Source organism: Leucobacter weissii, from assembly GCF_017565745.1.
GTDB classification, from domain to species: domain Bacteria; phylum Actinomycetota; class Actinomycetes; order Actinomycetales; family Microbacteriaceae; genus Leucobacter; species Leucobacter weissii.
This window is the reverse complement of sequence record NZ_JAGDYM010000005.1, coordinates 1-57,671: the sequence shown is the minus strand read 5'-3', so window position 1 is coordinate 57,671 and position 57,671 is coordinate 1. Positions and strand designations below refer to the sequence as shown.

47 protein-coding genes and 2 tRNA genes are annotated in these 57,671 nt (G+C 70.9%); 36 read left to right on the top strand and 13 right to left on the bottom strand.

What is annotated here, in order from left to right:
• The first annotated feature begins 160 nt into the window (after window positions 1–160).
• The 13 genes from J4H92_RS04755 to J4H92_RS04695 all read left to right on the top strand — a co-directional run bounded on the left by J4H92_RS04755 (window position 161) and on the right by J4H92_RS04695 (window position 8,999).
• Window positions 161–937: a PIG-L family deacetylase gene (locus J4H92_RS04755; protein ID WP_208096666.1), complete on the top strand. Its 777-nt coding sequence runs from the start codon at window positions 161–163 to the stop codon at window positions 935–937.
• A gap of 108 nt (window positions 938–1,045) precedes the next feature.
• A complete protein-coding gene (gene rpsF, locus J4H92_RS04750; RefSeq protein WP_208096664.1) occupies window positions 1,046–1,405 on the top strand; it encodes a 30S ribosomal protein S6 in 360 nt (119 codons plus the stop codon).
• A 3-nt stretch (window positions 1,406–1,408) separates the two neighbouring features.
• Window positions 1,409–1,927 (top strand): single-stranded DNA-binding protein, encoded by a 519-nt coding sequence (gene ssb, locus J4H92_RS04745; RefSeq protein WP_208096662.1) that lies wholly within the window; start codon window positions 1,409–1,411, stop codon window positions 1,925–1,927.
• A 77-nt stretch (window positions 1,928–2,004) separates the two neighbouring features.
• Complete coding sequence (rpsR, locus tag J4H92_RS04740) at window positions 2,005–2,265, top strand: 30S ribosomal protein S18 (protein ID WP_208096660.1); 261 nt, start codon at window positions 2,005–2,007, stop codon at window positions 2,263–2,265.
• An 11-nt stretch (window positions 2,266–2,276) separates the two neighbouring features.
• Window positions 2,277–2,726, top strand: coding sequence for a 50S ribosomal protein L9 (rplI, locus tag J4H92_RS04735; protein WP_208096658.1), 450 nt, complete (start codon window positions 2,277–2,279; stop codon window positions 2,724–2,726).
• A gap of 480 nt (window positions 2,727–3,206) precedes the next feature.
• Window positions 3,207–4,583: a replicative DNA helicase gene (gene dnaB / locus J4H92_RS04730; RefSeq protein WP_208096656.1), complete on the top strand. Its 1,377-nt coding sequence runs from the start codon at window positions 3,207–3,209 to the stop codon at window positions 4,581–4,583.
• Between the two features lie 72 nt (window positions 4,584–4,655).
• Window positions 4,656–5,291: a hypothetical protein gene (locus J4H92_RS04725; RefSeq protein WP_208096654.1), complete on the top strand. Its 636-nt coding sequence runs from the start codon at window positions 4,656–4,658 to the stop codon at window positions 5,289–5,291.
• Window positions 5,288–5,575 (top strand): ABC transporter ATP-binding protein, encoded by a 288-nt coding sequence (locus J4H92_RS04720; protein WP_208096652.1) that lies wholly within the window; start codon window positions 5,288–5,290, stop codon window positions 5,573–5,575. Before J4H92_RS04725 ends, J4H92_RS04720 begins: the two co-directional genes overlap by 4 nt.
• Window positions 5,576–5,784: 209 nt before the next feature.
• Window positions 5,785–6,273 (top strand): Dps family protein, encoded by a 489-nt coding sequence (locus tag J4H92_RS04715; protein ID WP_208096650.1) that lies wholly within the window; start codon window positions 5,785–5,787, stop codon window positions 6,271–6,273.
• A gap of 94 nt (window positions 6,274–6,367) precedes the next feature.
• Window positions 6,368–6,856: a YajQ family cyclic di-GMP-binding protein gene (locus J4H92_RS04710; protein ID WP_208096647.1), complete on the top strand. Its 489-nt coding sequence runs from the start codon at window positions 6,368–6,370 to the stop codon at window positions 6,854–6,856.
• The gene (locus tag J4H92_RS04705) at window positions 6,856–7,311 is read left to right on the top strand and encodes a DUF3151 domain-containing protein (RefSeq protein ID WP_208096645.1); all 456 of its coding nucleotides are present in this window, start codon (window positions 6,856–6,858) and stop codon (window positions 7,309–7,311) included. Before J4H92_RS04710 ends, J4H92_RS04705 begins: the two co-directional genes overlap by 1 nt.
• Window positions 7,312–7,360: 49 nt before the next feature.
• A complete protein-coding gene (locus J4H92_RS04700; RefSeq protein WP_208096643.1) occupies window positions 7,361–8,692 on the top strand; it encodes an adenylosuccinate synthase in 1,332 nt (443 codons plus the stop codon).
• A complete protein-coding gene (locus J4H92_RS04695; protein WP_208096641.1) occupies window positions 8,652–8,999 on the top strand; it encodes a chorismate mutase in 348 nt (115 codons plus the stop codon). Before J4H92_RS04700 ends, J4H92_RS04695 begins: the two co-directional genes overlap by 41 nt.
• Window positions 9,000–9,053: 54 nt before the next feature.
• Here the strand turns inward: J4H92_RS04695 and J4H92_RS04690 are convergent, their stop codons facing one another.
• Entirely contained in the window at window positions 9,054–13,328 is a 4,275-nt protein-coding gene (locus J4H92_RS04690) for a DUF5979 domain-containing protein (RefSeq protein ID WP_208096639.1), read from the bottom strand.
• Between the two features lie 431 nt (window positions 13,329–13,759).
• On the opposite strand from J4H92_RS04690, the gene J4H92_RS15695 reads away from it, so the two are divergent.
• The 4 genes from J4H92_RS15695 to J4H92_RS04670 all read left to right on the top strand — a co-directional run bounded on the left by J4H92_RS15695 (window position 13,760) and on the right by J4H92_RS04670 (window position 28,128).
• Window positions 13,760–15,337: a LuxR C-terminal-related transcriptional regulator gene (locus J4H92_RS15695; protein WP_208096637.1), complete on the top strand. Its 1,578-nt coding sequence runs from the start codon at window positions 13,760–13,762 to the stop codon at window positions 15,335–15,337.
• Window positions 15,338–15,637: 300 nt separating this feature from the next.
• Window positions 15,638–25,285, top strand: a complete 9,648-nt coding sequence (locus J4H92_RS04680) for a DUF11 domain-containing protein (RefSeq protein ID WP_208096635.1) — start codon at window positions 15,638–15,640, stop codon at window positions 25,283–25,285.
• Between the two features lie 126 nt (window positions 25,286–25,411).
• Window positions 25,412–26,569 carry a DNA polymerase III subunit delta' gene (locus J4H92_RS04675; protein WP_208096633.1) on the top strand — a complete coding sequence of 386 codons (1,158 nt, stop codon included), beginning with the start codon at window positions 25,412–25,414 and terminating at the stop codon, window positions 26,567–26,569.
• Complete coding sequence (locus J4H92_RS04670) at window positions 26,566–28,128, top strand: alpha/beta hydrolase (RefSeq protein WP_208096631.1); 1,563 nt, start codon at window positions 26,566–26,568, stop codon at window positions 28,126–28,128. The genes J4H92_RS04675 and J4H92_RS04670 overlap by 4 nt, the downstream gene beginning before the upstream one ends.
• Before the next feature lie 359 nt (window positions 28,129–28,487).
• On the opposite strand, the gene J4H92_RS04665 is transcribed toward J4H92_RS04670, so the two are convergent.
• From J4H92_RS04665 to J4H92_RS04655, 3 genes are all read right to left on the bottom strand, one after another.
• A tRNA-Thr gene (locus J4H92_RS04665) sits at window positions 28,488–28,559 on the bottom strand.
• Window positions 28,560–28,626: 67 nt separating this feature from the next.
• A complete protein-coding gene (locus tag J4H92_RS04660; protein ID WP_208096628.1) occupies window positions 28,627–28,776 on the bottom strand; it encodes a hypothetical protein in 150 nt (49 codons plus the stop codon).
• Between the two features lie 86 nt (window positions 28,777–28,862).
• Window positions 28,863–29,246: an RNA-binding S4 domain-containing protein gene (locus J4H92_RS04655; RefSeq protein ID WP_208096626.1), complete on the bottom strand. Its 384-nt coding sequence runs from the start codon at window positions 29,244–29,246 to the stop codon at window positions 28,863–28,865.
• A gap of 250 nt (window positions 29,247–29,496) precedes the next feature.
• On the opposite strand from J4H92_RS04655, the gene J4H92_RS04650 reads away from it, so the two are divergent.
• A complete protein-coding gene (locus tag J4H92_RS04650; RefSeq protein WP_341783001.1) occupies window positions 29,497–30,126 on the top strand; it encodes an IMPACT family protein in 630 nt (209 codons plus the stop codon).
• Here the strand turns inward: J4H92_RS04650 and J4H92_RS04645 are convergent.
• Both J4H92_RS04645 and J4H92_RS04640 read right to left on the bottom strand, forming a co-directional pair.
• Window positions 30,102–30,818, bottom strand: a complete 717-nt coding sequence (locus tag J4H92_RS04645; RefSeq protein ID WP_208096622.1) for a response regulator — start codon at window positions 30,816–30,818, stop codon at window positions 30,102–30,104. The genes J4H92_RS04650 and J4H92_RS04645 overlap by 25 nt on opposite strands.
• The gene (locus J4H92_RS04640) at window positions 30,815–32,161 is read right to left on the bottom strand and encodes a sensor histidine kinase (protein ID WP_208096621.1); all 1,347 of its coding nucleotides are present in this window, start codon (window positions 32,159–32,161) and stop codon (window positions 30,815–30,817) included. The genes J4H92_RS04645 and J4H92_RS04640 overlap by 4 nt, the downstream gene beginning before the upstream one ends.
• A gap of 168 nt (window positions 32,162–32,329) precedes the next feature.
• Between J4H92_RS04640 and J4H92_RS04635 the strand changes: the two genes are divergently transcribed.
• Window positions 32,330–33,247 (top strand): ABC transporter ATP-binding protein, encoded by a 918-nt coding sequence (locus J4H92_RS04635; protein ID WP_208096619.1) that lies wholly within the window; start codon window positions 32,330–32,332, stop codon window positions 33,245–33,247.
• Entirely contained in the window at window positions 33,244–34,377 is a 1,134-nt protein-coding gene (locus tag J4H92_RS04630) for an ABC transporter permease (RefSeq protein WP_208096617.1), read from the top strand. Before J4H92_RS04635 ends, J4H92_RS04630 begins: the two co-directional genes overlap by 4 nt.
• Window positions 34,378–34,513: 136 nt before the next feature.
• Here the strand turns inward: J4H92_RS04630 and J4H92_RS04625 are convergent, their stop codons facing one another.
• The 4 genes from J4H92_RS04625 to J4H92_RS04610 all read right to left on the bottom strand — a co-directional run bounded on the left by J4H92_RS04625 (window position 34,514) and on the right by J4H92_RS04610 (window position 38,814).
• Entirely contained in the window at window positions 34,514–35,395 is an 882-nt protein-coding gene (locus J4H92_RS04625) for an exodeoxyribonuclease III (RefSeq protein ID WP_208096615.1), read from the bottom strand.
• Window positions 35,396–35,608: 213 nt separating this feature from the next.
• Window positions 35,609–37,066, bottom strand: a complete 1,458-nt coding sequence (locus J4H92_RS04620) for a hypothetical protein (RefSeq protein ID WP_208096613.1) — start codon at window positions 37,064–37,066, stop codon at window positions 35,609–35,611.
• Window positions 37,056–37,772 carry a TIGR03943 family putative permease subunit gene (locus tag J4H92_RS04615; RefSeq protein ID WP_208096611.1) on the bottom strand — a complete coding sequence of 239 codons (717 nt, stop codon included), beginning with the start codon at window positions 37,770–37,772 and terminating at the stop codon, window positions 37,056–37,058. The genes J4H92_RS04620 and J4H92_RS04615 overlap by 11 nt, the downstream gene beginning before the upstream one ends.
• Before the next feature lie 25 nt (window positions 37,773–37,797).
• Window positions 37,798–38,814 (bottom strand): permease, encoded by a 1,017-nt coding sequence (locus tag J4H92_RS04610; RefSeq protein WP_341783000.1) that lies wholly within the window; start codon window positions 38,812–38,814, stop codon window positions 37,798–37,800.
• Between the two features lie 364 nt (window positions 38,815–39,178).
• Here J4H92_RS04610 and J4H92_RS04605 point away from each other — a divergent pair, with 364 nt between their 5' ends.
• The 4 genes from J4H92_RS04605 (at window position 39,179) to J4H92_RS04590 (ending at window position 42,699) form a co-directional block, all read left to right on the top strand.
• Window positions 39,179–40,072, top strand: a complete 894-nt coding sequence (locus tag J4H92_RS04605; RefSeq protein WP_208096609.1) for an ABC transporter substrate-binding protein — start codon at window positions 39,179–39,181, stop codon at window positions 40,070–40,072.
• A 16-nt stretch (window positions 40,073–40,088) separates the two neighbouring features.
• Window positions 40,089–41,141 (top strand): amino acid ABC transporter permease, encoded by a 1,053-nt coding sequence (locus tag J4H92_RS04600; RefSeq protein ID WP_208096606.1) that lies wholly within the window; start codon window positions 40,089–40,091, stop codon window positions 41,139–41,141.
• Complete coding sequence (locus tag J4H92_RS04595) at window positions 41,138–41,917, top strand: amino acid ABC transporter ATP-binding protein (protein ID WP_279549947.1); 780 nt, start codon at window positions 41,138–41,140, stop codon at window positions 41,915–41,917. The genes J4H92_RS04600 and J4H92_RS04595 overlap by 4 nt, the downstream gene beginning before the upstream one ends.
• 188 nt (window positions 41,918–42,105) lie before the next feature.
• The gene (locus J4H92_RS04590; protein ID WP_208096604.1) at window positions 42,106–42,699 is read left to right on the top strand and encodes a PepSY domain-containing protein; all 594 of its coding nucleotides are present in this window, start codon (window positions 42,106–42,108) and stop codon (window positions 42,697–42,699) included.
• Window positions 42,700–42,876: 177 nt separating this feature from the next.
• Here the strand turns inward: J4H92_RS04590 and J4H92_RS04585 are convergent.
• Window positions 42,877–42,950: transfer RNA gene (locus J4H92_RS04585), tRNA-Gly, on the bottom strand.
• 160 nt (window positions 42,951–43,110) lie between these two features.
• Here J4H92_RS04585 and J4H92_RS04580 point away from each other — a divergent pair.
• The 9 genes from J4H92_RS04580 to J4H92_RS04540 all read left to right on the top strand — a co-directional run bounded on the left by J4H92_RS04580 (window position 43,111) and on the right by J4H92_RS04540 (window position 52,125).
• Window positions 43,111–43,998, top strand: a complete 888-nt coding sequence (locus J4H92_RS04580) for an ABC transporter permease (RefSeq protein ID WP_341782999.1) — start codon at window positions 43,111–43,113, stop codon at window positions 43,996–43,998.
• A gap of 3 nt (window positions 43,999–44,001) precedes the next feature.
• Window positions 44,002–44,784: an ABC transporter permease subunit gene (locus J4H92_RS04575; protein WP_208096600.1), complete on the top strand. Its 783-nt coding sequence runs from the start codon at window positions 44,002–44,004 to the stop codon at window positions 44,782–44,784.
• Window positions 44,785–44,823: 39 nt separating this feature from the next.
• Window positions 44,824–45,885, top strand: a complete 1,062-nt coding sequence (locus tag J4H92_RS04570) for an ABC transporter substrate-binding protein (protein WP_208096598.1) — start codon at window positions 44,824–44,826, stop codon at window positions 45,883–45,885.
• Window positions 45,886–45,911: 26 nt separating this feature from the next.
• Entirely contained in the window at window positions 45,912–47,021 is a 1,110-nt protein-coding gene (locus J4H92_RS04565; protein WP_208096596.1) for an ABC transporter ATP-binding protein, read from the top strand.
• A gap of 59 nt (window positions 47,022–47,080) precedes the next feature.
• A complete protein-coding gene (locus J4H92_RS04560) occupies window positions 47,081–47,887 on the top strand; it encodes a nitrilase-related carbon-nitrogen hydrolase (RefSeq protein ID WP_208096594.1) in 807 nt (268 codons plus the stop codon).
• Entirely contained in the window at window positions 47,887–48,564 is a 678-nt protein-coding gene (locus tag J4H92_RS04555) for an RraA family protein (RefSeq protein WP_208096592.1), read from the top strand. Before J4H92_RS04560 ends, J4H92_RS04555 begins: the two co-directional genes overlap by 1 nt.
• 86 nt (window positions 48,565–48,650) lie before the next feature.
• Window positions 48,651–49,391: a 3-keto-5-aminohexanoate cleavage protein gene (locus J4H92_RS04550; RefSeq protein WP_208096590.1), complete on the top strand. Its 741-nt coding sequence runs from the start codon at window positions 48,651–48,653 to the stop codon at window positions 49,389–49,391.
• Between the two features lie 52 nt (window positions 49,392–49,443).
• Entirely contained in the window at window positions 49,444–49,920 is a 477-nt protein-coding gene (locus J4H92_RS15690) for an AsnC family transcriptional regulator (RefSeq protein ID WP_208096588.1), read from the top strand.
• 39 nt (window positions 49,921–49,959) lie between these two features.
• Window positions 49,960–52,125: a heavy metal translocating P-type ATPase gene (locus J4H92_RS04540; protein ID WP_208096586.1), complete on the top strand. Its 2,166-nt coding sequence runs from the start codon at window positions 49,960–49,962 to the stop codon at window positions 52,123–52,125.
• Window positions 52,126–52,137: 12 nt separating this feature from the next.
• On the opposite strand, the gene J4H92_RS04535 is transcribed toward J4H92_RS04540, so the two are convergent.
• Window positions 52,138–52,671 (bottom strand): Lrp/AsnC family transcriptional regulator, encoded by a 534-nt coding sequence (locus tag J4H92_RS04535; RefSeq protein WP_208096584.1) that lies wholly within the window; start codon window positions 52,669–52,671, stop codon window positions 52,138–52,140.
• A 19-nt stretch (window positions 52,672–52,690) separates the two neighbouring features.
• On the bottom strand, window positions 52,691–53,965 hold the full coding sequence (locus tag J4H92_RS04530; protein WP_208096582.1) for a serine hydrolase: 1,275 nt from the start codon (window positions 53,963–53,965) through the stop codon (window positions 52,691–52,693).
• 162 nt (window positions 53,966–54,127) lie between these two features.
• Here J4H92_RS04530 and J4H92_RS04525 point away from each other — a divergent pair, with 162 nt between their 5' ends.
• The 3 genes from J4H92_RS04525 to J4H92_RS04515 all read left to right on the top strand — a co-directional run bounded on the left by J4H92_RS04525 (window position 54,128) and on the right by J4H92_RS04515 (window position 57,489).
• Complete coding sequence (locus tag J4H92_RS04525; protein ID WP_208096580.1) at window positions 54,128–55,144, top strand: biliverdin-producing heme oxygenase; 1,017 nt, start codon at window positions 54,128–54,130, stop codon at window positions 55,142–55,144.
• Window positions 55,145–55,246: 102 nt separating this feature from the next.
• The gene (locus tag J4H92_RS04520; RefSeq protein WP_208096578.1) at window positions 55,247–56,950 is read left to right on the top strand and encodes a polysaccharide deacetylase family protein; all 1,704 of its coding nucleotides are present in this window, start codon (window positions 55,247–55,249) and stop codon (window positions 56,948–56,950) included.
• On the top strand, window positions 56,947–57,489 hold the full coding sequence (locus J4H92_RS04515) for a hypothetical protein (protein WP_208096576.1): 543 nt from the start codon (window positions 56,947–56,949) through the stop codon (window positions 57,487–57,489). Before J4H92_RS04520 ends, J4H92_RS04515 begins: the two co-directional genes overlap by 4 nt.
• Window positions 57,490–57,671 lie beyond the last annotated feature (182 nt).

The following is a 57,671-nucleotide window of genomic DNA, read 5'->3' as shown; positions in this document are numbered from 1 at the left end:
CCGGATGGTTCGACGGTGCGTCGAGGGTGCTGTTCGTCCACGCGCACCCCGACGATGCGGGGGCGATCAGGAAATGCCCATTTCTGGGCATTTCCCGCCCGCGCCGAGTTCGTCTCGAACTCGGGAATGCAGAGAGCCTCATCGGGAGGGGTGCGCGCGGATGAGCGGCCCCGCCGGATGGTTCGACGGTGCGTCGAGGGTGCTGTTCGTCCACGCGCACCCCGACGATGAGACGATAGCGACCGGCGGCACGCTGGCGGCGCTCGCCGCGGCGGGGCGTGAGCCGCTGCTGGTGACGCTGAGCCGAGGGGAGCGCGGCGAGGCGGTGCCGGGGTCGTTCGCCGGGTCCGCGGGCCCGGCCGGTCTCGCGGCCCACCGGGAGGGCGAGCTCGCCGCCGCGCTCGCGGCGCTCGGCGTGAGCAGCCACGCCTTCCTCGGGAGCGCGCCCGCACGGGCCGCCGGACTCCCCGCGCGCGTGTACGAGGATTCGGGCATGGCGTGGGGGCCGGACGGCTTCGCCGCGGCCGCCTCGGACGGCTCCGTCGGGGCGCTGACGCGAGCCCCGGCGGCGGAGGCGCTGAACGACCTGATCGCTGCCGCCGTCGCATGGGATGCCGAGGCGGTCGTGAGCTACGACGAACGGGGCGGCTACGGCCACCCCGACCACGTCTTCGCCCACCGGGCGGCTCGTGCGGTGGCGCACGGGCTCGAGCTCCCGTACTGGGAGATCGTCGCCGATCGGGCCGGTGATCCTCCCCCGCGGGAGGAGCTCGAGCTCCACGACGCGGCGCCGTGGCTCGACCGCAAGCTCGTGGCGCTGCGTGCGCACGGGACGCAGCTGACGGTCGAGGACGAGGACGAGGGGCCGGTGATCGTCCATGTCGGCGGCCAGCGCGAGCCCGTCGGGCATCTTGAAGTCTTCCGCCGCATGGGTTAGGATTCACAGGTTGTCTGCTCTCGATCCACTCGCGAGCGGGAACATGCATGAATACCCTCCTGCCGCAGAGATCCTGCGGCCGCGAAGTCCGAAGGAGGTGGGTCTGTAATGCATCCGTACGAACTCATGGTGATCCTCGATCCCGGTATCGACGAGCGCACCGTGGCACCCAGTATCGAGAAGTTCCTCGGCGTCATCCGCAAGGCGGACGGCGAAGTCCAGAACATCGATATCTGGGGCAAGCGCCGTCTCGCCTACGAGATCCAGAAGAACAGCGAGGGCATCTACGTCGTCGTCAACTTCACCGCGACGCCCGAGGCGACCGCAGAGCTCGACCGCCAGCTGGGGCTGAGCGAGGCCGTCCTCCGCACCAAGGTGCTGCGGGCCGACGAGCTCATCGCGCAGCGCGCGGATCAGGCCAGGCGCGACCAGGCCAAGGCCGCCCGCGCCGCCAAGCTGGGAGCCTGAGCCATGGCCGGCGAACCGCTGATCACCGTCGTCGGCAACCTCGTTGCCGACCCGGAGCCCCGCGTCAGCCAGGCGGGCAAGTCGTGGGTGACCTTCCGCATCGCCTCGACGCCGCGCGTGCGCGACCGGCAGACGGGCGACTGGTCCGACGGCGAGCCGCTCTGGCTGGGATGCCGCGCCTACGGCGAGTTCGCGGACAACATCGCGGCCTCGCTGACGAAGGGCGCGCGCGTGCTGGTGCAGGGTCGCCTGACGCAGCGCAGCTACACCGACAACCAGGGGCAGCAGCGCACCTCGCTCGATCTCGAGGTCGAGGAGATCGGTCCGTCGCTGCGCTTCGCCACGGCTCAGGTGACCAGGGGCCAGGCGCGCAGCCAGGGCGGCGGCCAGCCGGCCGGGCAGCCCGGCTGGGGCCAGCCCGCGGCGCCCCAGAACGAGAACCCCTGGGGCAACGCCGGAGGATCCGGTCAGGCCTCCGGGGGCGGTTTCGGCTCGGGCTTCGACGACGAGCAACCCTTCTAGGCAGATGCCCGCCCGGCGCGACCGGGCGGCGAACACACGTTCGCCCCGTCAGGGGCAGCAGACGAAAAGAGAATCACATGGCAGGCAAGTCCAGCGGCGCAGGCCGCAAGCCGGGCCGCGGCAAGAATCTGAAGGTCGCCGCACCCGCGAAGAAGCAGACCGTCGGCGTCATCGACTACAAAGATGTCGCCACGCTGCGCAAGTTCATCTCTGAGCGCGGCAAGATCCGCGCCCGCCGCATCACCGGCGTGTCCGTGCAGGAGCAGCGACTGATCGCGAAGGCCGTGAAGAACGCCCGCGAGATGGCGCTCCTCCCCTACGCCGGTTCCGGCCGCTGAGGAGGCGCATCATGGCAAAGGTCATTCTGACGAACGAGGTCCAGGGGCTCGGCTCGGCCGGCGACGTGGTCGAGGTGAAGAACGGGTACGCCCGCAACTACCTCGTGCCGCAGGGCTATGCGGTGCACTGGACCCGTGGCGGCGAGGCGCAGGTCGCGCAGATCCGTCGGGCTCGCGAGGCGCGCGCGCTGGCATCCGTCGAGGAGGCGCAGTCTCTGAAGGCGAAGCTGCAGGAGAGCAAGATCCGCCTGTTCGCCAAGTCGGGCGTCGAGGGTCGTCTCTTCGGGTCGGTGAAGCCCGCGGCCGTGGCGACGGCGGTCGCCGAGGCCGGTCTCGCCGAGATCGACAAGCGCAAGATCACGGTGCCGACGATCAAGTCGACCGGTGAGTATCGCGCGACGATCCATCTGCACGACGGCGTCGACGCGGAGGTCACCCTGCAGGTCATCGCGAAGCGATAGCACCCTGACGACTGGGGGACGGCGGCCGCTGGTCGCCGTCCCCCAGTCGTTTACCCAATGTGTCCATTGGGTGAACAAGCGGTGTGCGTCCGGATGTTGCACGAAAGATTCATCGAGCTTGACAAATCCGAAACCGCCTACTAGTTCTCCACAGTGAGGTGCGGCGGGCAAGCCTCAACCCGCAACTGAAAGTTGAACAACTTCACAACTGTGAATGGATGAAATACCTGATCAGGGAGATTTCCTTGATTATATCGACGGATAATCCACAAGCTATCCCCAAGCCTGGGGATAAGACGCGAGGAAATCGGCCGAGTTATCCACCTGGTTATCCACAGGTGAACCGAGCGTGATTCGCCTGCGGCGCGCATCTCCCCTAGCTTGGGTCGAAGTCAGTGGTCGGGTGTCTAATCGGTAAACAGAGTCGGACTCCCGAGTCGGCGGGTCCCCGCCGGCCCGGGAGCGAGTTAAGGAGTCATCGTGTCTATCGCGCACCTGGGCCTATCCGGCGTCGAGGACGGCTTCGACGGTCCCTCGCGCGGGTTCGAGCGGACGCCGCCCTACGATCTGCTCGCGGAGCAGAGCGTGCTCGGCGGGATGCTGCTCTCGAAGGACGCGGTCGCGGATGTCACCGGCCTGCTGCGCGGGCCGGACTTCTACGTGCCGAAGCACGAGGTGGTCTACGAGGCGATCCTGTCGCTGTACGCGCAGGGCGAGCCGACGGACGCGATCACGGTGACGGATCAGCTGGGCAAGACGGGAGACCTGCAGCGCGCCGGGGGCGCCGAGTATCTGCACACGGTGACGAGCATCGTCCCCACGGCCGCCAACGCCAGCTTCTACGCCGAGATCGTCGCCGAGAAGGCACTCCTCCGCCGCCTGGTGGAGGCCGGCACCCGCATCACACAGATGGGCTACGCCGGTGAGGGCGAGGCCATCGATCTGGTCAACAACGCCCAGGCGGAGATCTACGCGGTCACCGGGGCCGATCAGGTCGACGACTACGTTCCCCTCTCGCTCGCCGTCGAAGCGGCGGTGCACGAGATCGAGCAGGCGCAGCTGCACGACGGCGGCATGCTCGGCGTGCCGACCGGTTTCACCGAGCTGGACGAGAAGACCAACGGCTTCGCTCCGGGGCAGATGATCATCATCGCGGCGAGGCCCGCCATGGGCAAGTCGACCCTCGCTCTCGACGTCGCGAGGTCGGCGGCGGTCGGCGCGGGGGCGACCACCGTGTTCTTCTCGCTCGAGATGGGCCGAGCCGAGATCGCGATGCGCCTCCTCGCAGCGGAGGCCAGCATACCGATGCAGACGCTGCGCAAGGGCCAGCTCGACAGCCGCGACTTCCAGAAGCTCGCGGCGACGCAGGCGCGCGTCAACGAGGCGCCGCTGTTCATCGATGACAGCCCCAACCTGACGCTGGTCGAGATCAGGGCGAAGTGCCGCAGGCTGAAGCAGCGCAACGACCTGAAGATGGTCGTGATCGACTACCTCCAACTGCTCTCCTCGGGCAAGAAGTCCGAGAGCCGGCAGCAGGAGGTGAGCGAGTTCTCGCGCGCGCTGAAGCTGCTCTCGAAGGAGCTCGAGGTGCCCGTCGTGGCGCTCTCTCAGCTCAATCGCGCGTCGGAGCAGCGCGCCGACAAGATGCCCGCGATCAGTGATCTCCGCGAGTCCGGCTCGCTGGAGCAGGACGCCGACATGGTGATCCTCCTGCACCGCGAGTCGACGTACGAGAAGGACCATCCGCGCGCCGGCGAGGCCGACCTGATCCTCGCGAAGCAGCGCAACGGCCCGACGGGAACGGTGACCGTGGCTTTCCAGGGCCACTACTCGCGCTTCCAGGACATGCCCTCGTGACCCGGCCGACGCGCGGACGCCGAGCCTCGGCGCGACCGATAGACTTGGGCGTGAGGTAAGGAGCTACGCGGAATGTCGGAGGCAGAGGGCAGACTCGTGTCATCGGGGAACCCTGAGCACCCCCGCGTGACGACCAGGGAGCAGCGTCGGCTGCGTTCCGCTCAACTCCTGCGCGCCGGCGCCCTGCTGGCCATCGGATTCGGCATCGCCTTCAGCGCCACCCTCCACGAGCAGCTGGCCTTCGACCGCGGAGTGATGACCATCGCCTTCGCGCTGATCGGGCTGAGCACGTTGATCGAGTATCTCAGCCTGCGCGGAACGGCGGAGAGCTGGTGGGTGGCCGCCCGCGCGGTGGTCGCCTTCGCGGGGGCGGGGGCCCTGATCGCGGTCGTCGACACCGCGGGACTCGCGCTCGTCGTCGCGGTCTGGGCGCTGCTGACCGCGCTCATCACGATCATGCGGCTGACGCGCGGCGCGCAGCCCGGAGGGGCCGCGATACCCTCCGCCCTGCTGAGCGCCGCCCTCGCCGTCGCAGTGCTGATCGTGCGCGACGACGCGGTCGCGATCATCGGCTTCTTCGGCACCTATGCCGTGATCCGCGGGGTGTTTCTCGGCATCGCGGCTTTCGACCTTCGAGCTCACGGCGGCGACGCGGACCGCGGCGGCGATACGACCCCGGGCGACGCCGCGAACGAAAGGGCAGCATGACCGAGCCCACTCCGTCCGATCCGCAGCCGTCGGTCACCCCGACCAGGCGCGATCGGCTCCGACCCCTCGAACTCGTCGGGTTCGCCGGGGTGCTCGCGGTCTTCGCGGGTCTCGTGGTGCTGCTCACGACCCGGGACCTCGCCCTGGCCGGCATCTTCGCCGGGATCGGTTTCATCGTGGTGCTGCTGACCGTCGCGCTCGTCGGACTGGGGGGCAGCCCGAGCGAAGAGGACGTCGAAGCGCGCAAGGACCTGCGCAAGCCCGATGCCGGGAACTGGCACTGAGCCGGGCATCCCTGGCCGCTCACGGTCGGACCGCTCCGCCTCGGACGCGCGCCAGACTTCGGTAAGCCTCAGCTAAATACCCTCTGAACTGGGGTTTCTCTGGGAGTGAGATAAGCCTTAACTTGCTTGCGCGTCGGCGCAGAAGGCGTATCGTTGTGGGTAACGGAGGCGGGAACCACCGCCCCGAACGAAGATGGGAGACACGAATCATGACCACGAAAGAGGCCCAACTTCCCGCCGCACAGGGCGATCTCGGCCGACCCAGCGGTGTCGCGCAGTATCTGAGCCCCGTCGTCCACGACCTCATCGCCCTGGCGGTCAACGGCAAGCAGGCGCACTGGCACGTGCGGGGTGCCAACTTCATCGGAGTCCACGAGTTCCTCGATGAGGTCGTCGCCCACGCTCAGGAGGCCTCCGACACGATCGCCGAGCGGATCGTCGCTCTCGGCCTGCCCGTCGACGGACGCATCGGAACCGTCGCCGCTCGCACCAGCACGCCCGAGCTCAGCCACGGCTTCCAGCAGTCGCCGGTCACCGTGCGCGAGGTCGTCGCCCAGATCGACGCGACGCTGGGAACCGTCTACGACGCGGTGAAGGGACTCGACGAGGTCGACCCCGTCAGCCAGGACCTGGTCATCGCGGTGGCCCAGCAGCTCGACAAGGATCGCTGGTTCCTCTCCTCCCACTACGCGGAGTGATCGCGCCGGCCGGCACCTCGCGCCGGCCGCGCCACCCTCCGAGACGAAAGCCGCCGGCTGCGAAAGCCGGCGGCTTTCGTCTACCCTGGGTGTCATGGCTGATTCATCGTTCGACGTCGTGAGCAAGATCGACCCCATGGAGGTCGAGAACGCGGTCAACCAGGCCCGCAAGGAGGTCGAGCAGCGCTACGACTTCAAGGGCGTGGGCGCGGAGGTGAGCCTGGGCGATCAGGTGATCCTCATCAAGGCGAATACGGAGGAGCGCGCGAACGCCGTGCTCGACGTGCTGCAGTCGAAGTTCGTCAAGCGCGGCATCTCGCTGAAAGCGCTCGACAGCGGAGAGCCCTACGCCAGCGGCAAGGAGTACCGGATCGAGTCGAAGCTCAAGGAGGGCATCGACCAGGCCACGGCGAAGAAGCTGAACAAGCTGATCCGCGATGAGGCCCCCAAGAGCGTCAAGAGCCAGATCCAGGGCGACGAGCTCCGCGTCAGCTCCAAGAGCCGGGACGACCTGCAGGCGACGATCGCCCTGCTGGGGGACGCCGACGTCGACACGCCGCTGCAGTTCATCAACTTCCGCTGATGGTCGAGAACCTGCTCCGGCCGGAGCCGACCCTTCTGCCCGCCGAACCGGAGGTCGCCGCGGCGCTCGCGGCGGCCGACGATCCCGAGCCCGTGGTTCGGGCGCATCCCGACTCGTCCGCGGCCTGGGCGGCGCTCGCCGAGCGAGCGGCGGCGCAGGGTCGCGAGATCGAGGCCTACGCGTTCGCCCGCGTCGGCTATCACCGTGGTCTCGACGCCTTGCGGCGGGCCGGCTGGCGGGGCGCCGGGCCCGTGCCATGGTCGCACGAGCCCAATCGGGGCGTGCTGCGCGCCGTCTTCGCCCTGCGCCGCGCCGCGGCGGGGATCGGAGAGTCGACGGAGGTCGAGCGGCTGGGAGCGCTCCTGAGCGACGCCGACCCCGGCGCGGCCGAGGCCATCGAAGCGGACGGCGGCTCCGCCGGTCCCAGCGCCGCAGGATCCTCGGGATCCCGCTGAGAGGTCGTAGACTGGGTCGGTACGTGCCGAGTCGAAGGAAGGGGCTGAGATGCCCGCGGTACTCATCACCGGCGCCCAGTGGGGCGATGAAGGCAAGGGCCGGGCGACGGATCTGCTCGGCAGCCGCGTCGACTACGTGGTCAAGTTCAACGGCGGCAACAACGCGGGGCACACCGTGGTCGTCGGAGACGAGAAGTACGCCCTCCACCTGCTCCCGTCCGGGATCCTCACCCCGGGAGTGACCCCGGTCATCTCCAACGGCGTGGTCGTGGACCTCGAGGTGCTGAAGGGGGAGCTGGAGGCGCTCGGCGCGCGCGGGGTCGACGTGTCCCGGCTGAAGGTCAGCGCCAACGCGCACGTGATCACCGCCTACCACCGCACGCTCGACAAGGTCACGGAGCGCTTCCTCGGCAAGCGTCAGATCGGCACGACCGGGCGCGGCATCGGACCGGCCTACGCCGACAAGATCAATCGCGTGGGCATCCGGATCCAGGATCTGTTCGACGAGGGCATCCTCCGGCAGAAGGTCGAAGCGGCGCTCGACTTCAAGAACCAGGTGCTCGTCAAGATCTACAATCGCCGGGCGATCGGGGTGGACGAGGTCGTCGACGAGCTCCTCTCGTACCGCGGGCTGCTCGAGCCGATGGTCTGCGACACCGGCCTGCTGCTGCACGAGGCGCTGCAGGACGGGCGCACGATCCTCTTCGAGGCCGGACAGGCGACGATGCTCGACATCGATCACGGCACCTACCCATTCGTCACGTCGTCGAACGCGACCGCGGGGGGTGCCAGCACGGGATCGGGGCTTCCTCCGCACGCCATCGATCGCGTCATCGCGGTGGTGAAGGCCTATGCCACCAGAGTGGGGGCCGGCCCGTTCCCGACCGAACTCTTCGACGAGTCGGGGGAGTACCTGCGCGCGAAGGGCTTCGAGTTCGGGACCACCACCGGGCGGCCGCGCCGCTGCGGCTGGTACGATGCGCCGATCGCGCGCTACGCCGCCCGGATCAACGGGGTCACCGACTTCGTCCTGACCAAGCTGGACGTGCTCTCCGGCCTGGACCGCATCCCGGTCTGCGTCGCCTACGAGGTGGGGGGCGTGCGTCACGACGAGATGCCGGTGAACCAGAGCGACTTCCATCACGCGAAACCGATCTACGAGGAGTTCCCCGGGTGGACCGAGGACATCTCCGAGGCCCGGCGCTTCGAGGAGCTGCCGACGAATGCTCAGGACTACATCCTGGCGCTCGAGCGGATGAGCGGAGCGCGGATCTCGGCGATCGGGGTCGGTCCCGAGCGCGAACAGGTGGTCGTGCGTCACGACCTGCTCGACCCCGTCGATGGCGGGAGACCCGCCGCGGATCGGGACGAGCGTGGCTGAGCAAACCGCGCAGGATCGGCTCGAGGCCCTGCGCGCGAGCATCGACAACATCGACACCGCACTCATCCACATGCTCGCCGAGCGGTTCCGATGCACGCAGGAGGTGGGGCGTCTGAAAGCCGAATACGGCATGCCCGCCTCGGACCCGGAGCGGGAGACGCGTCAGATCGCGCGCCTGCGGGCGCTCGCGGAGGACGCGCACCTCGATCCGGAGTTCGCCGAGAAGTGGTTCAACTTCGTGGTCGCCGAGGTGATCCGGCATCACCGGAACATCGCGGACGGCTCCACGGACGGCTCCGACGGCTGAAACGGGTGCGGGGTGCGGGCCCCTCGATGAGGCCCGCACCCCGCACCCCGGGCGTCACTCCTCGTGGTGCGCTGCCGCCGCATCGGAGCGGCGTCGGCTGCGGATCAGCAGCACCGCGCCCGCGGCGACGAGTGCCGCTGCGACGATGCCGATGAGGGCGGCCTGCAGCGGGCCGAAGCCGGCGCCGGTCACCGCGATCTCGTCGCCCTCATCGCCTTCGCCTCCGGTGGCGTCGAGCTCGAAGGAGTTGGTCGCGGTGAGCTCGGCGCTCGTGCCCTGATCGCCCGTCACCGTGAGCACGGCGCCGTCGCCATCGGCGGACACGGCCGCTCCGGAGCTGTCGGAGCTCCACTCCACTCCCGTCCAGACGACCCCCGAGGGGAGATCCCCGTCGGCCTCGGACACCGTGACCTCGGTGCCCAGAGGAAGATCCTCGAGCACCACCGGCTCATCGGCGGTCACCTCGACCGTGCGCTCCTGGGTCTCGCCCAGCAGGTCGGTCCAGCTCAGCGTCACCGGGAAGGCGGTGGTTCCGGGCACGTCCTCGGCTGCGTCTCCGCTCAGCTCCTTGATGAGGGAGAGGCTCCCGGTCAGGGCCGTCGCGTTGTTGCTCAGGCCGAGCTCCGCGACCGTCGCGGCGCCGATGGTCAGCACCGCCGAGCCGTCGGGCCGCACCTCGAGCGCATCGCTGCCGCTCCACTCCGGAGCGTCCCAGATGAACGCGGGCCCGGCCTCGGGCTCCACCTCGCTCAGGGTGACCTCCGTCAGGTGCGGGAGGTCCCGACCGAACGGAACCACGCTTCCATCGGTGGGCAGCGCGATCTCTGCGGACTGCGGGCCGGTCTCGTCGACCCAGCTCGCGACGACCGTGACGGTCTCCGGGAAGTCCGGGTGGTCCGAGGCGATGCCGGTCACCGTCTTCGCGAGGGAGAAGGTGCCCGGAGCCCAGGTGGCCTCGTTGGTCACCGTCACGAGCGTCACGTCGCCCTGCTGATCGGAGACGACGATCTCGGCGCTGCCGTCGCCGTTATCGGTGACGTCGGTGCCGCTGATCACGATCGAGCCCCAGATGACGGTGTCGAAACCGGGGCGCTCGCCCTCGGTGATCGTGACGACCGTGCCCGCGGGGAGATCCTCGCCCAGCGGGGTCGGTTCCACGGCGTTGATCGTCAGATCCTTCGACTGCGGCGCGCCGTCTCCATCGGTCCAGCTCGCCGTGACCGGGAACTCGGTGGTCGGATCGACCTCTCCGGCGGCCTCGCCCGCGAGCGCCTTGAGCAGGCTGATGCCCGCCGTCGACGTCGCCGCGTGGTTCTCCAGCGTCACCTGCGCATCGACGGTGCGGCCCACGGTCACGACGGCCGAGTCTCCGCTGATCGATACGCCGGTGCCGGACCAGATCGGAGCGGACCAGGCGATGCCCGAGCCGTCCGCGAGCGGCGTCTCGGTGAGGGTCACCTCGGTGCCGATCAGCAGGTCCTCGCCGAACGGAAGCGGGGTGCCGTCGGTCTGCAGCGTCAGCGGCTTGGACTGCGGGGTGCCGCCCTCCTCGGTCCAGGTCGCGGTCACCTCGACGGTGCTCGGAACCGCCGGGTTGGCGCTCTCGGCTCCGGTGACCGTCTTCACGAGGGAGAAGGTTCCGACCGTTCGCTCCACGGTGTTGGTCACCGTGATGGTCGCGGGATCCGCGACGTGACCGGCGGTCACCACGATCGACTCGGGGCTGATCACCGGATCGCCCCAGGTGAAGAGGTCGTCGGTAGCCGGTCGCACCTCGGAGAATGTGACCGTCGAGCCGATCGGCAGATCGGCGAGCTCGTAGGGCTCGCCCGCCTTCAGGTCGAAGTCGCGATCCGCTTCGGCCGGGACGCCGGCGGGCACCTCGATCTCCGCGGTGACCGCGTACTCACGGTCGCCGTGATCGGCCAGCACCTCGGCGGCCGCCGGGCCCTCGACCACCTTGACGATCTCCAGCGAACCGAGCTGGGCCGTGTTGGTGAGCGAGACCGAGATGTTCGCCGCGGGCGTCAGGGCGGCGGTCGCCTTCTTGCCGCCGTCGCTCACGGTCACGCCGGCGGATTCCGAGAAGACCGGGTCGCCGAACACCACGCCCGGGATGTCCGGGAACGTCGGCTCCGTTATCTCGATCGTCCAGCCGTTGCCGCGGTTGTTGAGCCCGCTGACGGGGCTGCCGTCGAGCGGAACCTGCAGGTCGTACTCGATCGTCGGATCCGTCGCGCCCGGCGCGAACTCCTTCACGTGCACGGTGAACTCCGTGCCGGCGGGCACGAGATCGGCTCCGGGGGTGTCGGCGAGGCTCTTCGAGATCGCCACGGAGCCGCGGGCGACGCCGGTTCCCGTGCCGCTGCCGCGGTAGTCCTGAGTGACGGTCTGACCGTAGGTCTTGCCCGCGACATCCGCGCTGTTCCCGTAGGTGGTGCCCCGGTCGTCCAGGCCGCCGCTCAGGTTGCAGGTCGTGTAGGTGATCACGTACTGGTACTCGTGGCTGAAGCCGGTCGCCGTCCCGCCGCCCGGCTGGGGCAGCGCGGGCTGCGGGATCGTGACCGTGAAGCCGGTGTCGGCGGGGTCGATCGTCGCGGTGGCGCTGCCAGTCAGATCGACGGTGCTCAGGCCGCCGCCCTGGATCTGGTCCCGTGCCTGCACCTGGAGCCGCAGGCGCTGCTTGGCGTCTCCCGTGTCTCCGACGGCGCACACCTGATGCGCCCCGGAGAGGGTGTCGGTCACGGTGAGGTCGCCGCCGACGGCGGTGAGATTCTCGCCCGGGACCGTGATCGTCCAGTCGATGGTGGTCCGGGGGAGGTGGTCCACGCCGTCGATCGTCACCGCGGAGGTGTTGATGGCGCCGGTCTTCCGGTCGGTGCGGCCGGGGGTCTCGGCGGTGTGGCCCGCGATCGTGCCGTCGATGCCCGCCTCGTTGGTGAACGGCGTGCCGCCCTCGGGGAGGCCGTCCGTCGTCACGCAGGTGTCATAGGTGATGATGTAGCGCCAGTCGGAAGGCTTGAACTGGAGGGCCGAGTTGATGGTGAAGCCGACCTCGAAGCCGCTGCTCGACTGGCTGACGACGTTCGGGGTCAGCTGACTCGTGATGTTCGTGCGGAGTCCGGGGGCCGAACCGGGGTTGGGGCCGTACTGCTCCCAGATCTGGATCCCCGAGATGGTGTCGGTGCACAGCTCGTGCTCGCCGCTGAACGATTCGGTGAGCGTGAAGCCGTTCTTCGTCTCGAGGTTGTCGCCCGCCACGGTCACCGTCCAGCGGACCTTGCCGTTGCGATCGGCCCCGCCGAGCACCGAACCGGACTTCGAGACGCCCTGCTGCCAGGGGCGGTTGGTGACCTCGCCGACGCCGGTGCCGCCCTGGTCCCAGCCCTCGACCACGGCCGAGTTCTCGTACGTGGTGTTCGGGGCGTCGATCTCCTGGTCGGGCGTGCAGGTCTGGTAGCTGACGCGGTAGGTGGCGCTCGGATCGAAGCCGCCCTCAGGGGCCGTGAGCACCACGTCGAACTGCGTGTCGCCGGGATCCCCGACGAGCTGGCCGATGCCGGTCACATCCGTGACGGAGCTGCCCTTGACGACCTCGACCTTGAAGCCGCTCGGGTCGCAGAGCACGTGCCCCTGTCCGAGCGTGTCGGTGAAGGCGACGGTGCCCTGCCCCTGCATCCGGGAGCCCGGGAGATCGACGGTCCAGGTCATCGACCAGTTGTCGGCGTTCATCGCGCCGTCCTTGTCCACCGAGTCGGAGGGCTGTTCGCCGGGGTCGATGCCTCCCTCGCCGGGCAGGTCGACCGGGACGTCCTCGCCGTTGAGGTTGAAGTTCACCTGGTCCTCGGTGGTCGACTGCACGGCCTCGACCTCGAACTCGAAGGTGCCGTTCACGCCGTCCCACGCCTCGACCTCGGCGGTGAGGGTGCAGGTCCAGAGCTGCGCAGAGGTCGCCTCGCAGACGCCCCAGGTGACGGTGTCCCCGTCGCCGTTCGGGCCCCTGAGCTCGAACGGAGCCCCCGGGAGCTCGAAGGCGAACTCCGGCGGCAGTCCGATCGTGAAGGTGTCCCCCGCGTGCGGATCGGCCGTGCTCGCATCCCAGGTGCCGTGGACGGCCACCTTGTCGCCGACGACGATCTGTCCGCCCGGGCCCGAGCCGTTCTCGATCTCGGTGATGGCGACGTCGATGTCCTCGGGCGCTGCGACGGCGGCGGAGGGCGCGATCACCACCGTGGTGAGCGCCAGGCCGATCAGCGCGACGGACGAGAGCAATCTCGCGAGCAGCGACTTCCCACCACGTGGGCGCGCCAAAGAATACGGACGTGGCATGGGCACAGCTTCCTCCCCGGTTCCTCCCACCGTTGCAACGCCTCCGCGTGCGAAGACGGTCCCCCCGGGTCGGTGGTGAGAACGAGCGTGAACAAGTAATTGACGGAATACGCCTCACTTAGTAAAGCACAGGCGCAAGAGCATTCAGGGTGATATCAAGGATCATTTCTGCCCTCGCAGGACGCGGCGCGAGTCCGGGGTGCAGCGGCCGCTCGAGGCGGGGGCGCGCCTCTCGAGCGCCGCGCTCCTCGACGTCGATGGAGGGCTCGGTCGGGGGCGGGATTGGGCTCAGGGGCGCCGCGTCGTCACGGAACGGGGATGGGCGGGCGGTTTCGGGTACTCTCGGGGAGAGTGTGCCGTCGGGGCGACGGGGCGGCACCATCGGGGCGGCGGGAACGCCTCGGGCGCGACGGAGACATCGGGGAGGCGCTGTGGGCCGAGAAGACTCGGGGGACCACGAGGACAGGACGCGAGGCGACGAGCGCGATCCGCTCGGCCGGATCGTCGACGCCATCGACGAGGCCTTCGCCGAAGGGGATCTCCAGCGCGCGGCCGAGCTGCTCGAGCAGGATCCGCTCGCCTCCTGGTACGGTTTCCGTCCCGAGCGCTTCGGCGCGCTGGTCGCGGAGCTGCTCCGCGCGGGCGTGGCCGGGGGCGGTTTCCTCCGCGAGGCGGCCGCCATGCTGTCCCCGGGGGGCGCCTCGGGGTTCGGCCGAGCCGAGGCGGCCGACGACGAGCTCCTGGCGAGCGACTCCGACGGCGACGGTCGCGCGGTCGCGGTGGCGCTCATGGGGCGGATGTTCGCCCTGCGGCTGCAGGGGCGGCCGGTGGAGGCGCTGCGCTTCTCGACCGAACTCGAGCGGCGCTTCGGCCGAGTGCAGCCGCTCTTCGACGTCTACCGCGGCATGGCGCTCTTCAGCTCGGTGCAGGACGGCATCACCGCGATGCTCGCGGGGGACTTCCGCGCCGCAGCCGAGAGATTCACCCAGGCCAGGATGCACGCGGTCATCTCCCACCTCGGGTTCCTCTCCCGGGACGCCTGCGTCAAGCTCGCCGTCCTCGAGGCGCTGTACGGCGACCCCGAGCGCGCGCGATCGCTGATCGACGAGGCGGACGATCTCCCCCGTACGTCGAGCTGGGCGGAGGAGGCGATCGACGCCCATCGCACGATCGCCGTCTCGCTCGTGCACGGGGAGGATCCCGAGGCCTCGCTGCGAGCGCTCGAGGCCGTTCCGCTGCACGTCATCGGTGAGCTGTGGCCGTTCTACGTCGCCGCGATGCACCGGACCCTGCATGCCGCGGGGAAGCAGGAGGAGGGCCGGCGGAGGATCGAGCTGTTCGAGGGGCTCTCCCTCCCCCGCGCGGACGGGCAGGGCTACGCCGGCAGCCTGCTGCACTTCTGCATCGGGCTGGACGCGATCCGCAGCGGAGATTTCGTGCGAGCCAGGGAGCGGCTGGAGCGCGCGGACCCGTCCCTCGCGATCAGCAGGCTGTTCGTGGCCGTGCTCGAGCTGGCGGTCGGCCGGCCCCGCGAGGCCATGCGTCCGCTGGCGGGGTTGCACGACCAGACCGCGAGTCTGCGCACCCTCGACATCTGGCGGCTCGCGGTGACGGCCGGAAGCCTCCTCGCGCTCGGCGAGCGGGAGGAGTGCCGGGAGGTCCTCGACTTCGTCCTCGGCCTGCCCGGCGGGCTGCGATCCGACGAACTGCACTTCTTCCCGCGCCCGATCCGCGACTTCGCCGAGACGAGCCTCGAGCGGTGGCCCCGCGGCGAGGCGGCGGCCTTCATCGGCCTCGAGGTGTTCCCGATGAGCGGCGAGGCGCTGACGGCCCGCGAACTCGACCTGCTGCGAGAGCTCGCCGGCGGGAGCTCGCGGGAGGGGATCGCGAAGTCGCGCTTCATCTCGGTGAACACCCTGAAGGCGCATCTCCGCTCGATCTATCGCAAGCTCGGCGTCGGATCCCGCGCGGCGGCCGTCCTCGAGGCGGAGCGCCGCGGAATCCTCTGAGCCCGCTCGCGCGGCGCGTCTCCGCGAGCGGGGCCGGTCCCACCCCGGGAATCACTCTCCGGACGGGGCTGTCACCGACGCCTCGGCGCTGCGTTAAGCTTGGTTCCGGGGTATCGGCACGTGGCGACGGTTTCGGTCGTCGTGCCGCTCGCCCCTGTCCGGGGCATCGCACGCGCCGCTTCAGACGAATTCAGGGAATCTTCGCCGGGCGGCGCGCTGCCCGGCCTGCTTCGCTGCGGTCGCGGCCCCGACGGGGCGGCCGAACGGATCGCTGCTGCGCAAGAGTGGGAGTTGGGAATCATGGACGCACCTCGACGAGCGGGCGGACGACGGTCGGAGCGCGGAGCGCGGCGGCTGCGGAGGTGGATCGCCGAGTTCTCGGCGGCGGCGCTGGCCGCCGGCCTGCTCGTCACCGCCGGGGTCGGGGTGCAGAGCGCCTTCGCCGCTTCGCCGAGCCCCGCGGTGACGGCCTCGGTGCCGGGCACCGTCATCGCCGGCGAGGACGTCCGGGTGCAGCTCGCGTTCGTCGGCGATCCCGCCGCGGGGGACCAGTACAACCTCAGCGCGGGGATCCTGCTCCCCGAGGGCGTCACCGTGGTCGACACGGGCACGCTCGGTGCGCCGACCGTCTACCCCACCAGCCCGAGCGACCGGGTCATTCCCGGCGTGTACGCCAACTTCCCCGGGGAGTGCGCCGTGCTCGGCCTCGAACCGGCCGTTCCGCCGCACAGCCAGGGCCCCCACGCCTGCCAGGTGCCCGCAGGCAAGCAGTACCTGGTCTTCCAGAACATCTCCGACCTGCCGCAGAACGCGCGCACGACCCACACCCTGACGCTCCGCCCGGATGCCGACGCCTTCCCCGTGGGCTCCGACGCGCTCGAGCTCGCGGTCACCGCCTACACGAGCGCGGACGAGCGCTACATCCCGGTCCTCCCCGGGACCAGAAGCGTCTCCGCCGGCAACGCCCACACCTCGGAGCCCGGGACGAGCGCGCTGCCGATCCCCGTCGGCGCCCTCCGGATCGAGAAGAGCGAGCCGAGCCCCGAGAGCGAGCTGCTCCGCGGCGTGCACGAGAACACGACCACCTACACGCTGCGGGTCTTCCACACCGGCGAGGGCGATCTCGAGGACGTCGTCGTGACGGACTTCCTGCCCGCCGGTCTCGAGTACCTCGGGCTCGGGGGTCAGGACCGCACCTCGAACGCGAACGGAACGCGCGGCGAGCAGGCGGAGTATCCCGGGGCGCCGTCGCTGTCCGGCACGCCCGCGCCAGCGGACAGCACGGAGGGCGGACCCCGCGCCGGACGCAACGCGGCGACCGTGGGCGAGACGGTGAGCACGGTCATCCCGACGGCCCAGGAGGTCGCCGACTACGGTCTTTCGGCCGGCAGGGTCTACACGAAGGTGACCTGGAGCCTGGGCGAGCTGCTCGCCGCGGGAGGCGCCTTCGACATCGTCGATCCGGTCGCGCAGGACTACTCGGGCACTGCGGGAGAGCCCGGCTTCGTCGAGATCCGCTATCGCGCGGCCATCCCGCTCTTCGAGAACACGCTCGACTTCGACGGCGGCGGCGGGCAGCCGACCGCGGACGGCGGACGCGATCAGATCGCGAATCTCGACAACAACCGGGGCGCGTCCACCCGGCACGGCTCGCCCCAGACCGCTCCCGGCCTCGACGACGACGGGAGCGCGCAGGCCCTGCGCAATGTGGCCGGGGTGTCCGGCGAGTACCGGGGGCCGATCGCCGACGGCAGCGATCGCACGAGCAGCGGCACCGACGCCCACACCGTCGACGCCGTGGACGTGCGCGTGCTGAAGGACGTCGACGACCCCGAGTTCACCCAGGGCTCGCTCGCCACCTATACGCTCAGGATCGCGACGAGCGAGTACGTCGGAGCGGAGCTGGGCACGGGAGCCGACATCCGCCCGAACGGCCTCATCGACGACTTCGGAGACGGCACCTGCCCGGTGTTCCCCGCCGGCGTCGAGGTCACCCCGGGGGCCAGCGAGGCGGGGACGGGCATCCCGCGCCTGCGGATCGGCGATCCGGAGGGCGCACTGAGCGGCGATCTCGTCCCGGCCGACTGGAACGCCCAGCTCGGCGCGCTCGGCAGCGCCTGCGCCTATCCCTCGGCCGCGAGCGGCGCCTCGCTCACCGGCGCGACGCTCACCGGGATCGTGTTCGACCCCGCGTCCGGTCGCTTCCAGCTGGAGCTCGCGATCGACCCGCTGCCGGCGGGCGCCGAGACCACGGTGGCCTACACCGCGCGGCAGAATGCGCTCTACGCCGCCGACGACAGCCGTCCCGGGGCCACCACCTCGGGCGACTCCGTGCCCAACCACGTCGAGCTCACCGCCACCACGCAGTCGATCCCCGGACTCGACGGCGTGGTGTCGGCCGGCGGAGCCGACGCCTCGGGCGTCTGGCGGGTCTGGGACGACTCGGATGCGGTGCTGCAGGCTTCGCTGAGCGAACTCTCGAAGCACGTGCTCACGCGCAGCGCCGGCGTGCCGGACCGCAGCGACATCGTCGACGTCCCCGAATCCGAATGGGTCAAGACCCCGGAGGAGAACGAGCCCTTCTCCCCGGGGGACGAGGCCTGGTACCGGATCAGGATCACGCCGCCCGCGGGCGCCGATGTGCGCAACCCGAGGTTCACCGACTTCCTCCCGCCCGGCGTCTCCTTCGACCCGTACGCGGTCGCGGGCTCGGGCCGTCCCGAGAACATCTGGGTCGTCCCGTCCAGCACCCGGGGGCTCGGGAGCTGCCAGCCCGCGAACGTCATCGAATGGCTCGACACCTTCGTCCCGTTCGACGCCGCCACCGGCTTCGACCCCGATGGCAACATCCTCACCTTCAACCTCGGCGCCGACTGCTTCGCGAACACGGACGACCGGTTCCTGCCGCTCGACACCACCCTCGAGATCTACGTCAAGGTGACCGTCACCGACGTCTCGGCCTTCGGCCGGTTCGACCTCTCCGAGAACCTCGCCAAGTATCAGCAGCAGAACGTCGCGGGGGACATCTTCTTCCTCCGGGACGCCGCCGAGATCGAGACCGATCGGCAGGTGCGCCTGGTCAAGGGCATCCGCGACATCGACGGGGATCCCGGCCCGCCCGCGTCGCCGTCCGGCAACCCGTTCAACAGCGATGTCGACCACCGACAGGTGGTGCAGGGCGATGAGGTCGCCTTCCGGCTCGATCTGACCGCCCCGTCCGCGGACACCTCGGACTACGTGATCTGGGATGCGCTGCCCCCCGGCATCAAGAAGGCCGATATCAAGGGAGTGCAGGCGGACGGCACCTTCTCCTCGGCGACCGCCGCGCTCATCGAGCAGACGTGGGTGCCGGAGACGAATCCCGCATCGCCCAGCTACCCCGGATTCTGGGACGCGGGCGAAGCCCCGGTGGGAACCGGGTGGACGGCCAAGGTGTACGACTTCGGCGAGTTCCCCGCCGAGGTGGGCAACAATCTGCGGGGGAGCGTGAACAGCGAGCAGCGCTCCATCGTCGTCTGGGAGTTCACCGGCACCGTGCCCGGATCCTCGCCCGCCGACGACTCCGCCGATCCGCCGATCCCCGCCGCCGATCGCGGCCTCACGCTCGGTTACACGGTCGTCGTGCCCGACGGCACCGATCCCGAGGGCGGCCCGGCCGCCCAGCTGACGCAGAACTACGAGAACACGGCCTCGATCGTGCGCTACTCCGCGGTCAACAACGGCGGCGGGACCTCGGCGCTGGTGCCCACGGGCGAGGACACGCTCTCGACCGGCGCGGCGGACCCCGACGCGGGGGAGTACGCGATCGACGATCGCCGCACCGTCGACGTCTCCGACGTGTACCTGCCCGGCGCCGAGATCGACAAGCAGCTCGTCTCGACCGAGATCGCGCCCACGGGCACCACTCCGCCGGATGCCAACAACCCGAGCAGCGCCATCGTCCAGGGCGAATACGCGACCTTCGACTACACCGTCACGATTCCCGCCCACACGACCGTGCGGGAGGCCGTGCTCTCCGACGACGGCGACTTCGTGGGTCGGCCGGGCAACGGCACGATCCAGCCCGGCAACGCCTTCCCCTACAAGTTCGTCTCCGCGACGGTCGATGCCGCACCGGCGGGCGTCACGATCACCGATGCGACCGGTGCCGATCCGGCCGCGCATCCGAGCGACTTCGGCTTCCGCACCGACACGGGCAAGCTGATCTTCCCCGTCTCGTACACGGTCGGCGATGACCCCGAGACCTTCACCGTGCGCATCGTCGTGTGGACGAGCGACGTGGACGCGAGCAACACCACCGCCTCGCAGGCGCGCCCGAACGTCCCGAACAACAAGACGCTGCGGAACACCGCGCGGTTCGCCCACGGCGACCCGGCGAACCCCTCGGGCGCCCCGACCACGCTCAGCGACTACGCGGACGTCCAGTACCGCGAGCCGAACCTGAGCATCGCGAAGGCCGCCAGCCCCGACACCGACATCCGGGCCGGGCAGGACATCACCTACACGCTGACCGTCTCCAACGCGAATCGCGTCAAGAGCTACGACAACGTCGTGGTCGACACGGTGCCCGTCGGGCTTCGTGTGAACACGGCACCGCTCGCCGCAGCCGGCGCGACCTTCTCGCCCGACGCGGCCGCCCTGCAGAACGGCCTCGGCGGCACCATCACCTGGAGCCACCAGCAGTTCACGCAGCTGGCCGAGATCCCGACCACGGCGATCCTCACGTACACGGCGCAGATCGACCCCGCCACGGGCGGCGGGCGCAACTACGACAACACCGCCCGGGTGACCGGCTACACGCTGCCGAGCACGCTGCCCGACGCCGCCACCCGCCGCGGCGACCGCACCCACGCCTCGACCGAACGGGTGACCGCCGCGACCGCCGCGATCGACAAGGGCGTGCGACCGGCCGGCGGGACCGGCGCGTTCGGCGCGACGACGAGCGCGCCGATCGGCGGCACCGTCGAGTACCAGGTCGACGTCACGCTGCACCCGCAGATCAACTACTACGATCCGCGGATCGTCGACGACCTGCCCGCGGGCGTCTCGCTGACGTCCGCCTCCATCGTCGGCCCGACCATCGTGAGCGGGGCACCGGCCCTGGGAGGCGCCTGGACGCACGGGCACGATCCCGCGACGAACGTCCACACCTGGACCTACGACGGCGACATCGCGTCCTCGCCGGAGTCGCGGACGCTGCGCCTCGGCTACGAGGTCGATCTCACGACCGCCGTCGCGTTCGACGTGAACTCGCTCCCGAACACCGCGCGCTTCACCTGGGGCTCGGCCGACGGCGCGCCCGAAGCGGAACGGCAGCGCATCGACGACACCGCCACCGTCACGGTGCCGAACCCGGCGCTGCAGATCGTCAAGAAGGTCGACGGGCAGGACGAGATCACCCGCGATCCCGGTGCGAGCTTCGGCTACACGCTGACCGTGAGCCAGATCGCGGCGGGCAGCACCCCCGCCCACAACATCACGGTGACCGACGAGGTGCCCGAGGGAGTCGTGGTCGACGTCTCGAGCATCAGCCCGACCCCGGCCTCAGCCGATCCCGGCGTCGGCCTCGGCGCGGGCGGAACCATCACCTGGAGCCTGCCCGGACCGCTGCACCCGCAGTCGGGGACGGGAACCCCGAAGTCGATCCTGCTCGGCTACGAGGCCTCCTTCGCCGACTCGGGCGAGCTGCACGCGACGACCGACGGGCTCGGCACGTGGCTGACCAACACGGCGGACGTGACCCGCTTCGAGTCCTTCGACAGCGGCGGACGCGTCTACACCCCGGGGCAGAACGGGCAGGCCGCGGTGACCGACACCGCCCGGGTGCGCCCGGTGTTCCCGAGCGTGACCCTCGACAAGACCACGACGGACGGCACCACCGCCTACGCGGGCGAATCGTTCGGCTGGACGCTGACCCTCGTCAACGGGGGCAGGGGCCCGGCGCAGACCCTGGACGTCACCGACCTCCTGCCGGAGAACTGGAGCTACGACGACGACTCCGCGCGCATCAGCGTCGGCGGAGCGCCGTCGGTTCCGCTCGCCGCCCCGGTGCAGGGCAGCGAGGACGATCGCACGACGCTCACCTGGAATCTGGGCTCCGCCGCTCCTGCCGCGCCATTCCTGCCGGGCACCGCGTCGGGCGCGACCGAGGCGCAGCGCAGCGTCGTGATCACCTTCACGGCGACGCCCGGCACGGATGCGCTGACGGACGCCGGTGTCACCCGGGACGACGGGACCGCCGTGCCGCACACCAACGCGCTGCGCGCGGCGACCACCGACACCTCGGGGGCGACGGAGAACGCCGATCGCGAGTTCACCGCGGCTCCGGACACGGCCGACGCGTTCCTCCGCTCGGCGGATCTGAAGCTCGTCAAGGACGCCGCGGGCGGCGTCGTCGACACCGGGGAGGCGAGCACCAACCTGCACGGACTCACGGCCGGGAGCTGGGTCCCGGGTCAGGCCGTCGTCGCCGGGCGGTACGCGCAGCCCCAGTGGCGCATCACGGTGACCAACCAGGGACCCGACGCGGGCTTCGGGCCGTTCGAGGTCGTCGACACGCAGACGCTCCCCGCGGGCGTGACGGCGGGCACCTGGTCCGCCCGCTACTTCAGCGGACCGGGCGACGCGAGCGGCATCTCGCTCGCGCTGACCGGCAGTGGGACTGCCGCCGATCCGTTCGTCATCGGGGACGGCGCGACCAGCCTCGCCGCCGATGGCAGCGATCGGATCGTCCTGCGCGCGGATGTCTCGGTCGCCGCGGACGCCACCGCGAGCGGAGCGGAGCTGAACAACGTCGCGACGGTCGAGGGCCGCACCCACGAGCCCGACGCCAAGAAGCCGGACAACACCGACGACGTCTCGAAGCCGCTGGCGCCGAGCGCGGATCTCGCGATCGACAAGACGGTCAGCACGGCCGAGCCGAACGCCGGCTCCGCGATCACCTGGCAGCTGGCGCCGAGCAATATCGGCCCGTCGGTCTCGGTGAGCACCGCCGCGAACCCCATCACGGTCACGGACACGATCCCCGAGGGGATCCACGGCGTCGCAGATCCTTCGAACCCGACCTGGACCGCGGCGGTTCCCGGGGGATGGCCCGCCGAGGCGGGGGACACGATCACCTGGACCTACCAGGGGACGGCGCTGCCGGTCGGCGCGGCTCCGGTCATCACGCTGAGCGGCGTCGTCGACGCGTCCTGGACGCCGACCTCGGGCCCGAGCGGCGACGGCCGGATCCTCAACACCGCCGTCATCTCCCCGGGAGGAACCCGGGATCCCGTCGTCCCCAACAACACCTCGAACGCCCCGGTCACCCCGGACGATGCGACCACCCTCGGGATCTCCAAGACCCGGGTGGTGAAGGAGGGCGCCGACTGGGTGCCCGCGACGGAGACCCCGGAGTGGGGCGACCCGGTCAGCTATCTGATCGAAGTGGTGAACAACGGTCCGGCCGACGCCCGCGACGTCGCGGTGGTCGACGAGACGCCGGACGGTCTGAGCTACGACTCCCATGAGAACGTCTCGGGCGTCTGGACCCGCGCGGCCGGCGGCACCAACGCCGCGGGGACGACCTCTCCGGCCTGGGATACCTTCGCGCTCGACGGCCCGCAGCAGGTCGGCGCCGGGCACGCCACGTCGTTCGTGGTGACCTACGGCACCGATGCGACGGTGCCCGCGGGCACGCCGATCGAGAACTGGGCCGAGGCCTCGGCGGAGAACGCCACCAACGAGCCGCGCGACGACGATCGAAGCGACTCGGCGCGCGTCGCGAACCTGTCGATCGTCAAGTCGCACACCGGTCAGGCGGTGGCGGGTGAGCCACTCGACTACCGGATCGTCGCGACCAACGAGGGCCCCAGCGTCTCGGACGGTCCCATCGAGATCACCGATCTGCTGCCCGCGGGCTTCAGCTACGAGTCCGGAAGCGCCGAGGTCAGGATCGCCGGCGGCGCCTGGCAGTCCCTCGAGCCGAGCGTCTCCGGACAGCTGCTGAGCTGGACCCTGCTCACCGGCGCGGGCGACACCCTCGCCGTCGACGCCACCATCGAGATCGTCCTCACCACGGCCGTCGCCGACACGGTCCGGGAGCAGCAGGCGCTCGTGAACCGGGCGGAGGTCGACGCGCCGAACGATCCCGACCCGCGCGACGACGTCTGGGAGGATCCGACCGACGTCGTGACCCGCGCCGACATGACGATCGAGAAGACCGTCGCGGCGGGCCCCTGGGTCGCGGGCACCGAGGTCGCGTACGAGCTGACGATCCGCAATGCGGGTCCCTCGGCCGCGCCGGCGACGGTGACCGACGCCCTTCCCTCCGGGTTGACGCTCGTCTCGATGTCGGGCGCCGGATGGGACTGCGACGCGGCCGTCGCGGGCGCGCAGAGCGGCGCCTGCGCCTATGAGGCGAACGACGGCCTGCACCCCGTGGACACCGCCGCCGATCCGTTCGGCAGCACGATCACCGTGGTGGCGCTGATCGGCGCGAACGTGCCGGAGGGCACGCGGCTCCTCAACGAGGCGGTGCTCGACTGGAACGACAGCCGCGGCACGCACCACGACGACGATGACGCCGAGATCACCGTGCACGCCGAAGCCGATCTCGCGCTGCAGAAGACCGCCGTGGACGAGCGCGGCGACGAGATCGCCTCGGCCGTCGCGGGCCGGAGCGCGCGCTACGCGCTGGAGGTCGAGAACCTCGGCCCGAGCGACGCGGTCGCACCGCTCACGGTCGTGGATACGCTGCCGAGCGGTGTCAGCTTCGTGCAGCTGGTCGCGGGCAGCTCGGCGAACTGGACGGCCGAGGCCGATCCGGCCGATCCGCAGCGGATCACCTTCACCCGGGTCCCGACCGGCACGGGTCTCGCGGCCGGCGCCTCGGCGCCGACCATCGTGTTCGAGGTGGGGCTCGACGCCGCACTCGAGGAGACGGATCCTCCGCGCGTCGACCCGATCGTGAACACCGCCGTCGTCAGCTCGGGCACGGATGATCCGAACCCCGGCAACGACGACGACGAGGCGCCCCTGGAGATCGAACGCGAGGTCGACCTCTCCATCGCCAAACAGCACGACGCCGGGCAGGTGCGCATCGGCGACGAGCTGCCGTTCGAGATCGTGGTCACCAACCACGGGCCCTCCGAGGCCACCGGGATCACCGTCACCGATACGGTGCCGCGGGGCCTGAAGATCCTCAGCGAGCCGGGCGACGACCTGGGCGACGGCTGGACCCTGGTCTCGGTGGTCGAACCGGCCAGCGACCCCTCCTCCGGAGGAGAGCTGATCGCGAGCTACGCGGGTCCGCTCTCCCCCGGCGAGAGCACGCCGCCGCTCACCATCGCCACGCGGGTGACCGAGCGGGCCTACGATCGCGTCGTCAACGTCGCGAAGGTCACGGGCGACGAGACCGAGACCCGCACCGACAACAACCGCGCCGAGGACGAGGTCGTGGTGCCGCCGCTCGCGACGCTCGTCACGACGAAGACGGCCGTCGGATCGTTCCGGGTCGGCGAGACCGGCACCTACCGCATCACGGTGAAGAACCTCGGCCCGACCGAGGATCCCGGCCCCATCACCGTCACCGACCGCCTCCCGGACGGGCTGAGCTTCCACTCCTCGCCGGACGACGGCGTGCGGGTGAGCGGCAGAACCGTGACCTGGACGCTCGAGGACGGGCTCGCGGTCGGCGAACGGGCGAGACTCACCCTCGTCGTGAACGTGGCCGCCGCGGCCTATCCGTCGGTGACGAACACCGTATCGGTCTCCTCGAAGACGGAGTTGACGCCCGATTCCGTGACCCACTCCGACGCGACGATCGAGGTCCGGGCCGCCGATCCGCTCGTCGTGACCGGTGGCGACGTCGCGCCGTGGATCCTGCTGCTGGCCCTGCTGCTGCTCCTCGCTGGCGCCGGGGTGTACGCGACCGGCCGGAGGCAGCGCGCACGCAACGCCGAGTAGGGCTCGCCGACGCCCCTGCGCGGGAACGCGGGACGTGGTCGCTGTTCAGCGACGACCACGTCCCGCCCCCGCACGGAACACCGGAGATGCCCGCCCGTTGTCAGCGGCGATCGCTACGCTGGTCCTGTGAGCTTCTGGAGCGAGATCGTCGGACAACCGGCCGCGGTGGAGACGCTCGAGCGCGCGTCCTCGACGGAGACCGAGCGGGAGCCGGCGCATGCGTGGCTGATCACCGGACCCCCGGGATCCGGGCGCTCCAACCTGGCGCTCCGCTTCGCCGCGGCGCTGATCGCGCGGTCGCCGGACGAGCGCGAGGCGGTCCATGCCCAGGTTCGCGCGCGCACCCACCCCGACGCGACCGTCCTCACGACCCAGAAGGTCATCATCGGCATCGACGACGTGCGCGAGATCCTCGCCTCCGCGCACTACGCGCCCGCCGAGGGCCGGCACCGCGTCATCGTGATCGAGGACGCCGATCGCATGCCGGAGCGCACCTCGAACGTGCTGCTCAAAGCACTGGAAGAGCCGCCGGAGCGCACGGTCTGGCTGCTGTGCTCGCCGAGCGAGGCGGACCTGCTGCCCACCATCCGGTCCCGGGCGCGCTCGCTGCGCCTGGTCACCCCGCCGGTCGAGGAGGTGGCCCGGTTGCTGCACGAGCGCGACGGCGTGCCCCGCGACTCCGCCGCTCAGGCGGCCAGGCTCGCGCAGAGCCACATCGGCATGGCGAGACGGCTCGCCACCGACCCCGACGCGCTGGCCCGCCGCTCGCGCACGGTCGAGCTGGCGCTCGACGTCGAGACCCTCGGCGACGCGATGCGCGCCGCCGCCGAGCTGCTCAAGGTGGCGCAGGCCGACGCCGACGCCTTCACCGAGCAGCTCGACGCCGACGAACGGGAAGACGCCATGCGCAGCCTCGGACTCGCGCCCGGCGCCACGATCCCGCCGCAGCTGCGCGCGCAGCTGCGCGCGCTCGACGAGGATCAGAAGCGCCGCGCCACCCGGAGCCTGCGCGACGGGATCGACCGCATCCTCACCGACCTGCTCTCGCTCTACCGCGACATGCTGCTCGTGGTGCTGGACGCCGGGCTCGAGGTCATCAACGCGGAGCAGTACGAGCGGCTCCTGCGCTCCGCCGAGCGCTGGGGGGCCGTCCGCGCGCTCGCGGCGGTGTCCTCCGTGGAGACCGCGCGCGAGCGATTGGCCCGGGCCGTCGCACCGGGGCTCGTGCTGGAGGCGATGTTCGCCGGCATCGTTGTCGCCGGCAACGAGAGCGCAACTCGATGAAGCGGATCGTGCGGCGCGGCTCCGCCGCGATCGCGGTGATCGCGGCGATCGCGATGCTCTGCGGCTGCGGTCCGGCGATGGACTTCACGCGCTCCTTTCCGCTTCCCGACAACGACTTCTCCGACTTCTCCGAACAGCGGCCGAAGTGGGAGGTGTGCGGTGTGGAGGTGCTGTGCGCCGACGTGTTCGCGCCCCTCGACTGGGATGACCCCGATGGCGAGAGAATCACGCTGCGTCTCACGAAGCACCCCGCGGAAGGAGAGGCTCGGCTCGGCTCCCTGCTCCTGAACCCCGGCGGCCCCGGCGCTTCAGGAGCCAATTTCGTCCGCCAGAACTTCGTCGGAATCGTGAACGACTCGGTTCGGGAGCGCTACGACCTGATCGGCTGGGACCCGCGAGGGGTCGGGCAGTCCTCCGCCGTGACCTGCCTCGACGATGAGGGGCTCGACGAGTTCTTCTTCGGAACGGGCGACCCGGAGGAGGACGGCGCCCTCCTCGAGTTCGGCAGCGACGCGTGGATCGAGCAGGGCCTCGAAACCTCGGCGGAGTTCGCGGAGGCGTGCGCGGAGGGCAGCGGCGATCTCCTCGGACACATCGACACGGCGTCGACGGTGCGCGACCTCGACATGATCCGGCAGATCGTGGGAGACGACAAGCTGAACTACCTCGGCTTCTCCTACGGCACGCAGATCGGTGCGCTCTACGCCGACGCCTACCCCGAGCGGGTCGGACGACTGGTGCTCGACGGCGCCGTCGATCCCTCATCGACGCTTGAGGAGGTCTCGCGCGAGCAGGTCGTGGGCATCGAGGGCGCGCTGCGCAACTACACCGCCGACTGCCTCACCCGTGAGAGCTGCCCGCTCTCGGGCGAGGGAGCGGGGGACGCCGACGTGGATCGCGCCATGACGCGGATCGGGGAGCTCCTCGCCCGCGTGGAGGCCGATCCGATCCCCGCCGCCGACGGGCGGATGCTCTACGACAGCACCATGTTCACCTCGATCGCCTCGGCGCTGTACTCCCCGAGCATGTGGCCCCAGCTCGACGTGCTGTTCGAGGAGGTCGCCGAGGGCGGGGCGGAGCAGGCCTTCCGGCTGGCCGACGCCTACTACGACCGGGATCACGGCGTCTACCGGACCAACCTCTTCGAGGCATTCATCTCCATCAACTGCGTCGACTACGATCGGCCGGATCAGCTCGACTACGACGTCATGCGAGCCGATGCCGCGAAGACGATCGAACTCGCGCCCGTCACCGGCAAGTACCAGACCTTCGGCGACATCGGCTGCGCCCACTGGCCGGCGCCCGCCGCCGACGTGATCCAGGAGGTCGAGGCCGCGGGCGCCGATCCGATACTGGTGATCGGCACCACCGGGGATCCCGCGACGCCGTTCCGGTGGGCCCAGCAGCTCGACGCGCAGCTCGAGAGCAGCGTGCTCGTCACCTTCGAGGGCGAAGGGCACACGGCCTACGGCGAGAGCGGCTGCGTCGACGCCATCGTCGACGACTACCTGCTCAGCGGTGCGGTGCCCGAGAGCCAGGACGCGGTCTGCGCGGAGTAGCCCGCGCAGAGCTCCCCGCCGCCTCGACCACTGAGCCACCGCGACCAGCTGCCAGGTCGCGCCGGGCATCGTCTGAGCGAGCGCGTGGGCCTCTGCTGTTCCCACGCATGACCGGTCCACGAAAGGCACCCACCGCGACGAAAACAATGCCCCACCCCCGTCGCGGAGAGCGCCCCTCGTGCCGGGGCACCATTCTCGTGGCAGAACTCTGAGAGACTCCGCGCCGATGCGATCCCGACCACAGCCTCACGCCCGATGAGCCCGTTTACCACGAGCCGAAGAACGCTACGCGCGATGCTGCCGGGGCGCGGGAGGTGACCCGCGCACGGCTCTCCAACAACGCTAGGTGTTTTTCTTCGAGCCACCTGTCGGATTTGAACCGACGACCTGTTCTTTACGAGGGAACTGCTCTACCCCTGAGCTAAGGTGGCGAGGCCGGGGCTGCCGGCGCACGAGGAACAACTCTAGCACGTGGCCGCCCCGCTCCCGAAGCCGCGTCTACGCGTCGCCGACGACCTGACGGTAGGCGTTGGCGAGGGACTCGATCGACTCGTTGCGGAGCTCGTCGTCCTCGATCCGCGCGACCCGCTCGGCCTCGGATGTGATCAGTTCGTAGAGCGCGTCGCGCGCTTCCTCGGAGGTTGCCATGTTCATGCCCTTCGCTTCGTGCCGGATACCGCCACAGGAACCGTAGCAGCGGCCGTCCGCGATCGGGCTGAGAGTTCGGGGTGTGCTCAGGGGAGCGCTCGGCCGCGCAGGCGGTCGATCTCTCTCCGGTCGCGCTTGGTGGGCCGACCGGCGCCGCGCTCGCGCAGCACCGCCGCGGGGCGCTCGACCCTGGGCGGGGCCGGCGGCGTCAGATCCTCGAACAGGCGAGCCGCCTCGGCGGCGCTGCCGCGCCTGGTGGCGAGGCCCGCGACCCGGTAGAGCCGCTCCGAGTCGTGCAGGCGCACGCGCACGACGTCCCCGATCCGCACCGCTTGCGCCGGCTTGGCCGAGCCGTCGTTCACCTGCACGTGACCGGCCTTGCAGGCCGCCGTCGCCTGGCTGCGGGTCTTGGCGAGACGAGCGGCCCAGACCCAGGCGTCGATCCGCACGGAGGGAGGGCTCTCGGACATGCCCCGAGCCTACCCCTCCCCTTCCCGCCCTCTTCTCTTCCCCTTCCCTCTTCCTCATCTTCCTTCCTTCTTCGCCTCCTCCTTCTCCCGACCCCTCGCCTCCCCCTGCTGCTCCCGGGCGATCCCCCTCCCCGCCCTGCCACCCCCCGTGTGGACCCGAAGTGCCGTTTCCGCTCTGCTGATGGGGCACTTCGGGTCCACGCGCGGAAGGGTCAGCCTCGACGGCTGCGCCGAGAGGCAGAATAGACGGGTGGAGTATCGGACCATCGCCGACCGGGCGCAGGCGGAGATCGAGATCTCGCGCTCACGGTTCCTCACCACGCTCGCGCGCGTGGAGACCGAGGTCGCGGCCCGTGAGGTGATCGCCGAGGCTCGGAGCGCCCACCCGCGAGCGCGCCATCACTGCAGCGCGTTCGTGCTGGGGCCGGGAGGACGGGTGCGTCGCTCGAACGACGACGGCGAGCCCGGCGGCACCGCGGGCGCGCCCATGCTGGACGCGCTCACGAGCGCGGGTCTGAGCGACGTCGTCGCCGTCGTCACCCGCTACTTCGGCGGCGTGCTGCTCGGCGCCGGCGGCCTCACGCGAGCCTATCGGGCCGCCGTCGCGCGGGCGATCGAGGCGGCGCGAATCGTCACCCGTGCGCCGCGTCGGTCGGTGCTCGTCGACTCGGGCTACGACGTCGCCGCCGTCATCGAGGCGGAGGCGCGACGTCGCGGCTGGACGCCGGGGGAGGCCGAGTACGGTGAGGCGGTGTCGCGGTCCTACCTCGTCGCGGAGGATCAGCTCGCCCCGCTCACCGCCCTCGTCGCGGAGCTCAGCGCGGGCACGGCCACCGTCGCGGTCGGGAGCACGGCCTACGTGGATCTGCCGTCCGGCTGATACCCGCCCGCGAAGCCTCGGGTGTGCGCCCACACCACGAGCTGCACGCGATCGCGAGCGCCGAGCTTCTGCAGCAGGTTCGACACGTGCGTCTTGACGGTCGCCGATCCGAGGAAGAGCTCGTCGGCGATCTCGGCGTTGGAGCGCCCGGTCGCGACCAGCCCGAGGACCTCGCGTTCGCGCTCGGTGAGTCCGAGCTGCGGCGGATCCGGCGCGACGGCTGCTCCCTCCTGCGGCGCCCGAGGCGACTGCTCCGCCGCACGCTCCATGACGGCGCGGGTCACATCCGGTCCGAGCAGCGCCCCGCCCGAGGCGAGCGTGCGCACCGCATCGATGAGGTGCTCGGCGCGGGAGGTCTTCAGGAGGAACCCGCTCACCCCGGCGGCGAGCGCATCGAAGAGGTAGCTCTCGTGCCCGAAGGTGGTGAGGATCAGGATCGCCGGCGCGCCGGCGCGATCGGTCGAGCCGTCGCCGGCGGACGCGAGGATCCGCCGGGACGCTTCGATCCCGTCCAGGGCCGGCATCTCGACGTCCATGCAGATCACCTGAGGGGAGAGCGACGCCGCCAGACGCACGGCCTCCGCGCCGTCGGCGGCCTCGCCGACGACCTCGATGTCGGCCTCGGAGTCGAGGATGACGCGGAAGCCCGAGCGCACGAGCGCCTGGTCGTCGACGAGCAGCACGCGGATCATGCCGGTACTCCTTCCCGCGGCGCTCCGGCCGCGCGATCGGTCGCGCCCGCGGGGGCGTTCATCACGGTCGCCCGGAGCATGAACCCGCCGCGCTCGCGCCGGCCGACGTCGAGGGTGCCGCCGACGGCTCCGATCCGCTCGCGCATGCCGCGGATACCCAGGCCGCCGCCCCGGCTCGTGCTCGACGGCGCGGCGGCGGAGGGGAACGCCGGTGCGCTCGCCGCGGTCCGCCGGATCCCGCTGTCGGCGACCTCCAGCTCGACGCGATCCTCGCCGAAGCGCAGCCGCACCTCGGCGGTGGCCCCACGGCCGGCGTGCTTGCGCACGTTGGTGAGCCCCTCCTGGGCGACGCGGTAGAGCGCCACGTCGACGAGCAGCGGCAGCGGCCGGGGGGCTCCCGCGACGATCAGCGTGGTCGGCGTGCCGGCGCGCTGCGACTCCTCCACCAGGGCGGGCAGCCGGGCCACGCCCACCGTCGAGGCGGCGTCGCCGGCCTCGGGGGTGCGCAGCGTGCCGACCAGCGACCGCAGCTCCCGGATCGTCGTCTCGGCGCTGCGCTCCACGAGCTCCAGCGCCGCGGTCGCGGCCGCCGGATCCCGCTCCGCCGACACGCGCGCCGCCCCGGCCTGGATGCTCATCACGGAGACGTGGTGCGCCACCACGTCGTGGAGCTCACGCGCGATCGCGAGGCGCTCGAGCGCCACCGCCTGCTCGGCGCTGGTCTGCCGCTCGCTCTCGAGCTCCCGGCCCTGGGCCTCGAGCAGCGCGAGCGTGCGGGCGGCGCGCCACGCGTTCGCGCCGAAGAAGAACGCGCCCGCGAAGTAGAGCAGGTTCGTGATGATCTGAATGACCGCGAAGGTCGCGAACGCCGAGAAGAGGCCGACCCGTGAGAACGCCGGCATCAGCTCGGGGTCCGAGGAGGCGATGAGCAGCGAGATCACGAGCCAGGCCACCATGACGATGGCGATCACGATCTGGGTCCACACGGCGAGAGCGCGGTTCGACTCCCAGGCGCCGACGGTGTAGAGGGCGATGAAGAGGCAGATGTTGATCATCAGCACCTCGGGGACGGCGAACTGGCCGCAGACGAAGAAGCCTATCGAGACGGCGACGGCGACGGGCACGGGGTAGCGGCGGCGCAGCGCGAGGGGCAGCGTGCACAGGGCGAGCCCCAGCACCCAGACCCAGACCGGCGCCACCTCGGTGTAGATCCCGGTGCGCTGGTAGAGCAGCGAGGTCGTGGTCGTGCCGAGCGCGAGCGCGAGCGCGAGCAGGGCGTCCCGGCGCAGGCCGTCGCGATCCACCCGCGGCCGCACCCAGCCCGACGCCCCTGCCTCACCCATGCGTTCCAGCGTAATCATCCGGTCGGAGTTCCGCCTCCGCCGCGGTGCGGATCCGAATCAGCCACGCGGGGGAGGCGAGCGAGCGCGGCCCCGCGTAGCGTTGCACCTGAACGATCCGATGTCGACCGGACGCGACCGACCGGCGCAGGAGAACACGAAAGGGGCAGCATGCTCGAACTCGACGCGATCACACGCAGCTTCGGCGATCGCCGGGTGCTGGACGAGGTGAGCTTCGGCGTCGCCGGCGGCCGGATGACCGGTTTCGTCGGAGGGAACGGGGCCGGCAAGACCACGACCATGCGCATCATCCTGGGCGTGCTCGCCGCGGACTCCGGCGCCGTCCGGCTGGACGGGGCGCCGATCACGCGCGGCGACCGCGCCCGCTTCGGCTACATGCCCGAGGAGCGGGGCCTCTACCCGAAGATGAAGGTCGTCGAGCAGCTGATCTACCTGGGTCGGCTGCACGGACTCTCGACGGCGGACGCGCGGCGGCAGAGCGAGTCTCTGATCGAGCGCCTCGGCCTCGCCGAGCGCGGGAACGACCCCCTCGAGAGCCTCTCCCTCGGCAACCAGCAGCGCGCCCAGATCGCCGCGGCCCTCGTGCACGAACCCACGGCGCTCGTGCTCGACGAGCCGTTCTCGGGCCTCGACCCGATCGCGGTCGAGACCGTGCTCGGCGTCCTCCGCGACTACGCGGCGAAGGGGGCCCCCGTGCTGTTCTCGTCGCATCAGCTCGACATCGTGGAGCGCCTCTGCGACGACGTGGTCGTGATCGCCGACGGCCGGATCCGGGCAGCCGGCTCCCGCGAGGCGCTCCGCGCCGAGCACTCCGGCGACACCTTCGAGCTCGAGCTGGAGGGCGCCGCCGCCGACGCCGGCTGGGTGCGGGAGCTCCCCGGGGTGACCGTGACGCACCTCGACGGCGGCTTCGCCCGCTTCGAGGCCGCCTCGGAGGCGGAGGCGCAGACCGTGCTCGCCCGTGCGGTGGGCGCGGCGGCCGCCGCCGGTCCGTCGGCGTTCCTCGTGCGGCGCTTCGCCCGGGTCGCCCCCTCGCTCGCCCAGATCTTCAAGGAGGTTGTGCAATGACCACGCAGACGACACCCGCATCCCGGAGCGCCGCCGCGCGTCCGCTGAACGGCGCGCAGGGGGCCTGGCTCGTCGCCGAGCGCGAGATCACCACGAAGCTCCGCAGCAAGCCCTTTCTCATCGCGACCGGCCTGCTGCTGCTGCTCGTGCTCGCGGGCGTGCTCTTCAGCGGTTTCCTGGCGAACAACGGCGGGATCGGCGGCCCCACCGTCGTCGCCTCGGTCGACGGCGCCGGTGCCGGGCTCGACGCCGCCGGGTTCGAGGTGACCGAAGCGGCGGACCGCGCCGCGGCGGAGGAGCTCGTGCTCGGCGGCGAGGTGGACGCCGCCGTCGTGCCGGGCGGCGACACGGCGGTCGGGCTGACGGTGCTCGCGAAGGACAGCCCGCCGACCGACCTGCTCCAGGTGCTCTCCGCGAGCCCCAGCGTCGAGCTGCTCGATCCGACGACCAACAATCCGTTCCTCGCCTACCTCATCGCCATCGGCTTCGGCCTGGTGTTCATGATGAGCGCCATCACCTTCGGCTCGACCATCGCGCAGAGCGTCGTCGAGGAGAAGCAGACCCGCATCGTCGAGATCCTGCTCGCCACCATCTCGGCGCGCACCATGCTCGCCGGCAAGATCCTCGGCAACAGCATCCTGGCGCTGGGGCAGGTGGTCGCGATCGTCGCGCTCGCCTCGGTCGGCATGCTCGCGACCGGGCAGGATCTGATCCTCGGCGAGCTCGGCAGCTCGCTGATCTGGTTCGGGATCCTCTTCGCCTTCGGCTTCGTGCTGCTCGCCGCGATGTTCGCCGCCCTCGCGGCGCTCGTCTCGCGGCAGGAGGACATCGCCTCGGTGACGAGCCCCGTCATGTGGCTCGTGATGCTGCCCTACATCGCGGTGATCTTCTTCAACGACAATCCGCAGGCGCTCGCGATCATGAGCTACATCCCGTTCTCGGCGCCGGTCGGCATGCCGATGCGCCTGTATCTCGGCACCGCGGAGTGGTGGGAGCCGCTGCTCACGCTCGGGATCCTGGCGCTCGCGATCGCCGCGGTGCTCTGGATCGGGGCGCGGATCTACAGCAATTCGATCCTGCGCACGGGCAGCCGCGTGAAGCTCAGCGAGGCGCTCGCCGCCGAGGGCTGAGGCCCGGTACGGGGCCGCGCGCTTCGGGAGGAGATCGACGCTCAGGCGGGGGTCTCCGGGGGAATCGTCCTCCCGAAAAGCGATCTCCTCCCGAAGCGCGCGATGGTGTCGGGTCGGCGGAGAGAGGGACCGCCGCTCAGCCGAAGATCATCGGCAGGTCGTCCTCGTCGTCGAAGGCATCGCCCAGCAGCGAGGGATCGATGTCGCAGACGACGGGGACGTGATCGCTCGGGCCGTCGCCCTTCCGCTCGTCGCGGTGGATGGCGGCGGCCGTCACCGCTTCGGCGAGCGACGCGGAGCCGAGGATGAAGTCGATCCGCATCCCCTCGTTCCGCGGGAAGCGGAGCTGCGTGTAGTCCCAGAAGGTGTAGCCCTCGGGCGCCAGCGGGCGCACGAGATCGGTGAGCGCGGGGGAGAACGCCGCGAAGGCCTCGCGCTCCTCGGGCGACACGTGCGTCGAGCGCCCTTCCGCGAAGGAGGGGTCGCCCATGTCGGAGGGCAGGGGGGCGATGTTGAAGTCGCCCATGAGCGCGAGCGGCAGTTCGGGATGCGCGGCGAGCCAGCCGTCCACCGCCGTGCGCAGCGCGGCGAGCCAGTCGAGCTTGTACCGGAAGTGCGGGTCGTCGAGCGCCCGGCCGTTGGGGACGTAGAGGTTCCACAGCCGCAGATCCCCCAGGGTGACGCCGAGCGCGCGCGCCTCGAGGGGCAGTCCGTTCGGTCCCGTCCCCTGCACGGACTCCTGCCCCTTCACGGCGGCCCCGAAGCCGGGCATGCCGGCGAAGCCGTGCGCGACCTCGGTCATCTCGTGACGGCTCGCGAACGCGACGCCGTTCCACTGGTTCAGGCCGTGGATCTCGAGCCGGTATCCGGCGCGCTCGAATGCCTCGCGCGGGAACTGGTCCGGGCGGCACTTGATCTCCTGCATCGCGAGCACGTCGACGTCCTCGCGGACGAGCCAGTCGACGACGCGCGGTGCGCGGGTGCGGATCGAGTTCACGTTCCAGGTGGCGATGCGCATGGTTCCAGCGTAGTGCGGGTCGGAGCCGGGAACGGCCGAATCCGCGGTCCGGAGGTCCGCGGCGCGTCCGGGGAGCAGCGAGAGATCGCTGTTCCCTCAGCGGACGCGGGTGGCGATGCGCATGCTTCAAGCGTAGTGCCGTTTGATCCGGCAGCAGTGGGGCGGTTTCGCACCCGTCCCGCCCCGTCTGCTGGCGGATCAGAACCGGAGGCCTCAGCACCAGGAGCTCAGGGCGCCGTTCATGGAGCGCAGCGTCTCGCCGGTCGCGGCGTTCAGGAAGACGGTCGTGGTGCCGCTGAATCGCTGAGCCGTCGGCGAGCCGTCGGGTCGGCCCTCGGCGGAGATCACCTCGACGCTGACGGCGCGCCCGTTGGGGGAGCGGCACAGCGCGCCGAGCGAGCTGCGCTCCGAGGCCGGCGAGAACAGCGCGGCGTCGCCCTCGGGCGTGACGCGCCGCAGCTCCGCCGGCGCGCCGGACGGATCCACCACCCGATCGATGGCGGTGCTCGAGTCGAGGAGCACCCGGTCCACGATGTCGGTCGCGACCTGCGACACCGCATCCGGCCCGGCCGGCGGCGACGGCAGCCCGATCGCGGTCGGAGTGACCGCGAAGGCGTCCGTGGTGGCGAGATCCAGGATCACCTGCTCGCCCTCGCGCTCCAGCACCAGCTCGTTCCCGCCCGGCAGGAACCCGTCGAGCGCGTCGAAGCGGCCGAGCAGCATGGGCGCCTGGTCGAGCGACGGGTTCAGCATCAGCAGGCGCTGCTCGTCGGTGAGCGCCACCACGCCGGTGGTGCCGGGCACGAAGCGCCAGTCGACCACCCGCGCGGGGGCTCCCCCCTCGCCCATCGCGACGAACGGCGCGCCGCCGGCCCCGCTGAGATCCCACAGCACCAGGGCCTGGTCGAGCTCGCTCCCGTCGGTGTGCTCGCCCGAGACGACGGCCCCGGCGAACGAGACGCCGGCCTCTGCCCGCAGCTCGGTGATCGAGCTCAGCGGCAGGGGCGTCAGTTGCGCGACCCCGCCCCCGCTTCCGCTCAGAGGGGCGGAGGCCAGCCGGGCGCCGCCGCCGTCGTCGAGCTCGATCGTGACGACGCGGTCGGAGAGCAGCGCGAACTCCTGGATCCGCCCGGCCTCGGTGACGACGCGTCCGCCCCCTCCGCCGATCAGCTCGTCGGCGAGGATCCGGTCGCCCTCGCCCCCACTCCCGCGGAGCAGCGTGTACACGCTGATGTCCGGAGTGCGCAGCTCGTGCTCGACCTCGGCGCGCACCCCGGTGAACGCCCCCGTGACCGAGACCCGCAGACGGTAGGCGGCGGCGTAGTCGAGCGACTCCAGGAAGCGCACCGTGACCCGGGCCCCGTCCGACTCCACGCTGAGGGGCACCTCCGGGTCGATCGAGACCGCGCCCTCCGCGGGCGCGTCGATGGGCTGGTTCAGCTGCAGCACGACGCGGGCGCCGGGACTCTCGACGAGCGCGAAGGGGTTGCTCTCGACCCGCTCGAGGCGCGGCGGCTGCAGCATGCCCGCGCCGGCGAGCAGCAGGCCGAGCGCGATCAGTGCCGCGAAGAGCGCCGCGCTCACGATTCTGAATCTCGACCGGGCGCCCCGCGGCTCGTCGCTCCGCTCGGACCCGGGGAGGCTCTGGGGCGCGGCGGCGTCAGTAGACATAGGGATCCTCGGGCGTGGTCGTGGTCTCCATCCCGCTCGGCAGCAGGGTGTAGGGCCATTCGCTCAGCGCGCTCGGGTTCGGCGCGAAGGTGCCGGAGACGCTCACCCAGTCCCCCTCCGCGAGCTCCTGCTGCCAGCCCGGGCGGTACACGGGCACGCCGACCGGCTGCGCGTCCACCGCGCAGCAGTTCACGACGAAGCGCGTGATGGTGAAGATGCTGTCGGGGTCGCTGCGGTCCGCGGCGACGAATCCGAGCAGGGTCGCGCTGCGACCGGTGAGTTCGCTCTGCTCGCTCTGGCGCAGCAGCAGCGACCAGTCGCGCACGGTGAGCTCGTAGTCCGGGGTGCTCCCGTCGGGCGCCGGCAGGCGCTCGGAGGCCGAGGCGACGTTCAGCTCGCGATTCTCCGCGGTCACGGTGCTGAGCGTCGCGGGCGGCGCGATCAGCAGGGAGGCGCCGGTGAGCGCGACGAGCGCGATGGATCCGGTCGCGCGCCAGCGCGTCCGCGCTGGCCGGGTGACGTGGTCGTGGTCGTGGGTGTCGCCCCGGGAGCTCGGCGTCAGCGCGAGGGCGGCCACCGTCGCGACGGCGGCGAGGAGCATCATGGTCACCGTGAAGGTGAAGTAGCGGGGATGGATGTACCATCCGAGCCGATCCGCCCCCGCGAGCCAGAGGATCGCGATCGTGCCGAGCAGCAGGAGGGTCACTCCGGGCCAGCTCCCTCCGAGACGCTCACGCGACAAGGTTCAGCCCCCATCCGATGCAGAGGCTCCCGAGCGCGACGGCGGCGATCAGCATGGCGATCGCGCGGCCCGTGAAGGTGGTGCGCAGCAGGGCCACCATCTTGATGTCCATCATCGCGCCGAACAGCAGGAAGGCGACGATGCTGCCCGGGGTGAACGTCGAGCTGAGCGAGAGGATGAAGAAGGAGTCGACGTTCGAGCAGATCGCGACCACGAACGCGAGCGCGAGGAGGGCCAGTACGGACCAGAGCGGATGGCTCCCGAGCGCGATCAGCAGATCCCTGGGCGCGCCGAGCTGAATGGCTCCGGCGATGGCCGAGCCGATCGCGAGCGCGGGGAGCAGCGCTCCGGTCTCGCTCAGGAAGGCCTGGGCGCTGCGCTGCATGCGAGTGCCTCCGGCGCCGTGGTCGTGGCGGCAGCTCGCCTCGAATCCCGGGGTCAGCAGATCCTGCTGCCTCGGGTGGGTGCTGATCCACCAGCCGATGAGATTCGCGATGACGAAGCCCCCCACGATCCGCGCGACGAGGATGCCGGAGTCCCAGCCGAAGGCGTGGTAGGTGGTGAGGATCGTCACCGGGTTCAGGATCGGCGCGGCGAGGAGGAAGGTCAGCGCCTCGGCGACCGTGAAACCGCGCACCATGAGGCCCCGCGCGAGCGGCACGTTGCCGCACTCGCACACCGGGAGGAGGATTCCGAGCAGCGACAGCGCCGCGCGGCGCAGGACCGGGATGCGCGGGAGGAAGCGCTCCAGCATCCCGTCGGGCAGCCAGATCTGCACGACGATGGACAGCAGCGTGCCGAGCACCACGAAGGGGAGGGACTCGACGAAGACGCTGATCGAGAGCGTCAGGAAGTCGCTCAGCGCCGCCGGGGGATCGAGCGGCGCCTCCGAGGTGAGCACCCTGACGGCGAGGAAGAGCGCCAGCGCGCCGATCCCCGTGAGCGCCCACGCCCGCGGCCCTCCGGCCCTCCTCAGCGGAGGGGCGGGTGCCGATGTCGAATCCACGGTTGCGACACTAGCCGCGTGAAAACGGTTCTCACCTCGTTTTCGCGGCGAGTCGCTCAGCGGTTCCCCGGCGGAGCGATTCTCCGGGAGCGGGCGACTCGCGGGGGCGCGCTCCGGCGTAGGATTGACGCAGGCGGGCGCTGCCGGACGACCGGGCGGAATCGACAGCGTGACTGTAGGAGAAGCATATCTGGTATGGAGCCCTGCGCGCCGAATGTTTAGCTCGCGTGAATTCTAAGTATCTTTTTGATTGCGAAGGCACAAGCGCTTCCCAAATTCTTATGGAGCGCGCTAAGCTCGGGAACGCTCGCTGGTTTCGGCCCGCAACGAGTCCACAACATCTGAGAGAACAGGATCTGGATCGATGAAGATTCGCTACGCAATCCCGGCGCTGGCCGCCGCGGCCGCACTCGCCCTCGCCGGCTGCACCAACACCGAAGGCGGCAACGGCGGCACGACCGAGCCCGCCGCTCCCGAGGGCATCCAGGCGGACTCCGCTGCGGTGGCGCTGCTGCCCGCGGAGGTCAAGGACTCCGGCGCGCTGCGTCTCGGCACCGATGCGGAGTACCCGCCCAACGAGTACAAGGACGCCAACGGCGATCCGACCGGCTGGGGAGTCACGCTCGCGGAGGCGGTCTCGTCGAAGCTGGGCCTGGAGCCGGAGTGGGAGATCCTCGGGTTCGACAGCATCCTGCCCCGGATCGAGGAGGGAGCGCTCGACGTCGGCGCGTCGTCGTTCACCGACAACGTCGAGCGCCAGAAGACGGTCGACTTCGTCAACTACCTCAACGCCGGCAGCCAGTGGGCCGCCGCCGCGGGCGCCACGGTCGACCCCGAGAACGCCTGCGGGCTCACGGTCGCGGTGCAGCAGGGCACGGTCCAGCACACGGATGAGCTGCCCGCGCGCAGCGACGCCTGCGTCGAGGCCGGCGAGGACGCCATCGAGATCCTCCCCTTCGACGGCCAGCCCGAGGTGACCAACGCCGTCGTCAACGGTCAGGCGGACGCCTTCTCGGCCGACTCGCCCGTCACCGGCGACGCGGTCGCGAGCACCGACGGCCAGCTCGAGCTGGTCGGCGAGCTCTTCGACGCGGCGCCCTACGGCTTCGCGGTGCAGAAGGACTCCGGCATGGCCGAGGCGGTGCAGGCGGCGCTGCAGTCGCTCATCGACGACGGCACCTACCTCGAGATCCTGACCGCCGCCGGTATCGAATCGGGCGCCGTCGAGTCGGCGACGATCAACGTCGGCGCGGAGTAGGCTGCGGGCGCCACTGATGTCTGATCAGCACGCTGAGGCTGCCGGGCGACCCGCCCGGCAGCCTCAGCGGAATGAGCTGCGAGGCGACGAGCCCGAGGCGATCGAGGCGATCCGCCTGCGGCATCCCTGGCGGACCGTGTTCGCCGTCGTCCTGGTCATCGCCGCGGGGTTGTTCGTCTACGACGCGGCGTTCAACCGCCCGGTCTACTCCTGGGACATCGTCGGGCAGTACCTCTTCGACACCCGGGTGATCTCGGCGATCGGCTACACGCTGCAGCTGACCGTCTACTCGATGATCATCGCGATCCTGCTGGGCGTGGCGCTCGCGGTGATGCGGCTCTCGCCGAATCCCGTCGTGGGCGCGGTGGCCTGGGTGTACCTGTGGATCTTCCGCGGCACCCCGGTCTACGTGCAGCTCGTCTTCTGGGGCATGGTCCCCGTGATCTACAAGACGATCGACCTGGGCATCCCGTTCACGGAGGCGATGCTCTCCATCACCACGAAGGATCTGCTCCCCTACTTCGCGCTCGCCGTGATCGGCCTCGCCCTCAACGAGGCCGCCTACATGGCCGAGATCGTGCGCGCCGGCCTGCTCTCGGTCGACACGGGCCAGGAGGAGGCCGCCAGCGCCCTCGGCCTGGGCTGGTGGCACACGATGAGCCGAGTGGTGCTGCCGCAGGCGATGCGCGTGATCATCCCGCCCACGGGCAACGAGGTGATCTCGATGCTGAAGACCACCTCGCTGGTGACGGCGGTGCCCTTCACCCTCGAGCTCTACACGCGCACCCGCGATATCGCGTCGGTCACGTACAAGCCGGTGCCGATGCTCATCGTGGCCTCGATCTGGTACCTGGTGGTCACCTCCATCCTGATGGTGGGGCAGTACTACCTCGAGCGCTACTTCGCGAAGGGCGTCGGGGCGCGTCCCGACGTGCAGAAGCCGACCGTCGAGACCGGCCTCATCGGCGCGGTCGGCGTCGCGCCGGAGCCCGGCCAGGCCGGCGCGGCCGAGGGCGGCGGCGGAGGCGGGTTCATACCGCCGCACAGCCGGCCGGGAGGTGGAGCATGAGCACGACGGCGAACGATGCGCCGATGGTGCGTGCGGAGGCGGTCTCGAAGTCCTTCGGATCGAATCAGGTGCTGAAGTCCATCTCGCTCGAGGTGAAGCGCGGCGAGGTGCTCTGCCTGGTCGGGCCGAGCGGCTCCGGGAAGAGCACCTTCCTGCGCTGCATCAACCACCTCGAGACGGTGACGGCCGGCAGGCTCTGGGTCGACGATGAGCTCGTGGGGTACCGTCAGCGCGGGGACAAGATCTACGAGATGCACCCGAAGGAGGCGGCCAGGCAGCGGCGGGACATCGGCATGGTCTTCCAGCGCTTCAACCTGTTCCCGCACAAGACGGCGCTCGAGAACGTGATGCTGGCGCCGACCCTGCTGAAGAAGGGGAGCCGAGCCGTTCTGCAGACCAAGGCGATGGAGCTGCTGGCTCGGGTGGGCCTCTCGGAGCGGCACGACTACTATCCGGCGCATCTCTCCGGCGGGCAGCAGCAGCGGGTCGCGATCGCGCGGGCACTGGCGATGGAGCCGAAGCTGATGCTGTTCGACGAGCCGACCTCCGCGCTCGATCCCGAGCTGGTGGGCGAGGTCCTCGACGTGATGAAGGGTCTCGCCGAGAGCGGCATGACCATGATCGTGGTGACGCACGAGATGGGCTTCGCCAAGGAGGTCGCGGATACGCTCGTGTTCATGGACGGCGGCGTGGTGGTCGAGGCGGGCGATCCGGTGCAGGTGCTCACCGATCCGCAGCGCGAGCGCACGAAGGCGTTTCTCTCCAAGGTGCTGTAGCGGCGGAGGGGCGCGTCCGCCCCTCCGCCGCGCACCGGTCCTCTTCCGTTCGGGCGAGGGCCGGTGCGCAGCGCGGTGAGCTCCCGGACCGCGGAATCATGAGGGTCCTATCATCTGCGGCTCATGCTCGCGTCAGACCTCACTGGCAGGCTGGAGAGCACTGGAACGCAACGACCTGAGGAGACGCCATGAACACCCCGAACCGAACCGCCTCGGCGGCCGCGCTGCTCACGACGATCGTCCTCTTCGCGGCAGGCTGCAGCACCTCTCCGCAGACGGGCGACGACACCGTGCTCGACACGCCTGCGCCCTCCGTCTCCCAGCCCGCCGATCCGGCGGGCGACGATCCCGCCGAGTCCGGGGCCGAAGCGGCTACGACGCACGCCGATCCCGCCGCGCGCGCCGCAGAAGCCGCCCTCGCCGCGATTCCCGGCGACGTCGTCTCCCTCGACCCCGAGAACGGCGACGTGTGGAGCGTGGAGCTGCGAGACGAGAACGGTGACGGTGTCGAGCTCTACATCAACGCGACCACTGGCGAGATCGTGCGCCGGCAGGCCGAGTCGCTGCCTTCCGAGGCGCGCGACGGCGGCCCGGGCGTCACCGCCCTGGAGGCGATCGACATCGCTCTCGGCGCGCTCTCCGACGGCGAGATCCGCGAACTCGATCTCGATACCGAGCGCGGCGTCGTGGTCTGGGAGATCCTGGCGCGCGACGGCGGCGAGGTGGAGCTCACCATCGACGCCGAGAGCGGCGAGATCCTCGCGCAGGAGCTCGACGACTGATCTCCGGTTCCGGGCTCATCATGAGCCCGGAGGTGCCGGAGCGAAGTGGAGGGGCCGACGGGAATTGCGCAGCGCGCTCAGAGCGAAGCCCATTTCTGGGCTTCGCGCACGCTGCGCCGAAGCCGTCTCGGCTTCGGGCCGGGGTTCATGAGGATTCCCGGAGGTGCCGGAGCGAAGTGGAGGGGCCGACGGGAATCGAACCCGCGTTCTCAGCTTGGGAAGCTGATGTCTTGCCATTAGACGACGGCCCCGCTTTTCGAGAGCCGACACAACTATAGCAGTGCCGTCACCGCGATCTGCGTCGGTATTGGCCCCCACTTCCACGGATTCCATCGGTCGAGACACCTGCGGCGTTCAACTTCTCCCTGCATCATGAATGCACGGCAGTTCGACGAGCGGCGAAGGAGCGACGTGACATCCACCACCCAGGTGCTGCACCTCGGGCGACGCGGGCGCCCGAAGCGGCGCGGCTCCCTCCTGCTCCTGATCCCGGGGATCGCGAGCGTCGCGCTGCTCGGTGTGCTCCCGCTCTTCCTGGTCGCGCGCAACAGCTTCGCCCTCGCCGACGACTACGGCGGCATCGTCGGCGGGTTCACCCTCGACAACTACGCGAAGCTCTTCGATCCCGTCTACTCGAAGACGATGCTCTACTCGCTGGGCCTGGGACTCCTCAACACGGTCGTGTGCCTGGTGGTCGCCTACATCACCTCGTACTACATCGTCTCGCGGCCGGAGGGCCGGCAGGGATTCCTGCTGCTGCTCATCATCATCCCGTTCTGGACCGACTTCCTGGTCCGCACCTTCGCCTGGATCACGATCCTCGGGTCGGGCGGCCCGGTCGCGGGGGTGCTGGGGCTCTTCGGGATCGGCGGATTCTCGCTGATCCCCAGCAACGTCGCGGTGATCCTCGGCCTGCTCTACTCGTTCCTGCCGACCGCCATCTTCCCGATCTACGCCTCCATGCGGTCCATCGACGGCTCGTTGAAGGAGGCCGCGACCGATCTCGGCTGCGGCTGGTGGGGCGTGCACCGCAGGGTGATCCTCCCCCTCTCCCGTCCCGGGCTGCTCGGCGCCGCGCTGCTGACGTTCATCCCGACGATGGGCGTGTTCGTGATCCCGGTGCTGCTCGGCGGCGGCAAGGATCAGCTCGTCGGCAATCTGATCGTGACCATGTACACCGAGTTCCGCAACCAGCCGATGGGCGCCGCCGTCTCGATGGTGCTGCTGGTGCTCATGCTCCTCTCGATGGCGCTCGTCGGGCTCGCGCTGCGGCGCCCGGCCAAACGAAAGGGGGCCTGAGCCGTGGATCGCGTCGTGAACGGCATCGCCCGAGGCGTCTTCGTCTTCCTCTACATCCCGATCGTCGCGGTGATCGTCTACTCGTTCAACGCGGCCGGCACGAGCACCCGCTTCGAGGGCTTCACGCTGCAGTGGTACGCGGAGCTCTTCCAGGACGGGCAGCTGATGCAGACGCTCCGGGTGAGCGCGCTCGTGGCCGTGATCACGGCCACGGTGGCGACGGTGATCGGCGTGATGTTCGCGCTCGGTCTCAGCCGCTACCGGGGGCGGGGGCGGGGATCGCTGCTCGCGATGATCGCCCTGCCGCTGATCGTCCCCGAGATCGTGCTCGGGGTGGCGCTGCTCAGCGTCTTCAGCTCGACCGGGATCCCGCTCGGCGTCGTCACCCTCGTGCTCGGGCACCTGATCGTCTCGCTGCCGCTCGCCACGCTCGTGCTCATGGCCTCGGCGGCGATGCTCGACCCGTCGCTGCCGGAGGCCGCGACCGATCTCGGCTGCACTCCGTGGCAGACCTTCACGCGGGTCTACCTGCCGCTGCTGCGCCCGGCCGTGGTCGCGGCCTGGCTGCTGAGCTTCACCACCTCCTTCAGCAACATCGTGATGTCGACGTTCCTGAGCGGGGTCGGTTCCACGACGCTCCCGCTGCGCATCTACTCCAGTCTCAAGACCGGACTCACTCCGAGCATCAACGCGCTCGGCGCCCTGCTCATCCTGCTCACCCTCGTGATCGTGCTCGCGGTCGGCATCACCCAGATGCGCCGCATCCTCGTCGAGTCGCGATCCTGACCCCGAATCCTCCCGGTCCACCCCCCGAAAGGAACACCCATGAAGAAGCACACACTCGCAGCGGTCGGCGTCGTCGCCGCCCTCGCGCTCACGGCCTGCAGCTCCGATGCCGACGGCGGCTCGGGCGGCTCCACCCAGCTCAACGTCTACTCCTGGGCCGATGAGATCCCTCAGACCGTCATCGACGCGTTCACGGAGGAGACCGGCATCCAGGTGACCGTCGACAACTTCGACAGCAACGAGACGATGATCTCGAAGCTCGCCGCCGGAGGCTCGGGGTACGACATCGTGGAGCCCAGCCAGTACGCGGTGCAGCAGCTGGTCGGCCAGGAACTGCTCGAGCCGCTCGACCACTCGCGGATCGAGGGCTTCGACAACGTCTCGGGCCAGTTCATCGATCCCAGCTACGACCCGGGCAACGAGTACTCCGTGCCGTGGGTGTGGGGCACCACCGGTCTCATCTACAACGAGAGCTGCACCGACGGCGAGCAGATCACGAGCTGGGCGTCGCTGTTCGACCCGAAGTGGTCGGGCGAGGTCTACATGCTCGACAACATGCTCGCCGCCTACATCGCGGGGCTCCAGGTGAACGGCTTCCCGGCGAACAGCACGGACGAGGCCGAGATCTCCGCGGCGACCGACTCGCTGATCGAGCAGAAGTCGCTGCTGGCCGGCTACAACTCGACCAACTACGGCGAGCTCGTGGCGAGCGGCGACGCCTGCATCGCCCAGGCCTGGGGCGGCACCAGCACCGCCGAGATCGTGAGCGAGAACGAGGACGTGCACTACGTGATCCCCGAGGAGGGCGGCAGCATGTGGGTCGACGGCCTCTCGATCGCGAAGGGCGCCCCGAACGAGGAGGCGGCCTACCAGTTCATCAACTTCCTGCTGCAGCCGGAGATCGCGGCGATGGCGACGAACGACGGCGGTCTCGCGAGCACCAACGGCGCCGTCGACGAGTTCATCACCGATCAGGGCCTGCTCTCCAACGCCGCGGTCTACGCGAGCGAGGACGAGGTGGCGAACGCGGACTTCATCGTGGACCCGGGCTCGGCCATGACCTTCTTCCAGGACGGCTGGACCCGCGTCAAGGCCTCCTGACCCGATCGACCGACAGCAAGAGGACCATGGACACGCACACCTCGCCCACGGGCACCACGGATCGCGCGGCGGCCGTCGAGACCGTCGGACTGACCAAGCGCTTCGGCGAGCATCTCGCCGTGCACCCCCTCGACCTGGAGATCCGGGAGAACGAGTTCTTCTCGATCCTCGGCCCGTCGGGGTGCGGCAAGACCACGCTGATGCGCATGATCACCGGCTTCGAGACGCCGTCGGCCGGTCGGGTGCTGCTCGGCGGCGTCGACGTGACCGGCGTGCCGACGCGCAACCGGGACCTCAACATGCTGTTCCAGAGCTACGCGCTGTTCCCGCACCTCACGGTGTTCGACAACGTGGTGTTCGAGCTCCGCGTGCGGCGGACCCCGAGGGCCGAGGCCGACCGGCGGGCCATCGAGGCGCTCGAACTCGTGAAGCTGGCCCACCTCGCGGACCGGAAGCCCGACCAGCTCTCCGGAGGCCAGCGGCAGCGCGTCGCGCTGGCGCGGGCCGTGGTCTCCGGTCCCAAGGTGGTGCTGCTCGACGAGCCGCTCGGCGCCCTCGACCAGCAGCTGCGCAAGGAGATGCAGGTCGAGCTGAAGCGCATGCAGCGCGAGGTCGGCATCACCTTCGTCTACGTCACCCACGATCAGGAGGAGGCGCTGACCATGTCGGACCGGATCGCGGTGATGTCCGACGGCGTGGTCCAGCAGGTGGCGGCCCCGGAGGAGATCTACAATCGTCCGCAGACCCGGTTCGTGGCGGGATTCATCGGCAGCTGCAATCTGCTCGACGTCGACGCTCCCGCGGGAGCGGCCGGGGACGAGGTCTCCGTGGACCTCCCCGGGGTCGGCGCGGTGAGCGGGGTGCTGGCCGAGCGCGTCGCCGCCCCGAGCCGGGGCACGCTGCTGCTGCGGCCCGAGCGGATCGAGGTGTCGCGCACCGGCGCAGGCGTCCGCGGCACCGTGACCGAGCTCACCTTCCTCGGCGAGGAGTGGCACGCCAGGATCCGCGCCGGCGAGAACCTGTTCCGGGTGTCGGTGTCGAGCCTCGCCGCCGAGCGGGAGCTCGCGGGCTTCGCGGTCGGCGACGAGCTCTCGCTCGCCTGGCGGCCGCAGGACGCGCGCATCGTGATCCGCTGACCCGCTCTCCCCCTCATCCCGCTCCATCCGCGGCAGTCGCCGCCCAGAAAGGACCGTTCGTGAAAACCGCCGTGGCGCAGACCTCTCCTGGCGCGGACTTCTCCCAGAACTTCGAGACGATCAGACGCCTCACCGCCGACGCCGCCGCGTCCGGCGCCCGGCTCGTGGTGTTCCCCGAGGAGGCGATGCTGCTCGCCGAGGACGATCTCAAGCCCCGCTTCCCCGAGCTGCTCCCGGAGATCTGGCCGGCCTTCGAGGCCCTGATCCGGGATCTCGCCCGGAGGCACGGGGTCACGCTCGTGGCGGGCGGCTACGAGCCGAACCCGGGCGATCGCGCGCTCAACACCATCATCGCGGCGGGGCCGGACGGGGCCGAGCTCGCCCGGTACCGCAAGGTGCATCTCTACGACGCCTTCTCGTACCGCGAGTCGGACTACGTCGCCCACGGCACCGAGCCGGCGCCGATCATCGGCGTCGAGGGGTTCCGGGTGGGCATCGCGAACTGCTACGACGTGCGGTTCCCCGAGCTGTTCCGCAGCATGGTCGATCGCGGCGTCGACGTCATCTCGCTCTCGGCGGCCTGGGTGTCGGGCAAGGGCAAGGAGGAGCACTGGTCGGTGCTGACCCAGGCGCGGGCGATCGAGAACGTCTCCTGGGTCCTCGCCTCCGGGACGGTCGGAGCGGACTCCGTCGGCCTCAGCCGCATCATCGATCCGCTCGGCATCGTCGTGGCGGGCGCGAACACCCGCGACGAGGGCCTCGTCTACGCCGACATCGACCGCGCGGGGCTCGAACGCGCCCGCGAGATCCTGCCCGCGCTCGACAACCGTCGCCTGCGCCTCGACTACTCCGTGAAGGGAATCTGATGTTCGTTCGTATCGGCGAGGCCCCGGCCCCCATCTCCGCCGAGCTGCGGGCCGGGCTGGAGCGCCTCAGCTTCCCGACCCTCGGCCACTACCTCGAGGAGGGGTTCGCGGATCCGGGCGTCCGGCGGTTGACGGGCCGCTCGAGGATCATCGGCCCGGCGGTGACCGTGCGCACGAGCGCCACGGACTCCACCATGCTCCATCACGCCGCCGGTCTCGTCGAGCCCGGGCAGGTGCTCGTCATCGATACGGGCGGGGACGCGCGCCACGCGCCCCTCGGCGAGGTGGTCGCGGCCCAGCTGGTGGCGCGCGGCGCCGCCGGCGCCGTCGTGGACGGCGTGATCACCGATCTGGACGAGATCGAGGCGCTCGGGCTCCCGGTGCACGCGCGCGGCACCAGCATGCTCACCACCAAGCTGCACGGCATCGACGCCGGCGGGCTGAACGTCCCGGTCGCCCTCGGCGGCGTCCCGGTGCATCCCGGGGACGTCGTCCTCGCCGACGCGAACGGCGTGCTGGTCGTGCCGGCCGGCGTGCTCGAGACGGTGGTGGCGACCGCCCTCGCCGATGACGCCGAAGAGCCGGAGCTCATCGCCGAGTTGCGCGGCGGCGCGCCGCTCGGCGGTCTGACGGGAGCCACCGAGACCGTCGAGCGGCTGCTGGGCGAACGGGGCTGAGGCCCCGTCCGGGCGTCGCTCCGGCCGGCGCGTCCCCGCCGGGGCGCGCCGGCGCATCCATGTGTGAAGAGATCGAGAGGAACACCGTGCTATTGAAAGCCGCCATCAACGGGGGTCGTCCGTCGGAGGGCGGGCTGCGCGTGCCGCAGACCGTCGAGCAGATCGCACTCGCGAGCCGGGACGCGGTCCGCGCCGGCGCCGACGTGGTGCACGCCCACGTGCGCACCGCCGACGGGGGGCAGACGATCCGGCCCGAGGCGGTCGGTGCCTGGGTCCGCGCGACCCGCGAGCTGGACCCTTCGATCGTGATCGGCACGACCACCGGGCTGTGGACCGTGGAGTCGCACGCCCAGCGCATGGAGCAGCTCGGCGCCTGGCCGGAGGGCGCGCGGCCCGACTTCGCCTCCGTCGCCTTCTGCGAGGAGGGGGCGGCGGAGGCCGCGCTCCTGGTGCTCGACCTCGGCATGGTGCTCGAATCGGCGGTGTGGTCCATGGACGACGTGCCGGCCCTGCTCGCCTCGCCGACGCTGCACCGGAACGTCCGGGTGCTGATCGAGCCCGAGACCGAGGACGCGGCCGAGGCGGTCGCGCAGTGCCGTGAGATCGCCGCCGTGCTGCGCGCGGAGGGGGTGACCGCGCCCATCCTCTACCACGGCTTCGACGACACGGTCTGGCCCGTCGTGCGGGCCGCGATCGAGGACGGCTGCGAGACGCGCATCGGGTTCGAGGACGGGGTGCTGCTGCCGGACGGCTCGCCCGCCGCGGACAACGGGGAGCTGGTGGCCGCCGTGCGCCGCATCGAGGCCGAGTCGCGCCCGATGGGGTGAGGGGCTCCGATTCCCCGCGCGTATCCTTGAGGGGAGGAAAGCGGGGTGGCGCGTGGTAGACGAACTCGACCGGCAGCTGATCGAGCTGCTCGCGCGTGACGGTCGGAGGTCGTTCACCTCGCTCGCGGAGGAGCTCGGGGTGTCGCAGTCGACGGTGCGCGCCCGGCTCGCCACGCTCCAGGAGAACGACGTGGTGACCGTCGTCGCGCTGTGCAACGCCCTCGCGCTCGGGCATCAGGTGGTGCGCCTGCTGCTGCGGGTGCGCAATCTCACCCCGGTGTCGGTCGCGGACAGCCTCGGCGGCATCAGCCAGATCAACCACGTGGCGCTGGTCTCGGGAGCGCACGACCTCTACCTCGAGGCGACCTGCCGCGACCAGTCCCAGCTGATCGCCCTGCTCGACGAGATCCGGCGGCATCCGGGCGTCGCCGCCATCCAGCCGATCATCGTGACTTCGCTCGCGAAGGACTACACCTGGAACGGGTTGAGCGGCGTGGCGGGGCAGAGCATCGGCGATCCGAACGGCTGACCCTTTCCCCGATACCCTTGGGGGGTATAGGGTGCTGGTATGGACACGCCGCATCAGCACCACGATCCGCTCGGCCGCGGGACCGAGGCCGAGCCTCCGAGCCGCCACGAGGGCCATGAGAGTCACGAGGGGCATGAGCGGGACGCCCCGGAGGCGTCGGCCGTCCACGCGGAGCACGCCGATCACGCGGACCACGCCGATCACGCGGACCACGCCGCGCACGGCGGGCACGGCGGCCATGGCGACCACGTCGCGCAGTTCCGGCGCAGGTTCTGGATCGCGCTCGTGCTCGCGATTCCGACGGTGGGGTTCAACGGGATGTTCGCCGGCCTCGTCGGGATCCCGCTGCCCGACGCGGGATGGGTGGTCTGGGTCTCGCCCGTGCTCGGAACCGTCATCTACGCCTGGGGCGGCCGGCCGTTCCTGACGGGGGCGGTCGCCGAGATCCGCGTCCGCAAGCCGGGCATGATGCTGCTCATCGGCCTGGCGATCACGGTCGCGTTCGTCGCCTCCTGGGGCGCGAGCCTGCACCTGCTCGACCACGAGCTCGACTTCTGGTGGGAACTGGCCCTGCTGGTCGTGATCATGCTGCTCGGCCACTGGATCGAGATGCGCTCCCTGGCCCGCACCACCTCGGCGCTGGACTCGCTGGCGGCACTGCTGCCGGACCGGGCCGAGAAGGTCGAGGGGGAGCGGGTCGTGGAGGTCGATCCGGCGGCTCTCGAGCTCGGCGACGTCGTCGTGGTCCGGCCCGGGGCGTCGGTCCCCGCCGACGGGCGGATCGTCGCGGGATCGGCCTCCATGGACGAGTCCATGATCACGGGCGAGTCCCGTCCGATCCGTCGCGGCGCCGGAGCGCAGGTCGTCGCCGGAACGGTCGCGACGGACTCCGGCCTGCGGGTCGAGGTCACGGCCGTCGGCGACGACACGGCGCTCGCGGGCATCCGCAGGCTCGTGGCCGAGGCCCAGGCCTCGTCCTCCCGGGCGCAGCGGATCGCCGACACGGCGGCGGGATGGCTGTTCTGGTTCGCACTCGGATCGGCGGTGATCACGGCGATCGTCTGGACCCTGATCGGTCTGCCGGACGAGGCCGTGGTGCGCACGATCACCGTGCTCGTGATCGCCTGCCCCCACGCCCTCGGCCTCGCGATCCCGCTCGTCGTGGCGATCGCGACCGAGCGCGCCGCCCGCGCCGGAGTGCTCGTGAAGGATCGCCTGGCGCTGGAGGCGATGCGCAATGTCGACGCGGTGCTCTTCGACAAGACGGGGACGCTCACGAAGGGCGAGCCCACGGTCACCGCCGTCGAGCCCGCGTCGGGGCACGAGGCCGACGCGATCCTGGCCCTCGCGGCGGCGGCCGAGGCGGACAGCGAGCACCCGCTGGCGCGGGCGATCGTGGCGGCCGCGGAGGCGCGGGGACTCCCCCTGCCGAGTGGGGCGGAGTTCTCGTCCTCGCCCGCGGTCGGGGTCCGGGCGGTGGTCGACGGCTCGGTGATCGAGGTCGGCGGCCCCTACCTGCTGGAACGGCACGGCCGGACGGAGCTGCCGGTCGCCGGTGCCTGGCGCGCCGAGGGCGCGATCATCCTGCACGTGCTCGCCGACGGCGCGGTCGTCGGGGCTCTCCGCCTGGCCGATGAGATCCGACCCGAGTCCGGAGCCGCGGTGGACGCCCTGCACGCGGCGGGCGCGCAGGTGGTCATGATCACGGGCGACGCCCGCGCGGTCGCCGTGGCCGTGGCGGACGAGCTCGGCGTCGACCGGGTCTTCGCCGGGGTGCGCCCCGACGACAAGGCCGCCAAAGTCGCCGAGCTGCAGCGGGAGGGGCGCACCGTGGCGATGGTCGGGGACGGCGTCAACGACGCCCCGGCGCTCGCCCAGGCCGACGTCGGCATCGCCATCGGAGCCGGCACCGATGTCGCGATCGCCTCCGCCGGCGTCATCCTCGCCTCCTCCGATCCCCGCGCGGTGCTGTCGGTGATCGAGCTGTCACGGGCGAGCTACCGGAAGATGCGGCAGAACCTGTGGTGGGCGGCGGGATACAATCTCGTCTCGGTGCCGCTCGCGGCGGGCGTGCTGGCGCCGTTCGGCTTCGTGCTGCCGATGAGCGTCGGGGCGATCCTGATGTCGGCCTCGACCGTCGTGGTGGCGCTCAACGCCCAGCTCCTCCGGCGACTCGACCTCTCGCCGGATCGCGGCGCCCCCTGATCGGGGGGGGGGCTATGGAGCGGCCGGGCCCGTCCCCGCGGCCGGCGCCAGGCCCTGGGCGGGCGGCGGCTCGCGGAACCCCTGCCACAGGTAGGTGTCCTTGCGCACCTCGAGCACCGTGAGCGTCTCGATCTCGCTCACGCCCCGGATCCGCCGGAGGTCGTAGAGCACGATCCGGCCCAGGGCCCGGGCGTCGGGCACCGCGACGTCGAGGATGATGTCGTAGTAGCCGAGGGTGCAGGCGACGTACTTGATGCTCGGGTGCTCGACGAGCTGCTCGGCGACCTTCGCGACGGGCATGCCGGTGACCCGGATCCCCACATGCGCCGCGACCCCGCCGATCTTGGTCTCGTCGTACATGCCGGCGACCCAGATCACGCCCAGCGAGACGAGCCGGTTGTAGCGCTGTCGTACGGTGGGCTCGGAGAAGCCGATGCGCCGCCCGATCTCCGCGAAGGAGCGCCGGCCGTCGATGCGCAGCTGATCGATGATCTCGCGGTCGACGTCGTCGAGCAGTTGCCCGTCTCCGTGCAGCGGGGCATCCATGGCGGGACCGGGCGCCGCCTCAGCAGACCGCTGCGCGGGCCAGGTTCTTGCCGCGCTGCTCGGCGGTCCAGGAAACCTCCGCCCCGCCGAGAGCGGCGAGCTGGAACGCGAGATGGCGCACGAACCGGCTGCCGGCGCTCGAGTTGTTCAGTGCGACCACCACGGCTACGCCGGTCCCGGGGTCGCGGTACGCGGCCGTGAGCGTGCCGGTCATCGCCCCGCTCATGCCGTAGAGCGACTCCACGCGCTCCAGACCGAAACCCCACTTCTGCCCGCCGGGATCCTCGGCCTCGGCCAGCGCCTCCTCGGCCTTGGCGCCCTCGGTGACCGTCTCGCCCTTCTTGTTGCGCACGGGGTTGGTCGTCGACACGGTCTCGGTGATCAGGCCGGCCGACTCGCCGCCGAACGTGCCGCCGAGATAGTGCGCGTAGAAATCCTTGATGTCGGTCACGGTGCTCACCGTGGCGCCGGCGCCCGCGAGCATCGACGGCGATACCTCCGGCACGGCGACCGGATCCACGTCGCACACCGGCTTCCGCCCCGAGAACGGCTGCGTCTGGCCGGTCAGGCCGCCGTCCGGCAGCGTCGTCTCGCCGAGGGGATCCCGGGGATAGAACGTCGCGTCCATGCCCGCCCGCGAGAACACCCGGCTCTCCAGGAGTTCGGGCAGCGAGGTGTTCGTCACGGCGCGCAGCGCCCGGCCCAGCAACAGGGTGTTGGTGTCCGCGAGGTGCACGTCGAGTCCGGGCCAGGAGAGCGGGGACCGCGCGAGCGCCTGCGAGAGCAGCTCCCGATCCGCCCAGGGACGGGTCGGATTGTTCGCGAAGATGTCGCTGATGCCGGTCTTGAAGTCGCTGAGGCCGGACGTGGCGGTGCACAGCTGCCCGTAGGTGATGCCCTCGATGCCCACCTGACGCGACAGATCCTCGGAGACCTCCCGGTCGAGCGTGAGCTGACCCGAGTCGACGAGATCGAGCAGCAGCGCGCACATCGCCGGCTGGGTCGCCTGAGCGCTTCGGATCGCCGAGTTCGCGGTCACGCCGTCGCCGAAGCCCTGCACGTAGGCGGCTTCGTCCCCCTGCCAGACTCCCACCACGGCGGCAGTCGAACCGCTCAACTCCATCGCCTCGGCGATGGCCTCATCGATCGAGTCCGCCAACTCGGAGCTGACGGTGTTGACGGCGTCATCGCCCGGCGTCGTGCTGTCGGGCGTGCAGGAGGTCAGCCCGAGCGCGACCGCGGAGAGCGCCGCGAGCGCTCCGAGGCGCACGCGCTTCCCGAGACGAAAACCCACACAACCGCCGATCCTCAAGGTAGTCAGAACGTAATGAGTCTAGAGCACGCCCCTCGGGAACTCGCTCAATCCGGTGCTGCGATGCGGTCGCGGCGAGCGACGGCGCCCGTATTCATGTGATGATGTGGTGCGACCGAGGCGCCCGTCACTATCATGGGCCGAATGAGCGAGTTCGATACCGCAGTCGTCGACGCCGTCGCCGCGCACATGAACGGCGACCACCCCGACGACAACCTCCTGATCGCGCGAGCGTTCGGGTTCCCCGAGGCCGCCGCGAGCGAGATGGTCGGCCTCGACGGAGGGGCCGGATACTGGCGCGTCGGCGATGCCGCCGGCGAGCACGAGCTCCGCGTCGCCTGGCCCGGCGGCCGGATCTCGGAGCGCCCCGAGATCCGGCGCGAGGTGGTGTCCCTCTACCGGAGCGCCTGCGAGAAGCTGGGCGTTCCGCCTCGCGAAGAGCACCGGGAGGACCGGAGCGCGCACGGAGGGGAGGAGCGCACCGCGGACGAGGAGCCGGGGTCGTTCTCGCTCGCGCTGCGCTCCGCGACGTGGGGAGACCACGGGGAGAGCGAGCAGGCGACCTTCATGGACGACATCATGAAGGGCGAGGCCGATCGCGAGGACTTCGCCGAGCTCGTGGCGCAGCACTACTTCCTGTACCGGGCTCTCGAGGAGGCGGCGCAGCAGCTCGCCGCCGATCCCGCCTACGCGGTCTTCCACCCGGCCGAGCTGGTTCGGCTGCCCGCCCTGGAGGAGGACCTGGAGTCGCTGCTCGGCCCCGGCTGGCGCGATCTCGCGCGGCCCGTCCCGGCGACCGAGGCCTACGCGGCCCGCATCCGCGAGATCGCCGCGGAGGGGTGGAAGCCGGGCATCCTGGCCCACCACTACACCCGCTATCTCGGCGATCTCTCCGGCGGCCAGGCCATCGCCCGCCTGGTGGCCAGGCAGCACGGTCTCGGCCGGGCCGGTGTGGCCTTCTACGACTTCGCCGCGCTCGGGCCGATTCCCCGGTTCAAGGAGCGGTATCGCGAGGCGCTCGACGCCCTGGGCGAGCGCCTCGACGCAGACGAGCGTCAGCGCGTGATCGACGAAGTGCGCACCGCCTACCGCTTCAACACCGAGACCTTCCTCGACCTGGACGGCGTGCGGGCCGGGAAGACGCCCACGACCGCCGCGTAGGCTCCGATGGCGCACCGCGAGCCGATCCGTGATGGAACCGAGACCCCGCGAGCGCCCGCCGCTTCCCGGAAGCCGGTACCCTCCTGCTAGGGCCGGTGCGCGATGTCGACGCGCACCGGGCCGCGCTGCGGCGCCGAGGCGCCGCACCCGTGGTTGGAGGATGACGTGGGCGTGCAGCGAACGGGCGTGCGGCTCGTCCGCTCCATCGCGCTCCTGACCGTCGTCGGACTGGCGCTCTCCACCGTCGCGTGCGCTCCCGAGCCGATCCCCGACTGGCAGCCGCAGACCTTCACCGTGCCCGGCGTCCAACTGCTCGAGGGAGCCGATCAGGGGGCTGCCGACGATCCGTCGCCGGGCGATGCCGAGGCGCCGCGAGCGCCCGAGGCGGCGACCTCCGATCCGGAGGCGACGCGACGGGCGCTCGACGCCGCGGCGACGGAGCTGGTGGGCGGGCGGCTGCGCAACGACCGCCTCCCGTTCGCCGCCCGCTTCGTCTACGTGCCCGGCGTGCCGGACTTCAACGCCAGGGTGGACGAACTGCTGCGCTCGGCGATCGCCGCCGCCGGGCGGGCGTACGCCCCGCAGGCGCACGCGGCGAAGGCGGGACTGGCGGAGCGCGGCTGCGTGCCGGGTTCGACGCGCTGGCCGGCCGCGGAGGTGCTGAGCCGCCCGGAGACGGGCCCCGAGGGCGGACGAGGCACGGCGGTGACCTGCGAGGTGGTCGGGGCGACCGCGACGTTCCTCTCGGTGAGCTTCCGGACGGTCACCGGATCGGAGGCGGGGGTCGAGAGCGACGTCGGGCACGAGCTCGTCGCCGATGTGGCGAGCGGCGAGAGCGTGGAACTGGGCGAGCGGTGGATCGGCAGTGCCGCGGCCGATCTCTGGACGCGGGCCGTGGCCCTGCTGCGGCAGAGTTCGGGCGGCCTGAGCACCGCGCCCATCGCCGAGCCGGATCGGGCGCAGCGATCGCTCGCCGAGCAGGCGCTCGCCGCCGCCCGCACCGTGGACGGCGGCGTCGAGGTGTCCCTTCCGCCGGGGATCGATGCTCCGGAACTGCGCGGTCTCGGCGTCGCTGCGACGGACCGGCCCATCGGGCTGCTCGTTGACGCCGAGACCGCGGGCGGATGGTCGAGCAGCCGGCAGCGGGCGATCTTCGAGAGCGCGGGGGAACCGTTCGCCGGCGTGCGGGCGGCGGCGAACAGCGTTCCCATCGACTGCGAGCTGATCCCCTGCGTCGCGCTCACCTACGACGACGGGCCCTCCGCGCTCACCTCGGAACTCCTCGACACCCTCGCCGATCACCGCAGCTCCGCGACCTTCTACATGCTCGGCGGGGCTGCGGAGAGCGATCCCGCCGTCGTTCGCCGCGCGGCGGACGAGGGCCATGAGCTCGGCAGCCATACCATGACCCATCCGGATCTCACGACCCTTTCCGCAGCGGGGGTCCGGGCGGAGGTCGGCCGTGCCGCGGCGGTGCTCCGGCGGCTCTCCGGGAAACGGGTCCCGACGTTCAGGCCGCCCTACGGCGCGGTGGACGACGCGGTGATCGCGGCGGCGGGCAAGCCCGCAGTGCTGTGGTCGGTGGACACCAACGACTGGCAGCGGCCCGGGCGCAAGACGCTCGTCAAGCGTGCGGTGCGGGGCCCCGAGCCGGGCGGCATCGTGCTCTTCCACGACACTCACGCCGATACCGTGGCGGTCGCCGGGGAGGTCATCGAAGGACTCCGCAACCGCGGTTTCGAACCGGTGACGGTCTCGCAGCTCTTCGGCGGCGAGGTGCCCAGGGGACTGGTGGTGAGCGGATGAGGAGGACCGGGCGGATCGCGCTGATCGTCGTCGCCGTGCTGGGGCTGGCGCTCTCGATCGGCGTGATCGCCGTGCTCGCGCTGCCGGCGTTCCGCTCGGTCGGCGAGACGGGGATCGCGGACGGGTCCCGCGCGTTCGGCATCGCGGACGATGACGGCCGGGTCTTCGCCGAGGCAGTGCCGGAGGCGGGCTGGTCGGTGCAGCCCGATCCGCAGGGCGGGGGGCTCCTCCTCCGCTCGCCGGATCGGCTGCTCGAGGTGCGGCTCGGCCCCGCGGGGCCGGAGTCCGTGGCCGAACCGCCGGAGGCGCCCGGGCACGGGGAGATGCTCCGCGAGATCCTCGAGGGCGGGGTCGAGCTGCGGCATCGCACCGTCGGCTCCGAACTCCGCGGTGTGCTCGAGGCCTCGACTCCCGTGCTGGTCCGCGCCACCGCACTGCGCGGAGCCGAGCTGGATCGCTACCGGCCCGCGCTCGCCGAGCTGCTCGTCAGCGTCGCGGCGGAGCATGCGGCGGAGGATGCCGCCCCGGAGGAGCGCTGAGGCCGCGCGCCCGCGCGAGGAGCATCTCCGCGAGACGAGGGCGCGGTTCCCGGTGATTCCCCGCAAGTTCAAGATTTCTGAAGGCGCTTCAGCGTGAAGATGCGGGTTGAGGTATCGCTGGGCGGGGTGTGAGAGTGCATGTTCGTGGAAGATGCACCCTCACACTGCTCGTCGGCGTCGGC

Coding starts and splice junctions, on each gene's coding strand:
- J4H92_RS04540 (WP_208096586.1), top strand. CDS start 49,960: ATGGACACGCCGCATCAGCACCACGATCCGCTCGGCCGCGGGACCGAG.
- J4H92_RS04700 (WP_208096643.1), top strand. CDS start 7,361: ATGCCCGCGGTACTCATCACCGGCGCCCAGTGGGGCGATGAAGGCAAG.
- J4H92_RS04655 (WP_208096626.1), bottom strand. CDS start 29,246: ATGTCCGAGAGCCCTCCCTCCGTGCGGATCGACGCCTGGGTCTGGGCC.
- J4H92_RS04565 (WP_208096596.1), top strand. CDS start 45,912: ATGGACACGCACACCTCGCCCACGGGCACCACGGATCGCGCGGCGGCC.
- J4H92_RS04725 (WP_208096654.1), top strand. CDS start 4,656: ATGTCGGAGGCAGAGGGCAGACTCGTGTCATCGGGGAACCCTGAGCAC.
- J4H92_RS04525 (WP_208096580.1), top strand. CDS start 54,128: ATGAGCGAGTTCGATACCGCAGTCGTCGACGCCGTCGCCGCGCACATG.
- J4H92_RS04755 (WP_208096666.1), top strand. CDS start 161: ATGAGCGGCCCCGCCGGATGGTTCGACGGTGCGTCGAGGGTGCTGTTC.
- J4H92_RS04535 (WP_208096584.1), bottom strand. CDS start 52,671: ATGGATGCCCCGCTGCACGGAGACGGGCAACTGCTCGACGACGTCGAC.
- J4H92_RS04600 (WP_208096606.1), top strand. CDS start 40,089: ATGTCTGATCAGCACGCTGAGGCTGCCGGGCGACCCGCCCGGCAGCCT.
- J4H92_RS04595 (WP_279549947.1), top strand. CDS start 41,138: ATGAGCACGACGGCGAACGATGCGCCGATGGTGCGTGCGGAGGCGGTC.
- J4H92_RS04645 (WP_208096622.1), bottom strand. CDS start 30,818: ATGATCCGCGTGCTGCTCGTCGACGACCAGGCGCTCGTGCGCTCGGGC.
- ssb (WP_208096662.1), top strand. CDS start 1,409: ATGGCCGGCGAACCGCTGATCACCGTCGTCGGCAACCTCGTTGCCGAC.
- J4H92_RS04630 (WP_208096617.1), top strand. CDS start 33,244: ATGACCACGCAGACGACACCCGCATCCCGGAGCGCCGCCGCGCGTCCG.
- J4H92_RS04705 (WP_208096645.1), top strand. CDS start 6,856: ATGGTCGAGAACCTGCTCCGGCCGGAGCCGACCCTTCTGCCCGCCGAA.
- J4H92_RS04515 (WP_208096576.1), top strand. CDS start 56,947: ATGAGGAGGACCGGGCGGATCGCGCTGATCGTCGTCGCCGTGCTGGGG.
- J4H92_RS04695 (WP_208096641.1), top strand. CDS start 8,652: ATGGCGGGAGACCCGCCGCGGATCGGGACGAGCGTGGCTGAGCAAACC.
- J4H92_RS04680 (WP_208096635.1), top strand. CDS start 15,638: ATGGACGCACCTCGACGAGCGGGCGGACGACGGTCGGAGCGCGGAGCG.
- J4H92_RS04660 (WP_208096628.1), bottom strand. CDS start 28,776: ATGGCAACCTCCGAGGAAGCGCGCGACGCGCTCTACGAACTGATCACA.
- J4H92_RS04590 (WP_208096604.1), top strand. CDS start 42,106: ATGAACACCCCGAACCGAACCGCCTCGGCGGCCGCGCTGCTCACGACG.
- J4H92_RS04520 (WP_208096578.1), top strand. CDS start 55,247: ATGTCGACGCGCACCGGGCCGCGCTGCGGCGCCGAGGCGCCGCACCCG.
- J4H92_RS04720 (WP_208096652.1), top strand. CDS start 5,288: ATGACCGAGCCCACTCCGTCCGATCCGCAGCCGTCGGTCACCCCGACC.
- J4H92_RS04710 (WP_208096647.1), top strand. CDS start 6,368: ATGGCTGATTCATCGTTCGACGTCGTGAGCAAGATCGACCCCATGGAG.
- rplI (WP_208096658.1), top strand. CDS start 2,277: ATGGCAAAGGTCATTCTGACGAACGAGGTCCAGGGGCTCGGCTCGGCC.
- rpsF (WP_208096664.1), top strand. CDS start 1,046: ATGCATCCGTACGAACTCATGGTGATCCTCGATCCCGGTATCGACGAG.
- J4H92_RS04635 (WP_208096619.1), top strand. CDS start 32,330: ATGCTCGAACTCGACGCGATCACACGCAGCTTCGGCGATCGCCGGGTG.
- J4H92_RS04715 (WP_208096650.1), top strand. CDS start 5,785: ATGACCACGAAAGAGGCCCAACTTCCCGCCGCACAGGGCGATCTCGGC.
- J4H92_RS04640 (WP_208096621.1), bottom strand. CDS start 32,161: ATGGGTGAGGCAGGGGCGTCGGGCTGGGTGCGGCCGCGGGTGGATCGC.
- J4H92_RS04555 (WP_208096592.1), top strand. CDS start 47,887: ATGTTCGTTCGTATCGGCGAGGCCCCGGCCCCCATCTCCGCCGAGCTG.
- J4H92_RS04620 (WP_208096613.1), bottom strand. CDS start 37,066: ATGTCTACTGACGCCGCCGCGCCCCAGAGCCTCCCCGGGTCCGAGCGG.
- J4H92_RS04625 (WP_208096615.1), bottom strand. CDS start 35,395: ATGCGCATCGCCACCTGGAACGTGAACTCGATCCGCACCCGCGCACCG.
- J4H92_RS04570 (WP_208096598.1), top strand. CDS start 44,824: ATGAAGAAGCACACACTCGCAGCGGTCGGCGTCGTCGCCGCCCTCGCG.
- rpsR (WP_208096660.1), top strand. CDS start 2,005: ATGGCAGGCAAGTCCAGCGGCGCAGGCCGCAAGCCGGGCCGCGGCAAG.
- J4H92_RS04690 (WP_208096639.1), bottom strand. CDS start 13,328: ATGCCACGTCCGTATTCTTTGGCGCGCCCACGTGGTGGGAAGTCGCTG.
- J4H92_RS04605 (WP_208096609.1), top strand. CDS start 39,179: ATGAAGATTCGCTACGCAATCCCGGCGCTGGCCGCCGCGGCCGCACTC.
- J4H92_RS04670 (WP_208096631.1), top strand. CDS start 26,566: ATGAAGCGGATCGTGCGGCGCGGCTCCGCCGCGATCGCGGTGATCGCG.